We start from the raw sequence: 57671 nt of genomic DNA on the forward strand, positions 1-57671 counted from the left end.
CGCTGCACCCAGACTAATTTGGGCGCGGTAAAACCGGGCATCATCAGATTACCGGTTATCGCACGCGACTGCGGCACCTGTTTTTCCAGCCAGGCGCACTCTTCGCTACAGCGTCCGTCATTCCATAAAATCGCTGGTCGCAGGACCTGCTGACGGCTATCAAGCAATGTCGCGCCATGCATTTGTCCGGCGATGCCCAACGCCCGGACGCCACTTAACGACTGTTGCCGACCTAAACCTTTAACCGCACGATCCGTCGCCTGCCACCACTGCTCTGGTTCCTGTTCCGACCATAAGGGATGCGGACGCGATACGGTCAGTTTTTCAGTATGCGTAGCCAGCACATCGCCCTGCTCATTCAACAGGATAGCTTTTACACCCGATGTACCAAGATCGATCCCGATATACATAGTGTGGGTTCCTTTACTGAAAGCGCCCGGCAGCGCTACGCTTACCGGGCTAATCACGACTACAGGCCGGGCTAACGCGGAGTCGCCCGGTAGATAGGGTTATTTATCAAACAGATAACGGTTAACCAGATTTTCTAACAGCTCCTGATGACCGCTTTGATGTACTGGCGCCAGATTATGCTGCTCCGCATACTGCGCCAGTTCGCCTAAGGAGAGTTGTCCTTTCAGAATCTGCTGCCCCAGCTCGCCATTCCAGCCGGCATAGCGCTTCGCCACGCGTTTATCCAGCTCGCCGTCTTCAACCATACGCGCGGCGATTTTCAGCGACAACGCCATCGTATCCATCGCGCCGATATGACCGTAGAACAGATCGTATTTATCGGTGCTCTGGCGACGAACTTTGGCGTCGAAGTTGAGACCGCCCGTCGTGAATCCGCCCGCTTTCAGGATTTCGTACATCACCAGCGCGTTCTCTTCAACGCTAATCGGGAACTGATCGGTATCCCAGCCCAGTTGCGCATCGCCGCGGTTGGCGTCAACGGAGCCAAAAATACCCAGCGCGATAGCGGTCGCGATTTCATGGTGGAACGAATGGCCCGCCAGCGTCGCGTGGTTCGCCTCAATGTTCACTTTGATCTCTTTTTCCAGGCCGAACTGTTTGAGGAAGCCATAGACCGTTGCAACGTCATAATCATACTGATGTTTTGTCGGTTCCTGCGGTTTCGGTTCAATCAGCAGCGTGCCCTGGAAACCCATTTTATGTTTGTGCTCAACCACCATTTGCATAAAGCGGCCAATCTGTTCGCGTTCCTGGCGCAGATCGGTATTCAGCAACGTTTCATAACCTTCGCGCCCGCCCCACAGCACGTAATTTTCGCCGCCCAGTTTATGCGTGGCGTTCATTGCCGTAACCACTTGCGTCGCTGCCCAGCTAAAGACTTCCGGATCCGGGTTAGTGGCGGCGCCTGCGCCATAGCGCGGGTTGGTAAAGCAGTTCGCCGTTCCCCACAGCAGTTTTACGCCGCTCTGCTCCTGTTTCGCCGCCAGCACATCCACCATCTGCGCGAAGTTGTTTTTATATTCTTTCAACGACGCGCCTTCCGGCGACACATCCACGTCATGGAAGCAATAAAAAGGCACATTCAGTTTGTGGAAAAATTCAAACGCCACGTCCGCTTTGCGTTTCGCCAGCTCCAGCGCTTCGCCCGGTTGCTGCCACGGACGATTAAACGCGCCTACACCAAACATATCCGCGCCGTTCCAGCAGAAGGTATGCCAGTAACAGGCCGCGAAACGCAGGTGATCTTCCATACGTTTACCTAAAACCAGCTCGTCGGGATTGTAATGACGAAATGCCAGCGGGTTAGTCGAGTGAGGGCCTTCATAGCGAACACGATCGAGTTGGTCAAAATAAGCCTGCATAGTGAGCTCCATAATCAGATAAGACGGCAAGTAAACGACATAACGTCATACTGGAATTTCCTGATTTATTGCTCAATTACGTTATTTCACACCGCTATTAAGAGAATCCCCAAATGTGCTCTGGCTCTCAAAAAAACGTTGAAAACCACAGAAGAAAAAAGCGATCGCGATCGAATCCTGGCAAATAAACAAAAAACCGTAATATATAGATAAGAAATGACAATTGTCATCCGCCGTTTGCTGTGATGAATTTCGCATAACGTTTCAGGCGCAAAATAATTTGTCATCATTCGCCAGACCGTTATGTCAGCCGTTTTGATAGTATCCATGAGTCCAGGTTCACTTTTGCAGGATATATCCTCATGTTTGATAAACGTCACCGTATCACTCTGTTATTTAACGCGAATAAAGCCTATGACCGTCAGGTAGTGGAGGGGGTGGGTGAATATTTACAAGCCTCGCAATCCGAATGGGATATATTTATTGAGGAAGATTTCCGTGCCCGTATCGATAACATTAAAGAGTGGTTAGGCGACGGCGTTATTGCCGATTACGATGATGACGATATCGCGCAATTATTAGCCGATGTCGACGTACCCATTGTCGGGGTCGGCGGTTCTTACCATCTTGCTGAAAATTATCCCGCCGTTCATTACATCGCCACCGATAATCATGCGCTCGTTGAAAGCGCTTTCCTGCATTTAAAAGAAAAAGGCGTCAACCGCTTCGCGTTTTACGGTTTGCCCGACTCCAGCCGCAAACATTGGGCGGCGGAACGGGAATACGCCTTTCGCCAGCTGGTCGCCGAGGAAAAATACCGCGGCGTAGTCTATCAGGGACTGGAAACCGCGCCGGAAAACTGGCAGCACGCGCAAAATCGCCTCGCCGACTGGCTTCAGACGCTGCCGCCGCAAACCGGCATCATTGCCGTAACGGATGCCCGCGCCCGTCACGTATTGCAGGCCTGTGAACACCTGCATATTCCGGTGCCGGAAAAACTTTGCGTTATCGGTATTGATAACGAAGAGTTAACCCGTTACCTGTCGCGCGTCGCGCTTTCCTCCGTCGCGCAGGGGGCGCGGCAAATGGGCTATCAGGCGGCGAAACTGCTGCACCGTTTGCTGGCGCGCGAAGAGATGCCGTTACAGCGCATTCTGGTGCCGCCGGTGCGCGTCATTGCGCGCCGCTCGACAGACTATCGCTCCCTGACCGATCCGGCGGTTATCCAGGCGATGCACTTTATTCGTAACCATGCCTGTAAGGGCATTAAAGTCGAGCAGGTGCTGGACGCGGTTGGGATTTCACGTTCAAACCTGGAAAAACGTTTTAAGGAAGAAGTTGGCGAGACGATACATGCGCTGATCCACGCCGAAAAGCTGGAAAAAGCGCGTAGTTTGTTGATTTCTACCACGTTGGCGATAAACGAAATTTCGCAAATGTGCGGCTACCCGTCGCTGCAATATTTCTATTCGGTGTTTAAAAAGGAGTACGTCACTACGCCTAAGGAGTATCGCGACCAGCATAGTGAAGCGTTGTTGTAGTTTATCCAGCCTACAGATGCCTTGTAAGCCGGATAGCGTAGCGCCATCCGGCACACAGAATTACATATGCGCGGCGATCAGACGCTGGTTGTCCTGGTACATCGCGAACAAGTAGTTGTTATAGCGCGACCCCTGGGTAGAGTAACCCTTCAGCTTATGAATCATCGCCGTGGCGGTGACTTCCTGATCCGCCTTACGCAGTTGGGCGCGCGACTTGCGGAAAGAGGAATAAGCCGGATGCGTGTTCAGGTTGGCGACATACGCGCTCACCGACTCCTCAACCGACGCGAATTGCGAGTAACCTTTCACCTTACCCGGCGTATTGGTACAACGCCCTTTCGTGCACTTCATGCCGAACAGGTTATTGTTACTACGCGCCAGTTTAGAGGTTCCCCAGCCGCTTTCCGCCGCCGCCATCGTCGCCACCATGCTGGTTGGGATAATGTCGACGCGCTCCAGCAACGTATTCCACGGAATACGACGCGTGTTGCCGGACCAGCTCACTTTATAGCGCTTCGCGATATCTTTCATACGCGCGCGTTCAGACGGCGACCAGCGGTTCTGGTACTGTTTTGAGATCAGCCAATTACGGTCCGCGGTAATCGCGGCATTTTGGCTGGTGATGTAAGGCATAACGGTCCGGAGAAACGCTTTTTTTCTGGGGGTTCCGGAAGGGTATTTTCGCAAATCAGGAAGTGAACTGCTCTTTGCACTATTGCGAGAATACTCTTGTTTACTGCTAACCTGTTTATAACTTGTCTCAGTTATGTGGGACTTTTGACTCGTTTGTGTTGCGTGCGTCTTTGCCAGCACCTCACCCGAAAATGCGATGGTGAGTAACATAAGAATCATTGCCCCATATCGTCGCATGGGAGTCAATATCATTAGGTCTCCTGGTCGGATTGATACATTCCAACACCTTTTATTTTTCACGAAGTTAAGGTTTGAACCCCAAATTCTAGCAAAAATAGGCTTAAAAAGCACCTCAGGGAATAGTCTTAATCCGAAACTATGTCAACTATTAACGATAACAGGCAGCAATAATGCCAATAAAATGTGGTGCTTATCGCAAATAGAGGCGTTTTTTTGCGCCTCGTCGCTCACCCTCGCGCCTCCTCCTGCGCGACTCTCTGCTGAGGAGGAGTTCATTCGCCTAAAAACCAGGCAAGCTGATGAATATTGCCCACAAAGGATAGCGTGATGAAACTTGCCGCCTTCGCTCTGACGCTGATACCCGGTATCGCGATCGCCTCATCATGGACCTCACCCGGTTTTCCGACGTTCTCGACGCAGGAAACCGGGCGCTTTACCAGCCATGCTGCATTAACAAAAGGTACACGCGCGTTAACGCTCCATATTGACCAGCAGTGCTGGCAGCCCTCCGGCGCCATAAAACTCAACCAGATGTTGTCGTTAAAACCCTGCGAAGGCGCGCCGCCGCAATGGCGTTTGTTTAAAGATGGCGACTATACGATAACGGTAGATACCCGCTCCGGTACGCCGACCCTGTTGTTATCGATAAAAACTGAACCTGAACACACCGCGCAGCTCGCCTACCAGTGTCCCGTCTGGGATGGTTCGCCGCTCACGCTGGATGTTAGCCAGACCTTTCCGGAAGGAACGGTAGTGCGCGATTATTACAGTGGTCAAACCGATACCGTCCAAAACGGGCAAATCACGCTGCGACCTGCCGACAGCCACGGGCTTTTATTGCTGGAACGCGCGGAAACCCATGCATCAGCGCCTTTTAACTGGCGCAACGCCACCGTTTATTTTGTGCTTACGGATCGCTTTCGCAATGGCGATGCAACCAACGACCACAGCTATGGTCGCCATAAGGATGGTATGCAAGAGATTGGCACTTTCCACGGCGGCGATTTGCGCGGGTTGACGAGTCAACTGGACTATCTACAGCAATTAGGCGTGAACGCCTTGTGGATAAGCTCGCCGTTTGAACAGATCCACGGCTGGGTCGGCGGCGGAGCAAAAGGCGATTTTCCTCATTACGCCTATCACGGCTATTACACTCAGGACTGGACGACGCTGGATGCCAATATGGGCAACGAAGCCGATCTCCGCGCGCTGGTCGACGGCGCGCACCAGCGCGGCATCCGTATTTTATTTGACGTAGTAATGAATCATGCCGGTTACGCCACGCTGGCGGATATGCAGGAGTATCAGTTCGGCGCGCTCTATTTATCCGGCGCGGAACGGCAAAAAATTCTCGGCGATCGCTGGACAAACTGGCGACCCGCCGCCGGACAAAGCTGGCACAGCTTTAACGACTACATCAACTTCAGCGACAGCGCCGCCTGGGAAAAATGGTGGGGGAAAAAGTGGATTCGTACCGATATTGGCAACTACGACAGTCCGGGATTTGACGATTTAACCCTGTCGCTGGCCTTCCTGCCGGATATAAAAACGGAATCTACCACGCCTTCCGGCCTACCCGTGTTCTATGCCAACAAACCCGATACTAAAGCAAAGTTCATTGAGGGCTATACGCCACGGGATTATCTGACTCACTGGTTAAGCCAGTGGGTGCATGATTACGGCATTGACGGGTTCCGGGTCGATACTGCCAAAAACGTTGAGCTTCCTGCCTGGCAACAGCTAAAAACCCAGGCCAGCGCGGCGTTACATGAATGGAAGCAGGCCAATCCGGACAAAGCGCTGGATGATAGCCCGTTCTGGATGACTGGCGAAGCGTGGGGCCACGGCGTCATGAAAAGCGATTATTATCGCTATGGTTTCGACGCGATGATCAATTTTGATTATCAGGAGCAGGCGACGAAAGCGGTCGATTGCCTGGCGGAAATGGGGCCAGTCTGGCAGCAGATGGCGGATAAAATGCAGGATTTCAACGTATTAAGTTACCTCTCCTCGCATGATACGCGCCTTTTCCGTGAGGGCGGTGATAAGGCGGCGGAACTGCTGCTGCTTTCGCCGGGCGCGGTGCAGATCTTTTACGGCGATGAATCCGCTCGTCCCTTCGGCCCCACCGGCTCCGACCCGCTGCAAGGCACCCGTTCAGATATGAACTGGCAGGACGTGAGCGGAAAGTCAGCCGCAGCCGTCGCGCACTGGCAGCGTATTAGCCAGTTCCGCGCCAGACATCCCGCCATCGGCGCAGGCCAACAAACCACGCTGACGCTAAAACACGGGTACGGTTTTGTACGCCAGTACGGCGACGATACGGTGATGGTCGTCTGGGCGGGCCGCCGCTAATCGTGGTGCTACCGGTCCCCCTCGCGTACCGGTAGCCCCTTCAAAATAAAAAACTAACCTGATAAAAATTTGTAGCATAAAACATCAATACTACCGCCTGACCCTCATTTGCGCCCCGCCATTTGTAGCGTTATGGTTATCCACTTTGACAGACAGTTCGATAGATCACCCGTTATGACATTTTCACTTTTCGGCGATAAATTTACCCGCCATTCAGGCATTACCCGCCTGATGGAGGATCTCAACGACGGCTTACGCACGCCAGGCGCCATCATGCTTGGCGGCGGTAACCCGGCACACATCCCTGCAATGCAGGATTATTTCCAGACGCTACTGACAGAGATGGTAGAAAGCGGCAAAGCCGCTGATGCGCTTTGTAATTATGACGGTCCCCAGGGAAAAACGGCGCTACTGAATGCACTGGCCGTACTGCTACGTGAAACGCTGGGATGGGATATCGAACCACAGAATATTGCGCTGACAAATGGCAGTCAGAGCGCGTTTTTCTACTTATTTAATCTCTTCGCCGGACGTCGCGCCGACGGCAGTACGAAAAAGGTACTATTCCCGCTTGCGCCGGAATACATCGGCTATGCGGATTCCGGTCTGGAAGACGACCTCTTCGTTTCGGCGCGCCCGAATATTGAGCTGCTGCCGGAAGGCCAGTTTAAGTATCACGTCGATTTTGAGCATCTGCACATCGGCGAAGAAACGGGGATGATTTGCGTCTCGCGCCCGACCAACCCAACCGGTAACGTTATCACCGACGAAGAGCTGATGAAGCTGGACAGACTGGCGAATCAGCACAACATCCCACTGGTGATTGATAACGCTTACGGTGTACCGTTTCCGGGCATTATCTTTAGCGAGGCGCGCCCGCTGTGGAACCCCAATATTATCCTATGCATGAGCCTCTCGAAGCTGGGGCTGCCCGGTTCCCGCTGCGGGATTATCATCGCCAATGATAAGACGATTACCGCCATTGCCAACATGAACGGCATCATCAGCCTTGCGCCCGGGGGCATGGGCCCGGCGATGATGTGCGAAATGATTAAGCGTAACGATCTGCTGCGGCTGTCGGAAACGGTTATCAAACCTTTCTACTATCAGCGCGTTCAACAGACGATCGCGATCATTCGTCGCTATTTATCCGAAGAACGCTGCCTGATTCATAAACCGGAAGGCGCAATATTTTTGTGGCTGTGGTTTAAAGATCTGCCGATTACCACCGAGCTACTCTATCAACGCTTGAAAGCGCGCGGCGTGCTGATGGTGCCGGGCCACTATTTCTTTCCCGGGCTGGATAAACCCTGGCCGCACACACACCAGTGTATGCGGATGAACTACGTGCCTGAACCGGACAAAATCGAGGCGGGCGTAAAAATTCTGGCAGAAGAGATAGAACGCGCCTGGCGTGAAGGCTGACGGTTATTCCGGCCATCATGCAGGCCGGAACGACATTCAGAAAGGTTGAGAATAGAGGCGCTGGCGCTGCACGTGTGCTGCGTCAACGCACTGTAACGCACTGGTCGGGCAGGCTTCCACGCACGCCGGCCCCGCTTCCCGATGCCAGCAAAGATCGCATTTAATCGCCTGCGCGCCTGACGCGGACGCCACCACGGTCATCGCACCAAACGGGCAAGCCAGCATACAGCTTTTACAACCAATGCAGCGCGATGGCGTCACGAAGATATGCCCCCGATCACGGCGAATCGCCTGTACCGGGCAGACATTCGCGCACGGCGCGTCCTCACACTGATGGCAGACCGTGGCCGTGGTGAAGCTATCCTCTTTTATCACCCGGATACGCGGCACAAAGTCCGCCGTCGTCACCGCCGCGCTATTCTGCTGTTCCTGGTGCGACACTACGCAGGCGACCTCGCAGGTACGACACCCGATACACGCCGACGCATCCGCCATAATAAACCGGTTCATTGTTCTCCCCCTGCGTTAAAACGCCAGAATGCCAGAGAGCCATTCCCCACCGCTTTGATCCCACTACGCAAACGGACAAATTTTGTCAGATGCCTGATAAAACCTGGCGAGCTGTCTTATTCGCGAACGGTAAATCCCAGCTCATTAGAGATAGCCTGTGCGGTTTCACGCAACGGTTTGAGCAGATTTTTCTCGCCGATCTGTTTTAGCCGTGACGTCGACAGCGAAATAGAAATGGCGTAAGGCACTCGATGGTGAATATCAAACACAGGCACGGCAATACAGGAGACGCCCAGTTCATTTTCTTCGCGGTCCATCGCCATGCTGGTTTCACGAATTTGCGCCAACTCATCGTACATTGCTGGTAAATCGGTAATGGTGTTGCGAGTCAGCGGCTGGATCTGATCTTTATGGTTTTCCCAGTAAGACGCCACATAATCCGGCTGACCAAACGCCATATAAATTTTCCCCATCGCCGAGCAGTACAGCGGCATATGCTGGCCAATGTAGGCACGCGTGCGCAGCATACCGGTGGTCGGTTCCAGCTTATAAATCAGGATAGCGTGGTCATCTTCACGGCTGGAAAAATTCACCGTCTCGCCGGTGGCCAGGTTGAGCGCCTCAAGGTGCGGTGCCGCAACGTGGATGATATTCAGCGATGACAGGGCTTTTTGGCCGACGGCAATAAACTTTGTCGTCAGACGGTAGCTTCCGGCCGCCGGCGCTGGCGTCACGTATCCGCAGGATTGAAGCCCCTGCAACAAACGATGGACGGTACTCTTGTTCAACCCCGCCAGCTCCGACAGGTGCGCCAGTGGGCAACCGTTCGGGTAGTTACTCAAAATTTCTATCAACATCAGGCCACGAAACAGGCTCTGACTCCCCGCAGGCTTCTCTTTATCGTTGTTCTGGCTCATCAGAAAACTCTCTCCTTTCTTGGGCGATCAGATGGTAGCTCAAAGTGTGTTGCAGTTCACGATATCAGCATAAAAAACATAACCCGATGATTTTAATCGCTTTTAAAAACCTTCTCTGGCGTTGCCATGACAATTTTTGATCTATATATTTGGAACTACATTTCGTATTATGAAATTTATCGATAAAAAAACATACTAAAATTTCTGACAATCGACCAGGAGAACAGGGATGAAAGTAACTTTCGAAGAGTTAAAAGGGGCCTTCTACCGCGTCTTGCGGTCGCGGAATATTGCGGAAGATACCGCCGACGCCTGCGCGGAAATGTTCGCTCGCACCACCGAGTCCGGTGTCTATTCCCACGGCGTGAACCGCTTTCCCCGCTTCATCCAGCAACTGGATAACGGCGACATTATTCCTGATGCTAAACCGCAGCGGGTTACCAGCCTCGGCGCCATCGAACAGTGGGATGCTCAGCGCGCTATCGGCAACCTGACGGCGAAAAAGATGATGGACCGGGCCATCGAGCTGGCTTCCGATCATGGTATTGGCCTGGTGGCGTTACGTAATGCTAACCACTGGATGCGCGGCGGCAGCTACGGCTGGCAGGCGGCGGAAAAAGGCTATATCGGCATTTGCTGGACCAACTCCATCGCCGTCATGCCGCCGTGGGGCGCGAAAGAGTGCCGTATCGGTACCAATCCGCTGATCGTCGCCATCCCTTCCACGCCGATCACGATGGTGGATATGTCGATGTCGATGTTCTCCTACGGCATGCTGGAGGTTAACCGTCTGGCGGGCCGCGAACTGCCGGTGGACGGCGGTTTCGACGATAACGGTCAGTTGACCAAAGAACCGGGCGTGATCGAGAAAAATCGCCGCATTTTACCGATGGGTTACTGGAAAGGATCTGGTCTGTCGATTGTGCTGGACATGATTGCCACCCTGCTTTCCAACGGCTCTTCCGTTGCCGAAGTGACCCAGGAAAACAGCGATGAGTATGGCGTCTCACAGATTTTCATCGCCATAGAAGTGGATAAGCTGATCGATGGCGCAACCCGCGATGCCAAACTGCAGCGGATTATGGATTTCATCACCACTGCTGAACGCGCCGACGACAACGTCGCGATTCGGCTGCCCGGCCACGAATTTACCAAACTGCTGGATGACAACCGCCGTCACGGTATCACCATTGACGACAGCGTCTGGGCCAAAATTCAGGCGCTGTAAGGAGCCACATCATGATTTTTGGACATATCGCGCAGCCTGATCCGTGCCGGTTACCGTCGGCCATAGAGCAGGCGCTCGATTTCTTGCGTACTACGGACTTTCGCACGCTGGAACCCGGCGTAGTGGAAATCGACGGCCAAAATATCTTCGCGCAGATTATCGATATGACCACCCGCGATGCTGCTGAAAATCGTCCGGAGGTTCATCGCCGCTATCTGGATATTCAGTTTCTGGCATGGGGCGAAGAGAAAATTGGGGTTGCCATTGATACCGGTAATAATCAAATCAGCGAGTCATTATTAGAACAGCGCGATATTATTTTTTATCACGACAGTGAACATGAATCATTCATTGAAATGATACCGGGAAGTTATGCCCTGTTTTTCCCGCAGGATGTTCATCGTCCAGGTTGTAATAAAAGCATTGCTACGCCGATACGGAAAATAGTCGTAAAAGTCGCCATAGACGTTTTATAAAATAGAGTTTACTGGAGCACAAAATGAAAAATAATACCGGTTATATTATCGGTGCGTACCCTTGTGCACCCTCATTTCACCAGAAGAGTGAAGAGGAAGAGACGGAATTCTGGCGGCAACTCTCTGATACTCCGGATATCCGGGGGCTGGAGCAGCCTTGTCTTGAACATCTTCACCCGCTCGGCGACGAGTGGTTATTGCGCCATACACCGGGAAACTGGCAAATCGTGGTCACCGCGATAATGGAAACCATGCGCCGCCGTAGCGAAAACGGCGGTTTTGGATTAGCGTCCAGTGACGAGGAACAGCGTAAAGCCTGCGTGGAGTACTATCGTCATCTGCATCAGAAGATCAATAAAATCAATGGGAACAATACCGGCAAAGTCATAGCCCTTGAGCTTCATGCCGCTCCTCTGGCGGGCAATCCGAACGTGGCGCAGGCAACCGACGCCTTTGCGCGCTCATTAAAAGAGATTGCCAACTGGGACTGGTCCTGCGACCTGGTGCTTGAATACTGCGACGCGATGACCGGCCCCGCACCGCGCAAAGGATTCTTACCGTTGGTAAACGTACTGGAAACTATTGCCGACTATGACATAAGCGTCTGTATTAACTGGGCGCGCTCGGCTATTGAAGGGCGGGATACCTCTCTACCACTGATCCACACGCAGCAGGCCAAACAGGCTGGAAAACTCGGGGCGCTGATGTTCTCCGGTACAACGCTGGATGGAGAATACGGCGAATGGCAGGACCTCCATGCTCCGTTTGCACCTTTCTGTCCACAAAGCCTGATGACGGAGAAACATGTTAAAGAACTCATTACCGCCGCAGCTCCCGAACTGTTGCAGTTTACCGGTATTAAATTGTTGGAAATCAATGCCAGCGCCGATATTAATCACCGCATCAATATATTACGCGATGGTATTAACATAATGAAAAAGGCCACACGCCGCTAACCTGAATTAAACATCATCACCTTAATTCTCGGCCTGCAACTCAACGTTGCGCCGACCTAATATAAACCAAACATAAGAAATTAAGTTCCACTATTCAGCATCGAAAGAGATAAGTTTCTATAACCTGATGGAGTCGTTATGAAGCGGGTACTTGAGGGCATACTTGCGGTATTAATTGCCGTACTTTCCTGCATTGTATTTATTAATGTTATTTTACGTTACGGTTTTGAGAGCAGTATTTTGTCGGTAGATGAACTATCACGTTATCTATTTGTATGGCTGACGTTTATTGGCGCCATCGTTGCATTTATGGATAACGCTCACGTTCAGGTTACTTTTGTGGTGGAAAAACTTTCGCCAGCGAATCAACGTCGACTTTCGCTGCTGACGCATTCGCTGATTTTATTGTTATGCCTCGCATTAGGCTGGGGCAGCCTGCAAAAAGCGTTGCAGGACTGGAGCGATCACTCGCCAATCCTCGGTTTACCGATCGGCCTGATGTATATCGCCTGTCTGCCCACAAGCGTTGCCATCGCGTTAATCGAGCTGCGTCGGCTTTATCACTTAATAACGCGTAACGATTCCTTTCAACAACCACAGCAAGGAGCCTAATCATGGCCGTGGTGATATTTCTCTGCTGCCTGCTCGGCGGGATCGCGATAGGTTTACCCATCGCCTGGTCGCTGCTGCTTTGCGGCGCTGCTCTGATGGCATACCTGGATATGTTTGACGTGCAGATTATGGCGCAAACTCTGGTTAACGGCGCGGACAGTTTCTCCCTACTGGCCATTCCCTTTTTTGTTTTGGCCGGTGAAATCATGAACGCGGGCGGCCTGTCAAAGCGAATTGTCGACCTGCCGATGAAGCTGGTCGGCCATAAGCCCGGCGGCCTGGGCTACGTGGGCGTTATTGCGGCAATGATTATGGCCAGCCTTTCCGGCTCTGCGGTAGCAGATACCGCTGCGGTCGCCGCGCTGCTGGTGCCGATGATGCGCTCCGCAAACTACCCGATCAACCGCTCCGTTGGGTTAATCGCTTCCGGCGGGATCATTGCGCCAATTATTCCCCCCTCGATTCCTTTTATTATCTTCGGCGTTTCCAGCGGCTTGTCGATCAGCAAGCTGTTTATGGCCGGGATCGCACCGGGCATCATGATGGGCGCGGCGCTTATGCTCACCTGGTGGTGGCAGGCCGGGCGATTAAATCTCCCTTCTCAGCCTAAAGCAACACCGCGTGAAATCTGGCAATCATTGGTTTCAGGTATCTGGGCGCTGTTTTTACCGGTGATTATCATCGGCGGCTTCCGTTCCGGACTTTTCACGCCAACGGAGGCAGGGGCGGTTGCCGCCTTTTACGCCCTCTTTGTCGCCGTGGTTATCTATCGGGAATTAACGTTTTCCAGTCTCTACCACGTGCTGGTCAATGCCGCCAAAACGACGTCAGTCGTCATGTTTCTGGTGGCCGCGGCCCAGGTATCCGCCTGGCTGATTACGATCGCGGAATTACCCATGATGGTGTCAGATTTGCTGCAGCCGCTGGTCGACTCTCCGCGACTCTTATTTATCGTCATTATGATCTCAATTATGGTCGTCGGTATGGTGATGGATTTGACGCCAACGGTGTTAATTCTTACCCCTGTATTATTGCCATTAGTTAAAGAAGCCAATATTGACCCGATTTATTTCGGCGTCATGTTCATTATTAACTGCTCTATTGGATTAATCACACCGCCCGTTGGCAACGTCCTCAACGTTATTTCCGGGGTAGCAAAATTGAAATTTGATGACGCGGTAAGAGGCGTATTCCCTTACGTTGTCGTACTGATGTCGCTGCTGGTTTTATTTATTTTTATTCCCGAGCTAATTATCACACCGCTTAAATGGATTAATTAAAGGATAATATTATGAAATTACACGTTATTGCTCGTTCATTATTGATAGCTGGTCTGACTGTTTTCAGCGTGTCGTCTCTGGCGGCGCAATCTTTACGTTTTGGTTATGAAACACCGCAAACTGACTCCCAACATATTGCCGCGAAAAAATTTAACGAACTATTAAAAGAAAAAACTAACGGCGAATTAACGCTAAAACTCTTTCCTGACAGCACATTAGGTAACGCCCAGGCAATGATCAGCGGGGTGCGCGGCGGAACCATTGATATGGAAATGTCCGGTTCGAACAATTTCACCGGTCTGGCCCCTGTATTCAACTTACTTGATGTCCCCTTCCTGTTTCGCGATACCGCGCATGCGCATAAAACGCTCGACGGCAAAGTCGGCGATGAACTGAAAAAATCACTCGATTCAAAAGGGTTAAAAGTCCTCGCCTACTGGGAAAACGGTTGGCGCGACGTCACCAACTCCCGCGCGCCGGTAAAAACGCCGGGCGATTTGAAAGGCTTAAAAATCCGCACTAACAACAGCCCAATGAATATCGCGGCCTTTAAAATCTTCGGCGCGAACCCTATTCCGATGCCATTCTCCGAAGTCTATACCGGCCTCGAAACCCGTACGATTGATGCCCAGGAACACCCTATCAACGTCGTGTGGTCAGCGAAATTCTATGAGGTACAGAAATACCTCTCCCTCACTCATCACGCCTATTCGCCTCTGCTGCTGGTGATCAATAAAGCCAAATTCGACGCTTTAAGCCCGCAGTTCCAGGAGGCACTGCTGAGTTCCGCCAAAGAAGCGGGTGACTATCAGCGCAAACTGGTCGCCGAAGATCAGCAAAAAATTATCGATGGCATGAAAGAAGCCGGAGTTGAAGTCCTGACCGATATCGACCGTAAAGCCTTCAGCGATGCGCTGGGCAGCCAGGTGCGCGATATGTTCCTGAAAGACAACCCGCAGGGCGCCGATCTCCTGAAAGCCGTGGACGAGGTGCAATAAGTCATGAGCAACTACTGGCTGGGGTTAGATTGTGGTGGGAGTTGGCTAAAAGCCGGGTTGTACGATGGCGCAGGCCGGGAAGTAGCGGTGCAACGCCTGCCGCTGCACGCTTTAAGCCCGCAGCCAGGCTGGGTTGAACGCGATATGACCGAACTGTGGCAACAGTGCGGCTCGGTCATCAGCAAACTGCTGACGCAGACGGGGGTGAGCGGCTCACAAATCCGCGGTCTGGGTATTTCCGCTCAAGGTAAGGGCCTGTTTCTGTTAGATAAAAGCGATCGGCCATTAGGTAAAGCGATACTCTCTTCCGATCGTCGCGCCATGGAAATTGTCCAGCGCTGGCAAAAAGAAGCGGTTCCGCAAAAACTCTACCCGCTGACTCGGCAAACCCTGTGGACCGGGCATCCGGTCTCCCTTTTACGCTGGGTAAAAGAGAATGAGCCGCAGCGCTACGCGCAGATAGGCTGCGTAATGATGACGCATGACTATCTGCGCTGGTGCTTAACCGGCGTTAAAGGCTGTGAGGAGAGCAACATCTCCGAGTCCAACCTCTACAACATGACCACAGGCCGGTACGACTCACGTCTGACCGAATGGCTGGGCATCAGTGAAATCGATAGCACGCTGCCCCCCGTGATGGGTTCAGCCGAAATATGCGGGGAGATCACCGCTCAGGCAGCCGCCATCACCGGTCTGGCGGTGGGCACCCCCGTCGTCGGCGGCCTGTTTGATGTGGTTTCCACCGCCCTTTGTGCCGGTATTGAGGATGAATCAACGCTCAATGCGGTGATGGGCACCTGGGCCGTCACCAGCGGCATCGCTCACGGCCTGAGCGACCATGAGGCCCACCCTTACGTCTATGGCCGCTACGTCAATGACGGGCAGTATATCGTTCACGAAGCCAGCCCGACCTCCTCCGGCAACCTTGAATGGTTTACCGCCCAGTGGGGCTACCTCTCTTTTGACGAGATCAATCAGGCGGTCGCCAGCCTGCCGAAAGCCGGTAGCGACCTCTTTTTTCTGCCGTTTCTCTACGGCAGCAATGCCGGACTGGAGATGACCTGCGGTTTTTACGGCATGCAGGCGCTGCACACCCGCGCGCACCTGCTGCAGGCGATTTATGAAGGCGTGGTCTTCAGCCATATGACCCACCTCAACCGCATGCGTGAACGTTTTACCGACGTTTGCGCCCTGCGCGTTACCGGCGGCCCGGCCCACTCCGACGTCTGGATGCAGATGCTGGCGGACGTCAGCGGTTTACGCATTGAACTGCCGCAGGTGGAGGAGACCGGCTGCTTCGGCGCGGCGCTGGCTGCCCGCGTCGGCACCGGCGTATATCGCGATTTCCGCGAGGCCCAACGCGACCTGCAGCACCCGGTGCGCACGCTGCTGCCGGACATGACCGCACACGCCCTCTACCAGCGCAAATACCGCCAATACCAGGATTTGATTGAAGCACTACAGGGCTATCACGCCCGTATTAAGGAGCACGCATTATGAGCCGACCATTACTGCAACTGGCGCTCGACCACACCAGCCTGGAAGCAGCCCAGCGCGATGTCGCCCTGCTACAGGATCATGTCGATATCGTTGAGGCCGGAACCATCCTTTGTTTAACCGAAGGCCTTAGCGCGGTGAAAGCCCTGCGAGCGCAGTGCCCGGAAAAAATCATCGTCGCCGACTGGAAAGTGGCCGATGCCGGAGAAACCCTGGCGCAGCAGGCGTTTGGCGCTGGCGCTAACTGGATGACTATCATCTGCGCTGCGCCGCTCGCCACGGTCGAGAAAGGCCATGCCGTCGCGCAATCCTGCGGCGGTGAAATTCAAATGGAACTGTTCGGCAACTGGACGCTGGACGACGCCCGAGACTGGTATCGCGTCGGGGTTCGCCAGGCGATTTACCACCGCGGACGCGATGCTCAGGCCAGCGGGCAGCAGTGGGGAGAAGCGGACCTGGCGCGTATGAAGGCGTTGTCCGACATCGGCCTTGAACTGTCAATTACCGGCGGCATTACCCCAGCGGATCTGCCGCTGTTCCGCAACATTAACGTTAAGGCATTTATCGCCGGACGTGCGCTGGCGGGTGCCGCCCATCCGGCGCAGGTCGCAGCCGAATTCCACGCCCAAATTGACGCCATTTGGGGAGAAAAGCATGCGTAATCATCCATTAGGTATTTACGAGAAAGCGCTGGCGAAAGACCTCAGTTGGCCGGAGCGGCTGGTGCTGGCAAAAAGCTGCGGTTTTGATTTTGTCGAGATGTCGGTGGACGAAACGGATGAACGCCTTTCGCGCCTGGAGTGGACGCCAGCCCAACGCGCATCGCTGGTGAGCGCGATGCTGGAAAGCGGCGTCGCCATCCCGTCGATGTGCCTCTCCGCCCATCGTCGATTCCCTTTTGGCAGCCGCGACGAAGCGGTACGCGAGCGGGCGCGTGAAATCATGACCAAAGCCATTCGCCTGGCGCGCGACCTGGGGATCCGCACCATCCAGTTGGCAGGTTACGACGTCTATTACGAAGAACACGACGAAGGCACCCAGCAACGTTTCGCCGAAGGGCTGGCGTGGGCGGTGGAACAGGCCGCAGCGGCGCAGGTGATGCTGGCGGTGGAGATCATGGATACCGCGTTTATGAACTCCATCAGCAAGTGGAAAAAGTGGGACGAGATGCTTTCGTCACCGTGGTTCACCGTTTATCCAGACGTCGGCAACCTCAGCGCCTGGGGGAACGACGTGACCGCCGAGCTGAAGCTGGGTATCGACCGTATCGCCGCGATCCACCTGAAAGACACTCTGCCGGTGACCGGTGACAGCCCCGGCCAGTTCCGCGACGTGCCGTTTGGCGAAGGGTGCGTTGATTTTGTCGGCATCTTCAAAACGCTGCATGAGCTGAACTATCGCGGTTCATTTCTGATTGAGATGTGGACAGAGAAAGCCAGCGAGCCGGTGCTGGAAATTATCCAGGCCCGCCGCTGGATTGAATCACGGATGCAGGAAGGAGGTTTCACATGTTAGAGCAACTGAAAGCCGAGGTGCTGGCGGCAAACCTGGCGCTTCCGGCGCACGGGCTGGTCACCTTTACCTGGGGCAACGTCAGCGCGGTCGATGAGACGCGCAAGCTGATGGTCATTAAGCCTTCCGGCGTCGAATATGAGGTGATGACCGCCGACGATATGGTGGTGGTAGAGATCGCCAGCGGTAAGGTCGTTGAAGGCAACAAAAAACCGTCGTCCGATACCGCGACCCATTTGGCGCTCTATCGCCGCTATCCGCAGATCGGCGGGATCGTGCATACCCATTCCCGCCATGCGACGATCTGGTCGCAGGCCGGGCTCGATCTCCCCGCCTGGGGCACCACCCACGCCGACTATTTCTATGGCGCGATCCCCTGTACCCGGCTGATGACCGTTGAGGAAATTAACGGCGAGTACGAGTATCAGACCGGCGAGGTGATTATTAAAACCTTTGAAGAGCGCGGTCTCGATCCGGCGCAAATCCCGGCGGTATTGGTTCATTCGCACGGCCCGTTTGCCTGGGGTAAAAATGCCGCCGATGCCGTCCACAACGCCGTGGTGCTTGAGGAGTGCGCCTATATGGGGCTGTTCTCGCGCCAGCTGGCCCCGCAGCTACCGGATATGCAGCCGGAATTGCTCGATAAACACTATCTGCGTAAACACGGCGCGAATGCCTATTACGGGCAGTAATGCCGGCAGCCACAGCCTGTGTCAGATGGCGGCTGCGCCTTATCCGACCTACAAGATTTGCAATATCAATACGTTGTGATGAACTCTTGTAGGCCCGATAAGCAAAGCGCCATCGGGCATTCAGTTTGCAACCGCGTTGTCAGAGGGCCAAAGATTATACTCAAGAATTAACGTGTTCCTTACTGTAGCGCCGCTTCCAGGCGGTAGGCGTCAGGCCGGTGTGCTTGCGGAAGATCTGGCGAAAGTAACCAACGTCATTAAAACCGCACCGCTCCGCCACCTCTTTTAACGAACGCGCGTCGCTAATCAGCAACTTTTCCGCCTCGCGCACCCGCTGGCGGTGGATGGCTTCCGTTAGCGTAAGGTGAAATACCCGCCGATAAACGCGCCCCAGATAATCCACATTGCAATGCAGTTCTTTCGCCAGAACCGAGCTGGAAAGCGGCAGGTGATAGTGCGTTCGAATCAGCTGCTGCACTTTCCAGGCCAGCGACACGCCAGCGGCCTCGGCGTTTTCATTCTGCCGGGCGTCAACGGTGAGCTGCTGCAAAATCAGCAGCACGATGAACTCCAGCGCCGGGCTGCGCTGGTGCTTTTCCTGCTCGTTCATAAACTGGCGAAAAAGCGCAATCAGCGCCTGCGGATCGGCAACCTGGGTATGCTGCGGCACGGAAAGATGCGTCAGCCAGCGCGGGTCGCTGTCCGGCGCTTTGACCTCAAAATGGAGCCAGTAAAATTTAAGATCGGCGGGAAACTCCTCAACGCCAATATGGCGGCGATGCGGCCAAAGCAACAGGCTTTCCCCGGCTTCGACACAGAAAACACATTCTTCTTCCTGAATTTTCAGGCAGCCTTTTTCCACAAATATAATTTCCCACGATTGCAGACGCCTGGCGGGATGACGCCCAATGCCGCGAGAAATAAATAATCCGCCGTTTTGGACTTTAATCGGTAATGTCATGGATAATTCGAGCATTAATATGTCATTTCCCGCTCATTCAGCACCGTATTTCATATTAGCTTTTGATTATTAACTAAAAATAGTCCTTTCACTCGATCCATCTCACATTTTTAAATACGGGTCGGAATCGTCATCTTTTTTTACTCTTTTATCGCCTTGTCGCTCACCGCTATCCGGGCAAAATGAATCAGGTCATAACGCGAAAATAAAAATTACTGCCATAAAATACCCCGTCAGCGAGGAATATCTATGACCTCTACAACCTTAAGGAGCACGAAATGAACGTACTGGAAGTCGATCTGCATAAACTGACGGTCAGCGATCCGTTCCTCGGACAGTATCAACAACTGGTTCGCGATGTGGTTATTCCTTACCAGTGGGATGCGTTAAACGATCGTATTCCAGAGGCTGAACCCAGCCATGCCATTGAAAATTTCCGCATTGCCGCAGGCCAGCAGACGGGCGACTTTTACGGCATGGTCTTTCAGGACAGCGACGTGGCGAAATGGCTGGAAGCGGTTGCCTGGTCACTGTGCCAGAAGCCCGATCCCGCGCTTGAGAAAACCGCCGATGAGGTGATTGAACTGGTGGCCGCCGCGCAGTGTGACGATGGCTATCTCAATACGTACTTTACGGCAAAAGCCCCGCAAGAGCGCTGGAGCAACCTGGCGGAGTGCCACGAGCTTTATTGCGCCGGGCATCTGATTGAAGCGGGCGTCGCCTTCTTTCAGGCCACCGGTAAGCGTCGGCTGCTAGACGTCGTTTGTCGCCTGGCCGATCATATCGACAGCACTTTCGGCCCTGGCGAAAATCAGCTGCACGGCTATCCGGGCCACCCGGAAATTGAGCTGGCGCTGATGCGTCTGTATGAGGTAACAGAGCAGCCGCGCTATATGATGCTGGCAAGCTACTTTATCGGACAGCGCGGCACCCAACCGCACTTCTACGACGAAGAGTACGAAAAACGCGGCCAAACCTCTTACTGGCATACCTACGGCCCGGCGTGGATGGTCAAAGACAAAGCCTACAGCCAGGCGCATCTGCCAATTTCGCAGCAGCAGACGGCCATTGGCCACGCGGTACGTTTTGTCTATCTGATGACTGGCGTGGCGCATCTCGCTCGCCTGAGCAACGATGAAGGCAAACGCCAGGACTGCCTGCGCCTGTGGAAAAATATGGCGCAGCGTCAGCTGTATATCACCGGAGGCATCGGTTCCCAGAGCAGCGGCGAAGCCTTTAGCAGCGATTACGATTTACCGAATGATTCGGTCTATGCGGAAAGCTGCGCTTCAATCGGCCTGATGATGTTCGCCCGCCGGATGCTGGAAATGGAAGCCGATAGCCAGTACGCCGACGTGATGGAGCGCGCGCTGTACAACACCGTCCTCGGCGGTATGGCGCTGGATGGCAAGCATTTCTTCTACGTCAACCCGCTGGAAGTGCATCCAAAATCGTTAAAATTCAACCATATTTACGATCACGTTAAGCCCATCCGCCAGCGCTGGTTTGGCTGCGCCTGCTGCCCGCCGAACATCGCCCGCGTGCTCACCTCCCTTGGTCACTACATCTACACGCCGCGTGCGGATGCGCTGTACATCAATATGTACGTGGGTAACAGCATGGAAATACCGGTTGAAAATGGCGCGCTCAAACTGCGAATCAGCGGGAACTACCCGTGGCATGAGCAGGTGAAGATCGCCATCGACTCTGTGCAGCCGGTACGTCACACGCTGGCGCTACGTCTGCCGGACTGGTGCCCTGAGGCAAAAGTGACGCTCAACGGGCTGGAAGTGGAGCAGGATATTCGCAAAGGTTATCTGCATATCCGTCGGACCTGGCAGGAGGGCGATACGATAACCCTGACGCTGCCGATGCCGGTTCGCCGCGTGTATGGCAATCCGCTGGCGCGTCACGTCGCCGGTAAGGTCGCCATTCAGCGCGGGCCGCTGGTCTATTGCCTTGAGCAGGCCGATAACGGCGAAGAACTGCATAATCTGTGGCTACCGAAAGAGAGTGAATTCCGGGTCTTTGAGGGCAAAGGGCTTTTTGCGCATAAGATGCTGATTCAGGCTGAAGGCGAGAAGCAAAGCGCCCCAGATGCGCAGCATCAGGCGTTGTGGCACTACGATAACGCGCCGTCATCGCGCCAGCCGCAGACGCTAACCTTCATTCCGTGGTTTAGCTGGGCCAACCGTGGCGAGGGCGAAATGCGGATTTGGGTTAACGAGCGGTAATACTGTGCCGGATGGCGGCTGCGCCTTATCCGGCCTACAAGATTTGCAATATCAGTATATTGCGATGAATTTTTGTAGGCCTGATAAGCGAAGCGCCATCAGACATTACCACCAGGCTAATATCAACGCGGTAGGCCCGATAAGCGCAGCGCCATCAGACATTACCACCAAGCTGATATCAATGCGGTAGGCCCGATAAGCGCAGCGCCATCGGGCATTACCACCAGGCTGATATCAATGCGGTAGGCCCGATAAGCGCAGCGCCATCGGGCATTACCTCTTGCGTCAGAACAGCCCCAGCGGCTTATCGGAATAGCTCACCAGCAGGCACTTGGTTTGCTGGTAGTGTTCCAGCATCATCTTATGCGTTTCGCGCCCGATGCCCGACTGCTTATAGCCGCCGAACGCCGCATGTGCCGGATAGGCGTGATAGCAGTTGGTCCATACGCGCCCGGCCTGAATGCCGCGCCCCATCTTATAGGCCAGATTGCCGTTGCGGCTCCAGACGCCAGCGCCCAGGCCGTATTGGGTATCGTTAGCGATTTCCAGCGCCTCCTCCATGGTTTTAAAGGTGGTTACCGCCAGCACCGGGCCAAAGATCTCCTCCTGAAAGACGCGCATATTATTCTTACCAAACAGAATGGTAGGCTCAAGGTAATAGCCCTCTTTAAGTTCGCCATCCAGTTCCTTGCGTCGCCCACCGGTCAGAATATCGGCCCCCTCTTTTTTACCGATATCGATATAATTGAGGATAGTCTCAAGCTGGCCGTGGGAAACCTGCGCCCCCATCTGTGTACCGCTATCTAGCGGGTTCCCGCTGCGAATGCTCTCTACCCGGCGAATAGCGCGCTCCATAAAGCGCTCATAGATGGACTCCTGGACCAGCGCACGGCTTGGACAGGTACACACCTCGCCCTGGTTAAAGGCAAACAGGGCAAATCCCTCCAGCGCTTTATCAAAGAACGCATCTTCCTCATCCATCACGTCAGCGAAGAAGATATTGGGCGATTTACCGCCTAACTCCAGCGTCACCGGAATAATATTCTGCGTGGCGTACTGCATGATCTGTTGACCCACTTCCGTCGAACCGGTAAACGCCACCTTCGCGATACGTTTCGAGGTCGCCAGATATTCGCCGATCTCGCCGCCCGCGCCGTTCACGACGTTGACGACGCCCGGCGGTAACAGATCGCCAATGACTTCCATTAACAGCAGAACGGAAAGCGGCGTCAGGCGTGCCGGTTTAAGCACCACGCAGTTACCCGCCGCCAGCGCTGGCGCCATTTTCCAGCTTGCCATCAACAACGGAAAGTTCCACGGGATTATCTGCCCCACGACGCCAAGCGGTTCGTGAAAATGGTAGGCCACGGTTTCGCTATCAACTTCGCTGATCCCGCCCTCCTGCGCACGTATACAGGAGGCGAAATAGCGGAAATGATCGATCGCCAGCGGTACGTCGGCGGCGCTGGTTTCACGAATCGGTTTACCGTTATCCCAGGTTTCCGCTGTCGCCAACAGTTCGAGGTTTTGTTCCATCCGATCGGCGATCTTAAACAAGATAGCGGCACGGTCTTGTACTGACGTATGCGCCCACTTATCTTTCGCCTTATGCGCGGCGTCGAGCGCTAAATCGATATCTTTTTTACCGGAGGAAGCGACTTCACATAGCGGCTGGCCGGTCACTGGCGTCAGGTTTTGATAATATTCGCCGTCGGCGGGCGCAACCCAGTCACCGCCGATAAAATTGTCATAGCGGGCTTTTAATTTCAGTGGGTACCCGTATTCACCTGGCTGAATACGTGTTGAAGGGGGATTGTTCGTCATGACCAACTCCTTATTGTAAAGGTACTCCACAAGGGTAGACGGTACTGGTGAATTTTTCGCCAATGGTTTTCCGCTTTACGACAGCAATCACGAATTACTTTCCTTTACGTTTCTCCGTCTGGTTTTAGCCATACTAAACAGGTGCCTGTTTAACGTACGGAGAACACTATGCAGCAATATATCGGTATTGATGTGGGAGGAACTCACGTCAAATATGGCGTGATTAACAGTGACGGCGAAGAATTAACCCATCATCAATTCGATACGCCAGAGGACGCCTCCACGTTTACCCGCAAATGGCAGGATGTGGTGGCGCGTTGCCAACAGGACTATGACATTGCGGCAATCGGGGTCAGTTTCCCCGGCCATATTAATCCCCATAACGGTCATGCGGCAAAAGCGGGCGCGCTGGCTTACCTGGATGACGTCAACCTGATGGAGTTGTTCAGCGGGCTGACCGATCTGCCGCTGGTCGTAGAGAACGACGCGAACTGCGCGGCGCTGGGCGAAATGTGGCGAGGTGCCGGGCAGCATTATGAAAACATGGTCTGTATCACCATTGGAACCGGCATTGGCGGCGGTATTATCGTCGGACGAGAACTGTATCGCGGCGCACATTTCCATGCTGGTGAATTCGGCGTCATGCCGGTCGGGAATAATGGCGAAAGTATGCATAAAATCGCGTCAACCAGCGGATTAATGGCGTCGTGCCGCCAGGCGCTGGCGCTGCCTGCCGAAGAGATGCCGCCTGCGGATGTGATCTTCGAACGAATGGCGACCGATGTTCATCTGCGTGAGGCGGTCAATGACTGGGCGCGTTATCTATCACGCGGCGTTTACAGCGTGATCTCTATGTTTGATCCGGGCGTGGTGCTGATCGGCGGAGGAATAAGCGAACAGGAAAAGCTCTACCCGCTCCTGACGCGGCATCTTGAAACGTTTGAAATGTGGGAGGCGCTCCAGGTGCCGATTCAGCCCTGCCAACTGGGAAATCAGGCGGGCAGGCTGGGCGCCGTCTGGCTGGCGCAGCAAAAGCTCGCCCGAAGCTAACGTGTTACGCCTTATCCGGCCTGCATCGTCTACGCAGGCCCGGTAAGCGTCCGCGCCACCGGGCAAAGGCGTTACTTCGCCGCGCGATAAAGTTCCACAATCTCGTCGTGAGTCGCCTGAATAAGGCGCAAAGAATACGGGTGAAATTATCCTGATAACAGGTTCACGCTGGCTATTTTAAGAAGTCAGAAAAATAAAAAGCACATCTGGTTCATTTCCTGATGTGCTTTTTATAAAGCAACGCAATAATTGTATTGCTTCATTTGTTATTTAATTTAACCATTTCATTCTTTTTGCGGAAATAATAACGCATCACGTAATAAATGATCATTCCCACGACGTCGTGTAAATCCAATCCGGTCAAAATATTCAAGGATCTGAATGGCCAGTTTCCGCCCTACATTCAGCCTGTCGCGAAAATCCGCCGCACACGTTGATCCTCTCTCTTGATCCAGCTCGCGGATCATATTGGCGAAAGCGACAATCCGATCGTTACGATAGTACCGATCTTTTACGATCGCGGTAATGATGCCTTGCTGTGCCGCCTGCCGCAGCACCAGCCGCATCAATTGTTCTTCCGTTCCGGTCTCTTTCGCCAGATCGCGTACCCACCAGGGCTCATCGCCAAATAGCGGTTCGACTTTTTGCCAGACGGCCTGCTGCTCATCGCTAAATCCTGCTTTATGATCCGGCAGATGCAACCAACCGTGATGGCTATGAATCAGGCCGTCGTCGCGCATCCGTTCGATCAGCATCAGGACCAGCGCTTCATCCTCCATTGGCAGGGCCATGCGGCGTAAACGCTCGCGTCCCGGCCCCGGTTCATCGCGGTGCTGTTCGTGGTAGGTCGCCAGCGTATCAAGAATCTTACGCTGCCAGCGGGCGGCGACGGGCGCGCTTAACAGATTGTCTCCGGCCTGGATAAAACCATGTTGCTCAATAAGCTGACGCATACCGAGAGGATTAAGCTGACGCGCCCAACCGAAATCCGGCAGGTTGACGGCGCCGCGTTCCAGATGAATGGCCAACGCCGCGCTATCGTCCTGCGCGTCGGCAAGCGTTGAAAGCCAGTGCAAATAATCTGGCTTACGTTTACCGCGACGCGGCGCCTTAAGCGTCACCACGCGTGCGCCGGCAAGGGTGGCGCGTGCGGAAATATCACGCAGCACCAGTCTGTCATTATCGGCCAGCCACAACGGCGTATCAAAGATCAGCTCGGCCAGCCCGCCTTCCAGCAAAGAGACGCGACCGGTCACATGGCTGGCGGCATGGTGAATATGTAGCGGCTGCCATTGGGAAAGCGGCGCATGAAGCGCCAGAGAAACGATCACCCGGGAAAAAGCCTCCCCCACCGGCGCATCCGAAAGCAGCCAGTCGCCGCGGTTAAGCTGCTCCTTCTCCGCATCGCCCGCAATATTGAGCGCAATACGTTGCCCGGCATACGCATGGTCGGTGGGCTGATTTTGCGCGTGTAGACTTCGTACGCGCATCGGCGTATTAACGCCGGTCAACCATAGCGTATCGCCCACGTTTACCTCTCCGCTCAGCGCCGTTCCGGTCACCACCAGTCCCGCCCCTTTCACCGTAAACGCACGGTCGATAGCCAGACGGAAGCGATGCTGCGCGGCGTGCGAACGTGCAGGAAGTTGCTGTAAATGAGCGCGAAGTTCTGCAATACCGCGTCCTTCATTGGCGGCGGTGACAAATAAAACGGTATCGGCGAAGCCATAGTTGTCGAGCGCCGCCAGTACCTCTTCACGTACTTCACCGATACGCGCCTCGTCCACGCGATCGGCTTTGGTCAGCGCGACGGTGAGCTGGAGATTGCCCGTCAGTTGCAGGATCTGTAAATGCTCGCGCGTTTGCGCCATAACGCCGTCATCACAGGCGACCACCAGCAAAGCGTGATCGATACCGCCTACGCCCGCCAGCATGTTAGAGAGGAATTTTTCATGCCCAGGCACATCGATAAAGCCCAGCACACGACCATCCGGCTGCGGCCAATAGGCGTAGCCCAGATCGATAGTCATCCCGCGTTTTTTCTCTTCCGGCAGGCGATCGGCATTGACTCCGGTAATCGCCTGGAGCAACGTCGTTTTACCGTGGTCTACGTGTCCGGCAGTTGCAATAATCATTTCAGCATCATCTCCATAAACCGGCTTTCGTCTTCAAGACAGCGCATATCCAGCCATAAACGGCCATCATAAATTCGGCCAATGACCGGTACAGGCAGCGTGCGCCAGCGGGCCGCCAGTGCCTCCAGCCGACTACCACGCCCGTCGTGCGGGGTAAAGGTCATGGCGGCGCTGGGAAGGCGGTCTACTGGTAATGAACCGCTGCCGATTTGCGACAGGCAGGGTTTAACCTCCAGCGCAAATTCATCGCCGTAACGTGCCGCCAGCCGCGCCTGTAACCGCTGCGCTTGTTCGCGAATCGACGCTTCACTGCGGGTTAACAGACGCAGGGTGGGTAATTTCTCCGCCAACGCTTCCGGGTGCAGATACAGACGTAACGTTGCCTCCAGCGCCGCCAGCGTCATTTTATCCGCGCGCAGAGCGCGTTTCAGCGGATGGCTTTGCAGTTGGGCAATCATCGCTTTTTTGCCGACGATGATCCCGGCCTGCGGCCCGCCCAGCAACTTATCGCCGGAGAAGCTTACCAGACTGACGCCTGCGGCAATGAGCTGCTGCGGCATCGGCTCTTTGGGTAAGCCATATTGACTTAAATCCACCAGCGAACCGCTGCCCAGATCCGCCACCACCGGAATATCCAGCTCTCGCCCAATTTCCGCTAGTTCCGCTTCCTCTACCGTTTTGGTAAAGCCCTCAATGCTGTAATTACTGGTATGCACCTTCATCAACAGCCCGGTATTTTCATTTACCGCCTGACGGTAATCTTTCGCGTGCGTCCGGTTGGTGGTGCCCACTTCATGCAGCGTACAGCCCGCCTGGCGCATAACATCCGGAATACGAAACGCGCCGCCGATTTCGACCAGCTCGCCACGCGAAACCACCACCTCTTTGCCGCTGGCTGTCGCCGCCAGCATCAGCAATACCGCCGCCGCATTGTTATTGACGATACAGGCGTCCTCCGCCCCGGTGATACGGCATAACAGCGTCGCCAGCGCCCGGTCGCGATGCCCCCGCCCGGCGCCATCCAAATCGTATTCCAGCGTCACCGGCGCGCGCATCGCCTGCGTTACCGCCTCAATCGCTTCTTGCGCCTGCAATGCGCGGCCAAGGTTGGTGTGCAGCACCGTCCCCGTCAGGTTAATCACCGGGCGCAGCGCGCTTTGCGCCGCATTTTCCAGCCGGAGTTTCGCCTCTTGCGCCCAGTCTGCGTACCAGTCGGGAAGCGTTTGCGTATTCCGTATGACGTCGCGCGCGTCGTCAAGCATCCGCCTAAGCAGATCAACCACCTGGGTATGGCCATACCGATCGCGCAGAGAAAGAAAAGCGCTATCGTGCAATAAGCGATCGATAGCAGGAAGCTGGCTGTAGAGTGTACGCGTTTCGCTTGTCATGAAAATGCCTGGCTGTTGGTGGCCCTCTCCTGGCGGGAGAGGGATATCGACATAAGGGGGATTGTAACGTGAGTTTGCTCAGGCGGACATAATGCGCGTCAAGCCTTTGGCGCTTCGGTGCGGGCAAAGCTTTCGCGTTGAAAAAGCGTTTCGACCAGTTTGACCAGGTGGGGGCGGCTAACACACCAGCCAGGCGCGACCCGGCGGAAGTTGAGATAGCCTACCGCACAGGCAATCGCGATAGTCGCCAGATTGACCGTATCCGTTTTTAGCGTCCCGTCGCTCAGATAACTTTCGAGCATATCCAGGCTGCGGTTGATTTTTTCCCGCTGGCGCAGCAGTTCCGTTTCCGATTGTTGCGCCGCCGGACGCGCCTGTTCGCGTACAGAAACCAACGCTGCATCCATAATGCCGTCAGCCAACGCTTCAAGCTGGCGAACTTTAAGCGCTGCCATCGGGTCACGCGGGAGCATCGCTGGCGCGATATCCAGCAGTTCAATATATTCCGCGATGATCGGCGAATCGAACCAATACTCGCCTTTCTCCGTCACCAGCGCTGGCACCTTACCCAGAGGGTTGTATTGCGCCACGCCGTTATCCGCCTCGTAGGGTAGTTCATTAATAAATTCGAAGGTAATGCCTTTTTCGAGCAGCAGAACAGAGATTTTGCGCACAAAAGGGCTGGTGTAGCTACCGATGAGTTTCATGCCGTGTCCTTTTTGCCAACCAGTAAAAATCATAGTATGGCTCAAATAAGACGAAAAGAGACGCAAAAGGAGGTTGCTGAATGACATAACGTGAGTGAGCTCGCGACAAAATGTTTGCCGGATCGTATTGGCGTTACCCGGGCTTAAAATTTCTTGTGAAGAGGATCACAAAAATTCAACAAAGCACCAAAATAAAAATGTGAAATATCTCACATAAAATGGTCTTTTAAGGGCTAAAAATTAGATTCGTTGTTTTTTTACACAGCCACTTTGTGATCAATATCACATCAATTACCTCTCTACCCCCTATATTTATGTGACGCAAATCACATAAATTGTCCCTGTCTGGACAGTTGAACGATTCAGTGCCAGATTGCGCAGTATCTACACTACAGGGTCCGGCTACCTCTGCCGCTACATTAACAAACCTCGGGCTTTCAGCCTGCGCGACAGCAACATAAGAAGGGGTGTTTTTATGTCATCCGATATTAAGATCAAAGTGCAAAGCTTTGGTCGATTCCTCAGCAATATGGTGATGCCTAATATCGGCGCGTTTATCGCGTGGGGTATTATCACCGCATTATTTATTCCAACAGGGTGGTTGCCTAACGAAACGCTGGCGAAACTGGTTGGTCCGATGATCACCTACCTGCTGCCGCTGCTCATCGGTTATACCGGCGGTCGTCTGGTTGGCGGCGAACGCGGCGGCGTGGTGGGCGCTATCACTACCATGGGCGTTATTGTCGGCGCGGATATGCCGATGTTCCTTGGCTCGATGATCGCCGGTCCATTAGGCGGCTACTGCATTAAGAAATTCGACAGTTGGGTAGACGGTAAGATCAAATCCGGTTTTGAGATGCTGGTGAACAACTTCTCCGCTGGCATCATCGGTATGATCCTCGCCATCCTGGCGTTCCTCGGTATTGGTCCGGCGGTTGAAGTCCTGTCCAAAATTTTGGCGGCGGGCGTTAACTTCATGGTGGCGCACGATATGCTGCCGCTGGCGTCCATTTTTGTTGAACCGGCGAAAATCCTGTTCCTCAATAACGCGATTAACCACGGCATCTTCTCACCGCTGGGTATCCAGCAGTCCCATGAGATGGGTAAATCCATCTTCTTCCTGATTGAAGCTAACCCGGGTCCAGGGATGGGCGTCCTGCTGGCGTACATGTTCTTCGGTCGCGGCAGCGCTAAACAGTCTGCGGGCGGCGCGGCAATTATCCACTTCCTGGGCGGTATCCATGAGATCTACTTCCCGTACGTGCTGATGAACCCACGTCTGATCCTGGCCGTTATCCTTGGCGGTATGACTGGCGTATTCACCCTGACCATCCTGAACGGCGGTCTGGTTTCTCCGGCTTCTCCTGGCTCGATTCTGGCGGTACTGGCGATGACGCCAAAAGGCGCTTACTTCGCTAACATCGCTGCCATCGTGGCGGCAATGGCGGTCTCCTTCGTGGTTTCTGCAATTCTGCTGAAAACCAGCAAAGTGAAAGAAGAAGATGACATTGAAGCGGCCACCCGTCGTATGCAGGACATGAAAGCGGAATCTAAAGGCGCCTCTCCGCTGGCGGCTGGCGACGTGACCAACGACCTGAGCCATGTGCGTAAAATCATCGTGGCTTGCGATGCCGGTATGGGTTCCAGCGCGATGGGCGCAGGGGTACTGCGTAAGAAAGTACAGGATGCGGGCCTGAGCCAGATCTCCGTCACCAACAGCGCCATTAACAATCTGCCGCCGGATGTGGATCTGGTCATTACTCACCGTGACCTTACCGAGCGCGCGATGCGTCAGGTACCGCAGGCGCAGCATATTTCGCTGACCAACTTCCTGGATAGCGGCCTGTACACCAGCCTGACCGAACGTCTGGTTGCCGCACAGCGCCACAATACTAATGAAGAGAAAGTACGCGACCATCTGAAAGACAGCTTTGAGGAGGGTGATAACAACCTGTTCAAACTGGGTGCGGAGAATATCTTCCTGGGCCGTAAAGCCGCTAACAAAGAAGAGGCGATTCGCTTTGCCGGTGAACAACTGGTGAAAGGCGGCTATGTTGAGCCGGAATACGTCGAAGCGATGCTGGACCGCGAAAAGCTGACGCCGACTTACCTCGGTGAATCCATCGCAGTTCCGCACGGCACGGTGGAAGCTAAAGATCGCGTGCTGAAAACCGGCGTGGTGTTCTGCCAGTATCCGGAAGGCGTACGCTTCGGTGAAGAAGAAGACGATATTGCCCGTCTGGTCATTGGTATCGCCGCACGTAACAATGAGCACATCCAGGTCATCACTAGCCTGACCAACGCGCTGGATGATGAATCCGTGATCGAACGTCTGGCGCACACCACCAGCGTGGATGAAGTGCTGGAACTGCTGGCAGGTAAAAAAGCTTAACAGTTAAGCATCCCCAAAATAGTTCGAGCTGCAGGAAGGCGGCAACGCAGTGAATCCCCAGGAGCGTACATAAGTACGTGACTGGGGTGAGCGAGGAGAGCCAACGCATCTGCAGTTCGAAATATGAAGGCGATATCCTCTCCCTTGTGGAGAGGGTTAGGTTGAGGGAAAAGCCTCACCCCAGCCCTCTCGGGTAAAAACATTAATGAAGGTTAATACTATGAAAGCATTACATTTTGGCGCAGGTAATATCGGTCGTGGCTTTATCGGCAAATTGCTGGCTGACGCGGGGATACAACTGACGTTTGCGGATGTAAACCAGGTCGTACTCGATGCCCTGAATGCCCGTCATAGCTATCAGGTTCATGTTGTGGGTGAAAATGAGCAGGTGGATACCGTTTCCGGCGTCAACGCTGTCAGCAGCATCGGCGATGATGTTGTCGACCTGATTGCCCACGTTGATTTAATCACCACTGCCGTGGGCCCGGTGGTGCTTGAGCGTATCGCTCCGGCTATCGCTAAAGGGCTGGTAAAACGTAAGGCGCAGGGCGTGGATGCCCCGCTGAATATCATCGCCTGTGAAAATATGGTGCGCGGCACCACGCAGCTGAAAGGCCACGTAATGAACGCGCTGGCGGATGGCGATAAAGCCTGGGTTGAACAGCACGTCGGTTTTGTCGATTCCGCCGTTGACCGTATTGTGCCGCCATCTGCTTCTGCGACCAACGATCCGCTGGAAGTGACGGTAGAAACGTTCAGCGAGTGGATTGTCGATAAAACCCAGTTTAAAGGCGCGTTGCCAAACATTCCGGGGATGGAGTTAACGGATAACCTGATGGCATTTGTCGAACGTAAACTCTTCACGCTGAACACAGGTCATGCTATAACCGCGTACCTCGGCAAATTAGCCGGTCATCAAACCATTCGCGACGCTATTCTCGATGAGAGTATTCGCGCGGTGGTGAAAGGCGCGATGGAAGAAAGCGGCGCGGTGCTGATCAAACGCTACGGTTTTGATGCCGACAAACATGCGGCATACATTCAGAAAATCCTCGGTCGTTTTGAAAACCCGTATCTGAAAGATGACGTCGAACGCGTAGGTCGTCAGCCGCTACGCAAACTCAGCGCGGGCGACCGTCTGATCAAACCGCTGCTTGGCACCCTGGAATATGGTCTGCCGCATGTGAATCTGGTGAAAGGGATCGCGGCGGCGATGCATTTCCGTAGCGATGAAGATCCGCAGGCGCAAGAGTTGGCGGCGCTGATTACCGAAAAAGGCCCGCAGGCCGCGCTGGCGCAAATTTCCGGGCTGGATGCCAATAGCGATGTGGTGGCGGAGGCGGTTAACGCATATAACGCGACCAAATGACGCAGAATCCGGCGCAGGTTAGCCTGCGCCCAAATAACAGATTGTCAGATATGCAGGCAATAATGGAACAAACCCAGGCCTTTGAAAATCGTGTGCTTGAGCGTCTGAATGCTGGCAAAACCGTACGGAGCTTCCTGATTACCGCCGTCGAGTTATTGACCGAGGCGGTGAATATTCTGGTGCTCCAGGTGTTTCGCAAAGACGACTATGCCGTGAAATACGCTGTGGAACCGTTGCTGGATGGCGACGGGCCGCTGGGCGATCTTTCGGTACGTCTGAAACTTATCTATGGCCTTGGCGTACTCAGCCGCACCGAATATGAAGATGCGGAGCTGTTAATGGCGCTGCGCGAAGAGCTGAATCACGACGGCAATGAGTACGCCTTTACCGACGATGAAATCCTCGGGCCGTTTGGCGAACTGCACTGCGTCATGGCGCTACCGCCGCCGCCGCATTTTGATACGTCCGACGCGGCGCTATACGCCATGCAAATTCAGCGCTACCAGCAGGCGGTGCGTTCGACGATGGTCCTCTCCCTGACCGAGCTGATTTCTAAAATCAGCTTAAAAAAGGCCTTTCAAAAGTAAATCCCGCCGTTAACCCCTTTCTTCTTCTTTTGGTCGGTACAGCCGCCGGTAATATTCCAGACGCTGCAAATAAATGGGCGCGCTCTCCGACGGCACCTCGGAAGGAACATAATCACGCGGCGGCGTTTTATTCAGGTATTCACGGAACGCCTGGCTGGACGCCATAAAATCGACGGCTTTATCAATAAGAAGTGGTACGTTCTCACCTATTTTTGCCATGATAGATCCTCCATGTGGGACCCGCGTCTGACTCCCGCGGTCGCTTATTTGAGTTTAGGATCAATTTAGCGTTGTCATTGAGGAAAATGTGCTTAATCGCTTTTCTTGCCGGCAAAAAGGCGCTTCATCTTTTATCTCGAAAAAAATATTTTATTATCAATGAGATAAATAAATAATTAGCGATGTAATACTTGCCATAATTGATTATCTTTACGTCATGAGTTGTGAAGAATCACTCACTGCGCGCATACTATAGGGTATCTATCCCATTTCTATCAGAAGCTATCCCATGAAAGAAGTTGAAAAAAACGAAATTAAACGCCTGAGCGATCGTCTTGACGCTATTCGCCACCAGCAGGCAGGTCTCTCTCTGGTTGAATCCGCCGATAAATACGCGGAGCTGGAAAAAGAAAAAGAGACGCTGGAAGCAGAAATTATCCGTCTGCGCGAAGTACACAGCCAGAAACTGAGTAAAGAAGCGCAGAAGCTGATGAACCTGCCGTTTCGCCGCGCGATCACTAAAAAAGAGCAGGCCGACATGGGCAAGTTGAAGAAAAGCGTGCGTGGCCTGATTGTTGTCCACCCGATGACGGCGCTGGGCCGGGAAATGGGGCTCAAAGAGATGACAGGTTTCGCGAAGAGCGAGTTCTAAACCTTCCGCATCCCAGGCTCTCAGGACACCCGTTGTACGGAGGATGTCTTGAGAGCATCGGGCTATATTCCGAATTTTTCATGGAACTATTTACACCGCTTATATACAAGTTCATTTTTAACGGTAGTCCCTGCTTTTTCAGGATGAAAAATTCCACTATCATGCCTGTTTGTATTTATACAATGAATTTTTTTCATCCCCTTTTCTTATATCCCGCAGAATATGATTGACCCGCAAAATTAAATAACATTATCATCCCTGAAAAAAATCCCCATACATAAACATTATAATTATATTTTTATAAAGCATTGCTATGAGCAATTGATAAATAACGTCGGGTTTTTGCGCGCTTCTATAGAAGCGACGAATGTTTTCATTCTAACCATACGTTAATGAGTTATTGGCAATACTCGCTGAATGATGAGCTAGTTGTATAAATAACAGGTTAACTATTTATATTATATAAATTATTAACAAGGATATTTCATATGCACAAAAATGGAAAATTTATCCCCCTGCTTGCGTTGGGATTCACATTCTTTTTATCTGGTTGTGATTACTTCGCAGATAAACACCTTGTTGAAGAAATGAAAGAACAACAAAAAGAACAAGAAACAAAGATAAACCTGTTAGAAAAACAACAAAAAGAACAAGAAGCAAAGATAGATCTGTTAGAAAAACAACAAGCTACGATTATCAACACAACCAAAAAGGTCACCGAAGTCGTTGGCCGCGTTGAACGCAAACAACGGCTATTCGACTATACAGAACTGGACCCATCACAAACGCACTATTTTATTATTAACAACGGCAATATCGGATTAGCCGGGCGTATTCTATCTATTGAGCCAATAGATAATGGAAGTGTTATTCATCTTGATTTAGTTAACTTACTCAGCATTCCGGTATCAAACCTTGCGTTTAATATGACATGGGGTACGAAAAAACCTTCCGAGGCAAAAGATCTGCCTCGATGGCGACAACTCCTGCTCAACACAAAAATGGATTCGACAATCGAACTCTTACCGGGAGCATGGACAAACGTCACGCTAACATTAAAAGGCGTATCGCCCAATAATCTTAAGTATCTAAAAATAGGTATTAACATGGAGAATGTCATATTCGACAGCATACAGCCTATTAATGATACGAAAAAGAAGCCAAAAAAATAATAGCCATTGATACAATTATTTTAGAAAAGGAAAGCACTTATTCATGAACAGAATATTTAGAGTCCTCTGGAATGCCGCTACGGGAACATTTGTTGTCACCAGCGAAACCGCAAAAAGCCGCGGCAAAAAAAGCGGCCGCAGAAAGCTGGCGGTTTCCGCACTCATCAGTCTTAGCAGCATTATGGTTTCTGCGGACGCACTGGCCAATGCTGGGAACGATACAGGGAAAGGGATCGGCACTGAGAATGGATGGATAGCCATTGGCGAAGGCGCCGAAGCTGATTCAACAATAACAACTAAAGAAAAGGTCGCAGAAGATCCGTCCAAAGGATATGTAGCGGGTGCCGGTATTGCAATAGGTTACTATAGTAAGGCATCTGGGGCTTCCAGCACTGCGTTGGGCGGATATAGCCTTGCTGAGAGTATAGGCTCAGTGGCGCTAGGGGCAGGTGCACATACCACTTCTACGGCTAAATACTCTATGGCAGTAGGTACAAACGCAGTTGCCTCAAATCTTTACGCCATCGCACTGGGAACAAATGCAAATGCCTCAGGGAAAAATTCAATAGCGCTTGGACGCGATACCGTATCATCAGCAGAAAGAAGCCTGACGGTAGGATTAGGGGCGAATGCCGCATCTCTGGATAGCATGGCTTTCGGTTACAATACATCCGTAACGTCAGATGCGGCAAATGGCATTGCCTTCGGTAGTGGGGCGGTAACCTCTGCAAAAAATTCCGTCGCGATAGGGAGCAATTCTACAGCGACCGAAGAAAACGTAGTTTCTGTAGGGAGTGATGCCCTAAAGCGCAAAATTGTCAACGTTGGTAACGGAGCCATATCAGAAAGCAGCACCGACGCCGTTAACGGCTCTCAGCTATTTGCAACCAACGCCAATGTGACGCAGAACACCACTGATATTGCTGCCAATACCGACAGCATTAACCAAAACACAACCGATATCGCCACCAACACCACCAATATCAACAGCCTGAGCGACTCCGTCACCACGCTCACCGACGATGCCCTGTTGTGGGATGCAGCCTCTGGCGCATTCAGCGCTAAGCACAACGGAAGCGACAGCAAGTTAACCAATCTGGCGGCGGGTACCCTGGCCGCAGACAGCACCGACGCCGTTAACGGCTCTCAGTTGTTTGATACAAATGAGAAAGTGGATAAGAACACTGCTGATATCGCCACCAATACCGACAGCATCAACCAAAACACTGCCGATATTACCGCTAATACCGACAGCATTAACCAGAACACAACCGATATCGCCGCCAATACGACCAGCATCAATCAGAACACCACTGATATTGCCACCAACACTACCAATATCAACAATCTGAGCGATTCCATCACCGGCCTTACCGATGATGCCCTGCTTTGGGATGCTGACACTGGCGCATTCAGCGCTAAGCACAACGGAAGCGACAGTAAAATCACCAATCTGGCGGCGGGTACCCTGGCCGCTGACAGCACCGACGCCGTTAACGGCTCTCAGTTGTTTGCCACCAATGAAAATGTGTCTCAGAACACAACCGATATCGCCGCCAATACCGACAGCATTAACCAAAACACAACCGATATCGCCACCAACACCACCAATATCAACAGCCTGAGCGACTCCGTCACCACGCTCACCGACGATGCCCTGTTGTGGGATGCAGCCTCTGGCGCATTCAGCGCTAACCACAACGGAAGCGACAGCAAAATCACCAATCTGGCGGCGGGTACCCTGGCTTCGGACAGCACCGACGCCGTTAACGGCTCACAATTGTTTGCCACCAATGAAAATGTGTCTCAGAACACCACTGATATCGCTGCCAATACAACCAGCATCAATCAGAACACCACTGATATCGCCACCAACACCACCAGTATCAACAACCTGAGCAACTCAGTTACCACGCTCACCGACGATGCACTGCTATGGGATGCAGTCTCTGGCGCATTCAGCGCTAACCGCAACGGAAGCGCCAGTAAAATCATCAATGTCGCCGCCGGGGACCTTTCTGAGGACAGTACAGACGCGGTGAACGGCTCCCAGTTGTATGAAACCAACCAGAGGGTGGATCAAAACACCTCTGCTATCGCAGATATTAATACGTCCATCACCAATCTTAGCTCTGACAATCTGAGCTGGAATGAAACAACAAGTTCGTTCTCTGCCAGCCACGGAAGTAGTACGACAAACAAAATCACCAACGTTGCTGCCGGAGAGCTGTCTGAAGAAAGTACCGACGCGGTTAACGGCTCGCAGCTGTTCGAAACCAATGAAAAAGTGGATCAGAACACGACCGATATCGCCGCCAATACCACTAACATCACTCAGAACAGCACCGCGATTGAGAACCTGAATACTTCTGTCTCCGACATTAATACGTCCATTACCGGCCTCACTGATAACGCTCTGTTATGGGACGAAGACATCGGCGCTTTCAGCGCAAACCACGGTGGAAGCACCAGTAAAATAACCAATGTCGCCGCCGGGGCGCTTTCTGAGGACAGTACAGACGCGGTAAACGGCTCACAGTTGTATGAAACCAACCAGAAGGTGGATCAAAACACCTCTGCTATCGCGGATATCAATACGTCCATCACCAATCTTGGTACCGATGCACTGAGCTGGGATGACGAAGAGGGTGCGTTCAGCGCCAGCCACGGTACCAGCGGTACCAATAAGATAACCAATGTAGCAGCAGGTGAAATCGCCAGTGACAGTACTGACGCTGTTAATGGTTCTCAGCTCTATGAAACTAACATGCTGATTTCTCAGTATAATGAATCTATTAGCCAACTAGCCGGCGATACCAGCGAAACCTATATCACGGAAAATGGTACCGGCGTGAAATACATCCGTACGAATGATAACGGGCTTGAAGGCCAGGATGCATACGCAACGGGTAACGGCGCAACGGCAGTAGGTTACGACGCCGTCGCCTCTGGCGCTGGCAGCCTGGCTCTTGGCCAAAACAGCAGCAGCACCATTGATGGCAGTATCGCTTTGGGCAGTGGCTCCACCTCTAACCGCGCTATTACAACCGGTATACGAGAAACGAGCGTAACAAGCGATGGCGTCGTCATTGGCTACAATACAACAGACAGAGAGTTGCTGGGCGCGTTGTCATTGGGGACGGATGGAGAAAGCTATCGTCAAATTACCAACGTTGCTGACGGCTCTGAAGCGCAAGATGCGGTAACAGTTCGTCAGTTACAAAATGCCATTGGTGCGGTCACTACTACACCGACCAAGTACTACCACGCAAACTCAACGGAAGAAGATTCACTGGCTGTCGGAACTGACTCACTGGCAATGGGTGCGAAGACCATCGTCAATGCTGATGCAGGTATTGGTATTGGTCTGAATACACTGGTGATGGCTGATGCCATCAACGGTATTGCTATCGGTTCTAACGCACGCGCCAACCATGCAAATAGTATTGCAATGGGTAATGGTTCTCAGACCACTCGCGGCGCACAGACTGACTACACCGCCTACAACATGGACACACCGCAGAACTCTGTCGGTGAGTTCTCTGTCGGCAGTGAAGACGGTCAACGTCAGATCACTAACGTCGCGGCGGGTTCGGCAGATACCGATGCCGTTAACGTTGGTCAATTGAAAGTCACCGACAGCCGTGTTGCCGCGAATACCGAAAGCATCAATAACCTGAACACGCAGGTGAGTAGTCTTGATACTCGCGTCACCAATATTGAAAACGGTATTGGCGATATCGTCACTACCGGTAGCACCAAGTACTTCAAGACCAACACCGATGGCGTAGATGCAAATGCCCAGGGTGCGGACAGCGTCGCGATTGGCTCTGGCTCTATTGCTGCCGCTGAAAACAGCGTGGCGTTAGGCACAAATTCCGTCGCAGATGAAGCTAATACTGTGTCTGTCGGCTCTTCTACTCAACAACGCCGTATTACCAACGTTGCCGCAGGGGTGAACAACACTGACGCGGTTAATGTGGCGCAACTGAAAGCCTCAGAAGCAGGATCCGTGCGTTATGAAACCAATGCAGATGGCTCGGTTAACTATAGCGTGCTCAACCTGGGAGACGGGAGTGGCGGTACCACTCGGATCGGCAATGTTTCAGCGGCGGTGAATGATACGGATGCGGTTAACTATGCGCAATTGAAACGCAGCGTCGAAGAAGCAAACACCTATACCGACCAGAAAATGGGTGAAATGAACAGCAAAATCAAAGGCGTAGAGAACAAGATGAGCGGCGGTATCGCTTCAGCGATGGCGATGGCCGGTCTGCCACAAGCCTACGCCCCGGGCGCCAACATGACCTCGATTGCCGGCGGTACGTTTAATGGTGAAAGTGCCGTCGCCATTGGTGTCTCCATGGTAAGTGAAAGCGGGGGCTGGGTGTATAAATTGCAAGGAACCAGCAACAGCCAGGGCGATTACTCTGCGGCCATTGGCGCGGGCTTCCAGTGGTAATGAAGTAACAACACTCCCGACATCAAAGGCAATGGCATAATGCCATTGCCTTTTCACTTCCCTTTGCTGTCCTCTCCCCTCAATTGGCCCTACCAATTTTAGCCCGTTACCACAGCCTACTCACATTTCACTAAATTAACTCTACAATACCGTTGCCAATAAATAACATCTGGTTAACTATTTGTTGTCATTATCCATACACAACAATATTGGCAGGACCACTTTTACACATAATGTGACCCCAACGAGATGAGCAAAGATTCATCCCATTATGCGTGTGGTTCTCAGGAGACCTGCAATGAACCTCTGGCAACAAAACTATGACCCGGCGGGTAATATCTGGCTTTCCAGCCTGATCGCATCGCTCCCAATCCTGTTCTTCTTTTTCGCCCTGATTAAACTCAAGCTGAAAGGCTACGTTGCCGCTTCGTGGACGGTGGTTATCGCGCTCGCCGTTGCGCTGCTGTTCTATAAAATGCCGGTCGATCACGCGCTGGCATCGGTCGTGTATGGCTTCTTCTACGGGCTATGGCCGATTGCCTGGATAATCATTGCCGCGGTCTTCGTCTATAAAATTTCGGTCAAGACCGGGCAGTTTGACATTATCCGCTCGTCAATTCTGTCGATTACCCCCGATCAACGTCTGCAAATGCTGATTGTCGGCTTCTGCTTCGGCGCGTTCCTTGAAGGCGCGGCGGGTTTCGGCGCGCCGGTGGCGATAACCGCCGCGCTGCTGGTGGGTCTGGGCTTTAATCCGCTGTATGCGGCAGGGCTGTGCCTGATTGTAAACACCGCGCCTGTCGCCTTTGGCGCGATGGGGATCCCGATTCTGGTTGCCGGACAGGTCACGGGCCTGGACAGCTTTGAAATCGGTCAGATGGTCGGTCGTCAGCTACCGTTCCTGACCATTATCGTGCTGTTCTGGATTATGGCGATTATGGACGGCTGGCGCGGCGTGAAAGAAACCTGGCCTGCGGTGATGGTCGCTGGCGGCTCGTTTGCTATCGCCCAGTATCTCAGCTCCAACTTTATCGGGCCGGAACTGCCGGACATTATCTCTTCGCTGGTGTCTCTGGTGTGCCTGACGCTGTTCCTCAAACGTTGGCAGCCGGTGCGCATCTTCCGCTTCGGCGATATGGGCGCGTCGCAGGTCGATCAGACGCTGGCCCGTACCCGCTATACGACAGGGCAAATCGTTCGCGCCTGGTCGCCGTTCCTGTTCCTGACCGCCACGGTCACTCTCTGGAGCATACCGCCGTTCAAAGCGCTGTTTGCCCCCGGCGGCGCGCTGTATGACTGGGTAATTAACGTTCCGGTACCATATCTCGATAAACTGGTCGCCCGTATGCCGCCGGTCGTACACGAAGCGACCGCTTACGCGGCGGTGTATAAATTTGACTGGTTCTCCGCCACCGGCACGGCGATCCTGTTTGCCGCGCTGTTGTCTATCGTCTGGCTGAAAATGAAGCCCTCAGCCGCAATCCAGACCTTTGGCAGCACGCTGAAAGAGCTGGCGTTGCCGATTTACTCCATCGGCATGGTGCTGGCGTTCGCGTTTATCTCGAACTATTCCGGGCTTTCTTCCACGCTGGCGTTAGCGCTGGCGCACACCGGCAGCGCCTTCACGTTCTTCTCGCCGTTCCTCGGCTGGCTGGGGGTATTCCTGACCGGCTCGGATACCTCATCTAACGCGCTGTTTGCCTCTCTACAGGCTACCGCGGCGCAGCAAATCGGCGTCTCTGATGTGCTGATGGTGGCGGCGAATACCACTGGAGGCGTAACCGGGAAGATGATCTCGCCGCAGTCTATCGCCATCGCCTGCGCGGCGGTGGGGCTGGTAGGGAAAGAGTCCGATCTGTTCCGTTTTACCGTCAAACACAGCCTGATCTTCACCTGTATGGTGGGCGTGATCACTACGCTTCAGGCCTATGTTTTAACCTGGATGATTCCGTGATTGTGATGCCAAAACGCCTGTCAGACGAGATTGCCTCTCGCGTGCGGGCGCTGATTGAAGAACAAAACCTGGAAGCGGGCATGAAATTGCCCGCCGAGCGCCAGTTGGCTCTACAGCTTGGCGTATCACGCAACTCTTTACGCGAAGCGCTGGCGAAGCTGGTCAGCGAAGGCGTGCTGGTGAGCCGTCGCGGCGGCGGGACATTTGTCCGCTGGCAGCACGAAACCTGGTCTGAACAGAATATCGTGCAACCGCTGAAAATGCTGATGGCGAACGATCCGGACTACAGTTTCGACATTCTGGAAGCCCGCCACGCCATTGAAGCCAGTACGGCCTGGCACGCCGCCATGCGTGCCACCGCCGCCGACAAAGAGAAAATCAGACTCTGCTTTGATGCGACGCTCAGCGAAGACCCGGATCTCGCCTCCCAGGCCGACGTGCGCTTTCATCTGGCGATCGCGGAAGCCTCGCACAATGTGGTGCTGTTGCAAACCATGCGCGGTTTCTTCGACGTCCTGCAATCCTCCGTCAAACAGAGTCGCCAGCGTATGTATCTCGTTCCGCCCGTATTCTCAAAGCTGACGGAACAACACCAGGCAGTGATGGACGCCATTCTGGACGGTAACGCCGAGGGCGCGCGTAAAGCGATGATGGCGCACCTCAGTTTTGTCCACACCACGATTAAACGATTTGATGAAGACCAGGCCCGCCAGGCGCGTATTACCCGCCTGCCCGGCGACCATAATGAGATGACCAGGGAGAATAAATCATGATTATTTCAGCAGCCAGCGATTATCGCGCCGCAGCTCAGCGCACGTTGCCTCCTTTCCTCTTCCACTACATCGACGGCGGCGCGTATGCGGAATATACCCTGCGCCGAAATGTGGAAGACCTGTCGCAAGTCGCTCTGCGCCAGCGCGTGCTGAAAAATATGTCCGATTTAAGCCTGGAAACGACCCTGTTTAACGAAACGTTGTCGATGCCAGTGGCATTAGCGCCGGTAGGTCTGTGCGGCATGTACGCCCGTCGCGGCGAAGTACAGGCCGCCGCCGCCGCAGACGCAAAGGGCATTCCGTTCACCCTTTCCACCGTCTCCGTCTGTCCGATTGAAGAAGTTGCACCAACCATTAAGCGCCCGATGTGGTTCCAGCTTTATGTACTGCGTGACCGGGGCTTTATGCGTAATGCGCTGGAACGAGCAAAAGCGGCGGGCTGCTCCACGCTGGTCTTTACCGTGGATATGCCGACGCCGGGCGCGCGCTACCGTGACGCCCACTCCGGGATGAGCGGCCCAAACGCGGCCATGCGCCGTTACTGGCAGGCGGTGATGCACCCTAAATGGGCGTGGGATGTCGGCCTGAACGGTCGCCCGCATGATTTAGGCAATATTTCCGCCTATCTGGGTAAACCGACCGGCCTTGAGGACTATATCGGCTGGCTGGCAAATAACTTCGATCCGTCCATCTCCTGGAAAGATCTGGAGTGGATACGCGAATTCTGGGACGGCCCAATGGTGATCAAAGGGATCCTCGATCCAGAAGATGCCCGCGATGCGGTACGTTTCGGCGCTGACGGTATCGTGGTGTCGAATCACGGCGGCCGCCAGCTCGATGGCGTGCTCTCTTCCGCCCGCGCCCTGCCCGCCATTGCCGATGCGGTGAAAGGCGATATCGCCATTCTGGCGGATAGCGGGATTCGTAACGGGCTGGATGTCGTGCGTATGATTGCGTTGGGGGCCGATACCGTACTGCTGGGTCGGGCCTATCTCTACGCGCTGGCGACGGCAGGAAAAGCGGGTGTCGCCAATCTGCTGGACCTGATCGAGAAAGAGATGAAAGTCGCCATGACCCTGACCGGCGCGAAATCCATTAGCGAAATCAGTGGCGATTCACTGGTGCAGGAACTGGGGAGAAGTTTGCCCGCCGCGCTGGCGCCAATGAGCAAAGGCGATGCCGCCTGAACGCCTGGCGCGTGAGAGCCCGGTAAATTTCTGCTATTCTGCCCCCCGCATTTAAGGGGGCATCATGCTTAACATCGTACTCTTCGAACCAGAAATCCCGCCGAATACCGGCAACATCATTCGTCTTTGCGCCAATACCGGCTTTCGTCTGCACATCATCGAACCGATGGGGTTTACCTGGGATGATAAGCGCTTACGCCGCGCAGGGCTGGACTATCACGAATTCGCCGCGGTTCAGCGCCATCACGATTATGCCGCCTTTGTCGCCGCCGAAAACCCGCAGCGCCTGTTTGCGTTGACGACAAAGGGCACGCCCGCCCATAGCGCCGTAAGCTATCAGGATGGCGATTATTTGATGTTTGGCCCGGAAACGCGCGGCCTGCCCGCCAGCATTCTCGATGCGTTGCCTAAAGAGCAGAAGATTCGCATTCCGATGATGCCGGATAGCCGTAGCATGAACCTGTCGAATGCGGTGTCGGTGGTGGTGTATGAAGCGTGGCGCCAGTTAGGATATCCCGGCGCGGTATTGCGGTCGTAATATATTCAATGCCGGATGGCGGCTAACGCCTGATCCGGCCAGGCCGATCCCGATGGCATGTTCCCGTTTATGCGGACTCTCGCTCAATCAAATGAAAGCCAATATCCACAATAGCTTCTGCGCACGGTTTCTGTTCAATACGATCGGCCAACAGCGTAGCGGCGCGCTGGCCAATGGCGCGTCTGTCAACGCTTACGGTAGTAATTGATGGTCGATTGCTGGCGGCAAAATCAAGGTCGCCAAAACCAATAACCGCTAAATCATGCGGAATGCGCATACCACGGCTTTCCGCCTCCATCATCGCCCCCTGTGCCAGGGTATCAGAACTGCAAACAATGACATCAAACGTCCCTTCGTCAAAAAGCTGGCTTAAACCGCTGCGCCCCAGCGAAAGCGATGCCGGAAGGGGGACATCTACCTGCGGTACGGCATGAATAGCGTGGCGTTGAAGAACACTACATAACCCCTGCTTACGTTGCGCGGCTCGGCGATCGGCGGTCCACAACAAGCCGGGACGACGATAGCCCTTACTCAGAAGATACTCCCCCGTCGCCTGCCCGACTTTTTCATGGGAAAAACCGACCAGCATATCAAGCGGCGTGGGCGTTAAGTCCCAAATTTCCACCACCGGAATAGCCGCGTTCAGGATGACCTTTTTCAGTTCTATCGTGTGATGGATCCCGGTAAGCACCACGCCATCGGGGCGGCGGGAAAGCAGTGTCGCCACCAACTCCGCTTCCGTTTGTTCGGTATATCCCGCCACGCACAGCAATATGTGATATCCGCGTCGGGCCAGTTCATCGCTCAGCGACTGGATGGTATCGACAAACATGTTGTTGTTAATTTGCGGCACGACGACAGCGATTAATTTACTCCGTCGCGACGCCAGACCACCGGCTAACGCGTTGGGTATGTAGCCTGTGACGCGAACCGCCTGCATGACTTTCTCAACCGTTTTGGGGCGAACCAGTTGTGGCGAATTCAATGCCCGGCTGACTGTCATCGGAGACAGCCCGGCGCTACGTGCTACATCTTCCAGCGTCGGCGCACGAGGTGATTTGGTTCTCTTCACGTCTGATGCCCCTGCAAAGATTGGCTGATTTATCCGCGCATTATTCATCATGCCTGCGGCTATTGCCAGCTTCGCATCAGGAAAGGCCGTAAATACAGTAGCTTATCAAGCTCAGTCATTACAGAATGATAGCGCCATCATTTTTTATTATGCATTTCCCCAGATATTTTTGGATCGTGATCCATTTTGCAATAAATCCTGCTTTTTATACGACATATGTGATCAAATGTTCAAATCAACATCAACTTTCTGGATCCTGTGCTCGCTTAATAATAAAAATGTTAGCGCAATCATTTTGTGATTATCAGGAGAAAAAAAATGGCTTTAAGCGCGAATTCCGACGCCGTAACGTATGCAAAAGCGGCGAATACCAGAACCGCGGCAGAAACCGGCGATCGTATCGAATGGGTGAAGCTATCACTGGCTTTTCTACCGCTGGCGACGCCAGTGAGTGACGCGAAGGTACTGACCGGTCGCCAGAAACCTTTGACCGAAGTGGCAATCATCATTGCCGAAATCCGCAGTCGCGATGGCTTTGAGGGCGTTGGTTTTAGCTACTCTAAACGTGCTGGCGGCCAGGGTATTTATGCTCACGCCAAAGAGATAGCCGATAATCTACTGGGCGAAGATCCCAATGATATCGACAAAATATACACCAAGCTGCTGTGGGCCGGAGCCTCGGTGGGGCGTAGCGGGATGGCGGTACAGGCTATCTCCCCTATCGATATCGCCTTGTGGGATATGAAGGCTAAACGTGCCGGTCTGCCACTGGCAAAACTGTTGGGCGCGCACCGCGACTCCGTTCAGTGTTACAACACCTCAGGGGGGTTCTTGCATACACCGCTCGATCAAGTGCTGAAAAATGTGGTGATTTCCCGCGAAAATGGCATTGGCGGTATTAAGTTGAAAGTCGGACAACCCAACTGCGCTGAGGATATTCGCCGCTTAACCGCAGTACGTGAAGCGCTTGGGGATGAGTTCCCGTTAATGGTTGACGCTAACCAGCAGTGGGATCGCGAAACGGCTATCCGCATGGGGCGTAAAATGGAACAGTTCAATCTTATCTGGATTGAAGAACCATTAGATGCTTACGACATCGAAGGCCACGCCCAGCTTGCTGCCGCGCTGGATACGCCTATCGCCACCGGGGAAATGCTGACCAGTTTCCGGGAACACGAGCAGTTGATTCTGGGCAATGCCAGCGATTTCGTTCAGCCAGATGCGCCGCGTGTCGGCGGTATCTCTCCGTTCCTGAAGATTATGGATCTGGCGGCGAAACACGGGCGTAAGCTGGCGCCGCACTTTGCGATGGAAGTACACCTGCACCTTTCCGCAGCGTATCCCCTGGAGCCGTGGCTGGAACATTTCGAGTGGCTGAACCCATTATTCAACGAGCAACTTGAGCTGCGCGATGGCCGCATGTGGATTTCCGATCGTCATGGTCTGGGTTTCACGCTCAGTGAACAAGCGCGCCGCTGGACACAATTAACCTGTGAATTTGGCAAACGCCCTTAACCCGACTGGCGGGAATCCGTCCCGCCTCTCTTACCTTACAGGATGCATTCTGCCCTTATCTGAGGAGTAGATAATGAACACAATAATAAAGCGCACAAAAGTGCGTCATACCATTCTTATATTTTTATTTCTTGCTACCGTATTTAATTATGCGGATCGCGCAACTCTATCCGTAGTTGCCCCAATAATGAGTAAAGAATTAGGTTTTGATCCGGAAGCGATGGGCCTGGCCTTCTCCTCATTTGGTATTGCCTATGTCATTATGCAACTACCCGGCGGTTGGCTATTAGACCGCTACGGTTCACGACTGGTTTACGGTTGCGCATTGATTGGCTGGTCGTTAGTAACCATGTTTCAGGGAACGATCTATCTGTATGGCAGCCCATTAATTGTACTGGTTATTCTACGTCTGCTGATGGGCGCGATTGAAGCGCCTGCCTTTCCGGCGAACAGTCGTTTAAGCGTACAATGGTTTCCCAATAATGAACGAGGTTTCGTTACTTCAGTTTATCAGGCTGCGCAATATATCTCGCTGGGCATTATCACCCCGCTAATGACGATCATTCTGCATAATTTAAGCTGGCATTTTGTCTTCTATTATATTGGCGCTATTGGCGTGATGCTCGGTATATTCTGGTTAATGAAAGTCAAAGATCCGATGCACCATCCAAAAGTTAATCAAGCGGAAATTGACTATATTCGTAGCGGTGGTGGCGAGCCCTCTCTGGGCTGTAAAAAGGAGCCGCAGAAAATAACGTTCGCGCAGATTAAAACCGTCTGTGTTAACCGGATGATGATCGGTGTTTACATCGGGCAATTCTGCGTTACCTCTATCACCTGGTTCTTCCTGACCTGGTTCCCGACCTATCTGTACCAGGCGAAAGGCATGTCGATTCTGAAAGTCGGTTTTGTGGCCAGTATTCCAGCCATTGCCGGTTTTATTGGCGGCCTGCTCGGCGGCGTGTTCTCCGACTGGCTGCTCAAACGCGGCTATAGCCTTACCGTCGCGCGGAAACTGCCTGTTATCTGCGGTATGTTGCTCTCTTGCGTAATTGTGATCGCCAACTACACCTCTTCAGAATTTGTGGTCATTGCGGCGATGAGTCTGGCCTTTTTTGCCAAAGGGTTTGGTAACCTGGGCTGGTGCGTACTCAGCGACACCTCGCCGAAGGAAGTTCTGGGTATTGCCGGCGGCGTATTTAACATGTGCGGCAATATGGCAAGCATCGTTACGCCACTGGTCATCGGCGTGATTCTTGCCAATACTCAGTCGTTCGACTTTGCCATTTTATACGTTGGCTCGATGGGACTTATTGGTCTCATTTCATATCTGTTTATCGTCGGCCCGCTGGATCGCATCACGCTGACATCATCCGCAGCCTGATTGTCCACATTGCGAATTCTTCGCTCCGCTGTTCCGGGATTGCACTCCATCGGAACAGCGTTTTTTAGTTGTACCGCGCAATTCAGATGCCGTCGCCATACTCAAACGTATGGTGTAGCCCGTTGAAATGCTGGTCCATATCCATCGACGGCTTATCGCTGCCCGGCTTGCCGACAATACGCGCCGGAACGCCTGCGGCGGTAGTGTGCGGCGGGACAGGCTGTAAAACGACGGAACCTGCGCCAATTTTCGCGCCGCGCCCCACCTCGATATTGCCGAGAATTTTCGCACCCGCGCCAATCATCACGCCTTCGCGGATTTTAGGATGACGATCGCCGCTTGTTTTCCCGGTACCGCCCAGGGTGACGGATTGCAGGATCGACACATCATCCTCAATAACCGCCGTCTCCCCCACCACAATACCGGTGGCATGGTCGAGCATAATCCCGCGGCCAATTTTCGCTGCCGGGTGAATATCCACCTGAAACGAGACCGAAACCTGATTTTGCAGGAAGATAGCCAGCGCGCGGCGACCTTTATTCCACAACCAGTGACCAATGCGGTAGGCCTGTAGCGCATGAAAGCCTTTCAGATATAACAGCGGCGTGGAGTATTTATCCACCGCCGGATCGCGAGTGCGCACGGCCTGAATATCGCAGGCTGCCGACGCGATCATTTCCGGGTCGGCGGCATAGGCTTCTTCAACTACTTCACGGATAGCGATAGCGGGCATGATGGGCGAAGCCAGTTTATTTGCCAGCATATAGCTCAGCGCACTGCCCAGATTTTCATGCTTGAGTAGCGTGGCGTGATAAAAACTGGCCAACATAGGCTCACAGTCAGCTAAAGCGCGGGCTTCAGCTTTAATATTCTTCCAGACGATTTCCAGTTCTTCACACGGCATGGCTTACTCCAGACGGGCAGAAAACGACCAACCCGTTCTGTGCGAGTTGGGTCGTTTATGCAAACAGTTCCTTACGGCTAGTGGCGACTCAGCTCTTCCTTGCGGGCGCGACCTAATAACGTTAATGCTGCCTCGCGCGCGTTTTTTCCGCAATACAATACTTGATAAATTTCCTCGGTTATTGGCATTTCAACACCAAAACGGTGCGCCAATTCACGAACTTCTTTCGTATTGCGATAGCCTTCGACCACCTGACCAATCTTATCCTGCGCGCCTTTAACGTCCATGCCCTGGCCAAGCATCATGCCAAAACGACGGTTGCGCGACTGGTTGTCGGTACAGGTCAGCACCAGATCGCCTAAACCCGCCATCCCCATAAAGGTGGCGGGATCGGCGCCAAGCGCTGCGCCAAGCCGCGACATTTCGGTCAGTCCACGCGTGATTAGCGCCGTGCGGGCGTTCGCGCCGAAGCCGATGCCGTCAGACATCCCCGCGCCAATCGCAATCACGTTTTTCACCGCGCCGCCAAGCTGCACGCCGATAAAATCCGCATTGATATAGACGCGAAAACTTTTTCCGCAGTGCAACAGTTGCTGGAGATCGTCGGCAAAGGTCTCATCGGTTGAGGCCAGCGAGATTGCCGTCGGCAAACCCGCCGCCAGCTCTTTAGCGAACGTCGGACCGGAAATCACCGCCAGCGGGATTTGATCGCCTAACGCCTCGCGAGCGACATCCTGCAACAGGCGCCCCGTTTCCGCTTCCAGGCCTTTGGTCGCCCATACCAGACGCGCATCCGGACGCATCAGCGGTTTAATCTGCCGCAGCACGTCGCTGAAAACATGGCTTGGCACCACCACCAGAATGTTACGACTGGCCGCCAGCGCGGTTGCTAAGTCGCTTTCCAGGTGTAACGTATCGGGAAAAGGCACATCGGGAAGGAACGCGACGTTGCAGCGATCGTGCTCCAGGGTCGCGATATGTTTTGGGTCGTGGCCCCACAGGACAACCTGGTGGCCGTTTCTCGCCAGAGTGATGGCAAGAGCGGTGCCGTACGAGCCGGCACCGATGACTGTCATTGACGCATTACTTTGGTTCATCAGGCATCCTGATGTTCTTCAGTACCTTCGCCAGCCTGCTGCTGCAAATAGTTCATGAACAGCGCATCAAAGTTGACCGGCGCAAGGTTCAGTTGCGGGAACGTACCGCGTGAAACCAGGCTGGTGATGCACTCGCGAGCATACGGGAACAGAATGTTCGGGCAGTATGCGCCCAGGCAATGCGCCATCTGAGTACCTTCAATACCGCTGATGGAGAAAATACCGGCCTGCTGAACTTCGCACAGGAACGCGGTTTCTTCCCCCAGGGAAGCCGTTACGGTAACACGCAGCACAACTTCATAAACGTCATCCGCCAGTTGGGAAGATGCCGTATCAAGATCCAGTTTAACCTCTGGCTGCCAATCTTTCTGGAAAACATGCGGTGCGTTTGGCGCTTCGAAAGAAACATCCTTGGTATAGATACGTTGGATCTGGAAAGCCATTTCAGTGTTATTTTGTTCTGACATGTGTAAAACCCTTTAGTGTTGTCCTTAAATACTTGAGTACGCCTTAACGCAACAGCGGATCCAGTCCACCACGCGCATCCAGCGCATACAAGTCGTCACAACCGCCAATGTGCTGTGCATCAATAAAAATTTGCGGAACCGTCGTTCGGCCACTACGTTTGATCATCTCTTCACGCTTCACGGCGTCGCCGTCAATCGCAATTTCCTGGAAACTCACGCCCTTGCTGTTTAACAGCGCCTTTGCACGATGGCAAAACGGGCAGGTTGCTTTGGTGTAGATTTCAATATTGGCCATGACTTCGCTCCTGTTTTTTACCCGATGGATTTCATGTCGACGCAAAGGCAAGTCATTCCCCTTGCGCCATGAAAACGACGGGTAATCACTTACCGCGCACCAGAGGCAGATTCTCGCCGCTCCAGCCTGCTACGCCTTCTTTCAACACAAAGACCTTTTCAAAGCCGGCTTTTGTCAGCGCGTTAGCGGATTCCTGGCACTGCATACCTGAACCGTCGACCACGATAATCGGCTTGTCTTTGTGCTTTTCCAGTTCGCCAACATTGTTGGCTTTGATTTCGCTCGGCAGCAAATTGGTCGCGCCAGCGATATGGCCTTTACGGAAATCGTCACGTTGACGTAAATCCACAACAACGGCGTCCTCTTTGTTGATAAGGCGCGTGGCTTCGCCGCGTGTAATCACCTTAACTTTTGAAGTCAGACCTTTGAACGTGGTAAATAAAACCGCCACCAGTAACGCAATCCAGGCGATACTCAGTATGGGATGACGGCCAACAAATTGCATAATTTCTTGCATGGGGGGTAACAACTCCCGACGTAGTGATTAAAAAACCAGGAAAGGAGTATACCTGTGCAGTGGCGCAAATACAGCCAGAGCGTGCACTGGAATGCATTTTTGCGGGGCGCTACGAAAAAAAATCACGCTATTACTTGCCTTCTCACGCCAGCGCGATCCCTTTCTTTGATCTTCTGAGGCTATTTTATCGATTCAGCTGTAGTAAAATTACGCAATTATTTTGTCTATTGAGTATGAGGTTGTCGCAATGTCGGTTTCTAAAAAACCTATGGTACTGGTGATTCTGGATGGCTACGGCTACCGTGAAGAACAGCAGGATAACGCTATCTTAAACGCCAAAACCCCGGTGATGGATGCTCTGTGGGCAAAACGTCCGCATACCCTGATCGACGCATCCGGTCTGGAAGTGGGTCTGCCTGACCGCCAGATGGGCAACTCCGAAGTGGGCCACGTTAACCTGGGCGCAGGCCGCATCGTTTATCAGGACCTGACGCGTCTGGACGTTGAAATTAAAGAACGTACTTTCTTTGCTAACCCAGTCCTGACCAATGCGGTAGACCAGGCGAAAAACGCCGGTAAAGCGGTTCATATTATGGGTCTGCTGTCCGCGGGCGGCGTCCACAGCCACGAAGATCACATTATGGCGATGGTGGAACTGGCCGCAGAGCGCGGCGCAGAAAAAATCTATCTGCACGCCTTCCTCGACGGTCGCGACACGCCGCCGCGCAGCGCTGAAGCCTCGCTGAAAAAATTCGAAGACAAATTCGCCGCGCTGGGCAAAGGCCGCGTGGCGTCTATCGTCGGTCGTTACTACGCTATGGACCGCGACAACCGTTGGGATCGCGTGGAAAAAGCGTATGATCTGATGACCCTGGCCCAGGGCGAATTCCAGGCGGATACCGCTGTGGCTGGCCTGCAGGCCGCTTACGCTCGTGATGAAAACGATGAGTTTGTCAAAGCGACCGTTATCCGCGCCGAGGGCCAGGCTGATGCGGCGATGGAAGACGGCGACACGCTGATTTTCATGAACTTCCGCGCTGACCGCGCGCGCGAAATTACCCGCGCTTTCGTTAACGCTGATTTCGACGGCTTTGCGCGTAAGAAAGTGGTTAATCTGAACTTCGTGATGCTGACCGAATACGCCGCCGACATCAAAACTGCCGTTGCCTACCCACCAGCGTCGCTGGCGAATACCTTTGGCGAATGGATGGCGAAAAACGACAAAACCCAACTGCGTATTTCCGAAACGGAAAAATATGCGCACGTAACCTTTTTCTTTAACGGCGGCGTAGAAGAACCGTTTGCTGGTGAAGAGCGCATTCTGATCAACTCCCCGAAAGTGGCCACTTATGACCTGCAACCGGAAATGAGCTCTGCAGAATTGACTGAAAAATTGGTCGCGGCGATCGAAAGCGGTAAGTACGACACCATCATTTGTAACTATCCAAACGGCGATATGGTCGGTCATACCGGCGTGATGGAAGCCGCTATCAAAGCGGTGGAAGCGTTGGATAACTGCATTGACCAGGTAACAAAAGCGGTTGAGTCCGTTGGTGGACAACTGTTGATTACCGCGGACCACGGCAACGCGGAGCAGATGCGCGATCCGGCGACCGGTCAGGCGCATACCGCCCACACCAACCTGCCGGTGCCGCTGATTTATGTCGGCGAGAAAAACGTGAAGGCGGTCGAAGGCGGCAAACTTTCAGACATTGCGCCTACCATGCTGTCGCTGATGGGGATGGAAATCCCGCAAGAGATGACTGGTAAGCCGCTGTTCATCGTGGAATAATCCCTCCCCATGAGGGGAAAGGCGATTAACACCATTCAACAGGCCGTGAAACCAAGAACGTTTTCAGTCAGGCCTTTGTTCTACGCCAGCGTACTTAGCGCTGGCGTATTGTTGTGCGCCTTTTCCGCCCACGCGGATGACCGCGATCAACTCAAATCTATTCAGGCCGATATCGCCGCGAAAGAACGCGACGTACGCCAGCAGCAGCAACAACGCGCCAGCCTCCTGGCACAACTTAAAGCCCAGGAAGAGGCCATCTCGGCCGCAGCACGTAAGTTGCGCGAAACGCAAAGCACTCTGGATCAGTTAAATGCGCAAATTGATGAGATGAACGCCTCAATTGCCAAACTGGAGCAGCAAAAAGCCAGCCAGGAGCGTAATCTCGCCGCGCAGTTGGACGCCGCTTTCCGCCAGGGCGAACACACCGGCATTCAGCTTATTCTTAGCGGAGAAGAGAGCCAGCGTGGGCAACGCCTGCAGGCCTACTTCGGCTATCTGAACCAGGCGCGCCAGGAGACTATCGCCGAACTGAAACAGACTCGCGAACAGGTCGCCACGCAAAAAGCCGAGCTGGAAGAGAAGCAAAGCCAGCAACAAACGTTGCTGTATGAGCAGCGCGCCCAACAGGCGAAGCTGGAGCAGGCGCGTAATGAACGTAAGAAAACGCTTGCCGGACTGGAGTCGTCTATTCAGCAAGGCCAGCAACAGTTAAGCGAACTACGCGCCAACGAATCACGCCTACGCAACAGTATCGCGCGGGCGGAAGCGGCGGCCAAAGCGCGAGCGGAGCGTGAAGCCCGCGAAGCGCAGGCGGTACGCGATAAGCAGCAGGAAGCCTCGCGTAGAGGCAGCACCTATAAGCCGACGGAAAGCGAGCGTTCGCTAATGTCCCGCACCGGCGGTCTGGGCGCGCCTCGCGGTCAGGCATACTGGCCGGTACGCGGCCCGATATTGCATCGCTATGGCGAACGGCTGCAGGGTGAGCTACGTTGGAAGGGGATGGTGATCGGCGCGTCGGAAGGCACCGAGGTCAAAGCCATCGCCGACGGCAGGGTGATTCTGGCGGACTGGCTGCAAGGCTATGGCCTGGTGGTGGTCGTAGAGCATGGTAAAGGCGATATGAGCCTTTACGGCTATAACCAGAGCGCGCTGGTCAGCGTAGGCGCGCAGGTGCGCGCCGGACAACCTATCGCCCTTGTGGGCAGTAGCGGCGGTCAGGGCAGACCCTCGCTTTATTTCGAAATTCGTCGCCAGGGTCAGGCCGTCAATCCACAGCCGTGGTTGGGAAGATAAGTTTTGCCTCAGTTTCGTCGCTCCATTCTCACGCTGGCCACTTTGCTGGCGTTTGCACATCCCGTTTTCGCTGGCAAGCTCGCCATCGTGATTGATGATTTTGGCTATCGCCCGCACACGGAAAACCAGGTTCTGGCGCTGCCGTCAAACATCTCCGTCGCCGTACTGCCCAACGCGCCGCACGCGCGCGAAATGGCAACTAAAGCCCACAATAGCGGGCATGAGGTGTTAATCCATCTGCCGATGGCGCCGCTAAGCAAACAGCCGCTGGAGAAGGATACGCTGCGACCAGATATGAGCAGCGATGAGATCGAGCGCATTATCCGCGAGGCGGTAAACAACGTGCCGTATGCCGTCGGGCTTAATAACCACATGGGCAGCGCAATGACTTCCAGCCTGTTCGGTATGCAAAAAGTTATGCAGGCGCTGGAACATTACAATCTCTATTTTCTCGACAGCATGACGATTGGCAATAGCCAGGCGATGCGCGCAGCATCCGGTACGGGTGTGAAAGTGATCAAGCGCAAAGTGTTCCTCGACGATACGCAAAACGAGGCGGATATCCGCCGTCAGTTTAATCGCGCTATCGAACTGGCCCGTCGCAACGGTTCCGCTATCGCGATTGGTCATCCGCATCCCGCAACGGTTCGCGTGCTGCAACAGATGGTTTATCGCCTGCCGGCGGATATCACCCTGGTACGTCCAGGCAGCCTGCTCAACGAACCGCAGGTAGATACGTCCCGACCTGGTGTGACGCCGCAGAAAATTGACGCGCCGCGCAATCCCTTCCGCGGCGTGAAGATGTGCAAGCCGAAAAAACCGCTGCAACCGGTCTACGCTACGCGCTTTTTCAGCGTCATCGGCGAGAGCATTACGCAAAGTTCCGTGATTGTCTGGTTTCAGCACCAGTGGCAAGGCTGGGGGAAAATCGCCGCGCCTAAAAACGTGAGCGCTAAGACAGATTGAGCGCCTGACGGGCCATACGACGGTGTGACAAGGTTTTGTCGCGCCATTGCCACAGCCGGAAAGACCAGAGCAGCGTCTGATAAGCCGCTTTCGCGCTGCGGACGTTAGCCATCATCCGTCTATACATGCCAGAAGTAAAAATTTCGGCAATCATACGCTGGCGGGTCAAAATATCAGGCTCTTTACGTACCGCATGACAAACGCGTAACGCTTCCCAGGTAATTTGCTGGCGAAATTCCGGGTAAATCGGAATACGCCGGGCATAATCACGATTGAGCTTTTCTAATAAGCGCGTAATTTTAATATAATGCCGCTGATAATTAAGATTTTTATTGCCTTGTCTTTGCAAACGGCTTACCGAATTATCATGCAGGAAATATTTATATAATGATTGTTCGGTATAACGTACGCGCGTGGCATTAAACATAACTTCCGTCGACCATAATATGTCCTGATGATGTAGTCCGGGAACGAAAGTAATATTGTTATCGATAATCAGCGCACGTCGATAAACGCCCATCCAGACAACATGCGTCCAGCGTCGCGAGGCCAACGCCATACGCAACCAATCCGGTCCGCTTAATACCCCGGTGGAACGCAGACGATCGGTCGGAATAGATTGCCAGGCGTGCCCGGTTTTTCGGACGCACCAGTCCGCGTTGCACTGCGCAACGTCCAGATCATCGTTAAGCGCCATGGTCATCAGCGTTTCATACATCTTCGGGTAGACCAGGTCATCTGCATCGACAAAGGCGACATAATCGCCGGTCACTGCTTGCAGGCCAAGATTACGGGCGACAGATGCGCCAGCATTGGCCTGATGAAGCAGTCGAACATGCGGGTAATGTTCCGCGTAATGTTTTGCTATCTCAACGGAATGATCCGTCGATCCATCATTCACAATAATAATTTCCAGCGCCGACCACGTTTGCGCGATTAACGACGCCATGCAAGCATTAAAATCCGCTCCCGCATTATATAACGGGACAATGATACTCACTTTGGTTTTACTATTTTTCATAACGATTACCAGAAAAACCTTAATTTACCCTGCCTTTATACTGTGGCTCTATTAAGAAACTATTAAGCCGCCATAATTAATTTTTACAGTAAAAAGCAAGCACAAAACTCAGAGTAGAGCGTGACGTTAGCGAGTAAAATAAGAGTAAAGCGCAATTACGAATGCTTGATGTCTATGACAATTCTTTACGGCTTTCCAGATTTTCCCTAACAAAAAAGGTTGGCGAATGACACCAACCTTTTACGATGAAACGTATATCAGACCCGATAAAATTATCGGGTCTCTATACATATTAATCCCAGCTCAGAATAACTTTTCCTGACTGGCCTGAACGCATGGCGTCAAAACCTTTCTGGAAATCATCAATAGAGAAACGATGGGTGATAATCGGTGACAGATCCAGACCGGACTGGATCAGCGCCGCCATTTTGTACCACGTTTCGAACATCTCACGACCATAAATACCTTTAATGAACAAGCCCTTAAAGATAACTTTTGTCCAGTCGATAGACATATCTGATGGCGGAATCCCCAGCATCGCAATACGACCGCCGTGATTCATGGTGTCCAGCATGGTACGAAACGCCGGCGGCGCGCCGGACATCTCCAGACCCACATCGAATCCTTCGGTCATTCCCAGCTCCGCCATGACGTCGTTCAGGCTCTCTTTCGCGACGTTGACCGCGCGGGTGACGCCCATTTTACGCGCCAGCTCCAGACGGTATTCATTAACGTCAGTAATCACCACATGACGCGCGCCGACATGTTTCGCCACCGCGGCGGCCATTACGCCGATTGGCCCCGCCCCCGATACCAGTACATCTTCGCCGACCAGATCGAAAGACAACGCCGTATGCACCGCATTACCAAACGGGTCGAAAATAGAGGCTAAATCATCAGAAATGTTATCCGGGATTTTAAACGCATTAAACGCCGGGATGACCAGGTATTCCGCGAAGCAGCCGGGACGGTTGACGCCCACGCCGGTGGTGTTGCGACACAGGTGAGTACGACCGCCACGGCAGTTGCGGCAATGACCG

Annotated in this window: 49 protein-coding genes (2 of these 49 running past the window's edge); 30 read left to right on the forward strand and 19 right to left on the reverse strand. The window is 53.5% G+C overall.

Annotation, left to right across the window (positions count from 1 at the left end):
• Both xylB and xylA read right to left on the reverse strand, forming a co-directional pair.
• A protein-coding gene (xylB, locus tag ABVN36_RS11220; RefSeq protein ID WP_000275322.1) for a xylulokinase crosses the window boundary here: on the reverse strand, nucleotides 1-410 show its 5' portion. 1045 nt of this gene lie to the left of the window's left edge; only the first 410 of its 1455 coding nucleotides appear in the window; the start codon lies at nucleotides 408-410; the stop codon falls past the left edge of the window.
• Nucleotides 411-509: 99 nt separating this feature from the next.
• Nucleotides 510-1832, reverse strand: a complete 1323-nt coding sequence (gene xylA / locus ABVN36_RS11225; RefSeq protein ID WP_023138213.1) for a xylose isomerase — start codon at nucleotides 1830-1832, stop codon at nucleotides 510-512.
• A gap of 362 nt (nucleotides 1833-2194) precedes the next feature.
• On the opposite strand from xylA, the gene xylR reads away from it, so the two are divergent.
• On the forward strand, nucleotides 2195-3373 hold the full coding sequence (gene xylR / locus ABVN36_RS11230; RefSeq protein ID WP_000459824.1) for a D-xylose utilization transcriptional activator XylR: 1179 nt from the start codon (nucleotides 2195-2197) through the stop codon (nucleotides 3371-3373).
• A gap of 60 nt (nucleotides 3374-3433) precedes the next feature.
• Here xylR and ABVN36_RS11235 read toward each other — a convergent pair whose 3' ends face one another.
• The gene (locus ABVN36_RS11235; protein ID WP_001575119.1) at nucleotides 3434-4258 is read right to left on the reverse strand and encodes a protein bax; all 825 of its coding nucleotides are present in this window, start codon (nucleotides 4256-4258) and stop codon (nucleotides 3434-3436) included.
• Nucleotides 4259-4573: 315 nt separating this feature from the next.
• Between ABVN36_RS11235 and ABVN36_RS11240 the strand changes: the two genes are divergently transcribed.
• Both ABVN36_RS11240 and avtA read left to right on the forward strand, forming a co-directional pair.
• Nucleotides 4574-6601: an alpha-amylase gene (locus ABVN36_RS11240; protein ID WP_023138214.1), complete on the forward strand. Its 2028-nt coding sequence runs from the start codon at nucleotides 4574-4576 to the stop codon at nucleotides 6599-6601.
• A 174-nt stretch (nucleotides 6602-6775) separates the two neighbouring features.
• Nucleotides 6776-8026, forward strand: coding sequence for a valine--pyruvate transaminase (gene avtA, locus ABVN36_RS11245; protein ID WP_000144384.1), 1251 nt, complete (start codon nucleotides 6776-6778; stop codon nucleotides 8024-8026).
• Between the two features lie 36 nt (nucleotides 8027-8062).
• On the opposite strand, the gene ABVN36_RS11250 is transcribed toward avtA, so the two are convergent.
• Nucleotides 8063-8536: a 4Fe-4S dicluster domain-containing protein gene (locus ABVN36_RS11250; protein WP_001078817.1), complete on the reverse strand. Its 474-nt coding sequence runs from the start codon at nucleotides 8534-8536 to the stop codon at nucleotides 8063-8065.
• A 116-nt stretch (nucleotides 8537-8652) separates the two neighbouring features.
• Entirely contained in the window at nucleotides 8653-9453 is an 801-nt protein-coding gene (gene yiaJ, locus ABVN36_RS11255) for an IclR family transcriptional regulator YiaJ (protein ID WP_023138215.1), read from the reverse strand.
• Between the two features lie 229 nt (nucleotides 9454-9682).
• Between yiaJ and yiaK the strand changes: the two genes are divergently transcribed.
• From yiaK to araD, 10 genes are all read left to right on the forward strand, one after another.
• A complete protein-coding gene (yiaK, locus tag ABVN36_RS11260; RefSeq protein WP_000869008.1) occupies nucleotides 9683-10681 on the forward strand; it encodes a 3-dehydro-L-gulonate 2-dehydrogenase in 999 nt (332 codons plus the stop codon).
• Nucleotides 10682-10692: 11 nt separating this feature from the next.
• Nucleotides 10693-11157: a YhcH/YjgK/YiaL family protein gene (locus ABVN36_RS11265; RefSeq protein ID WP_000576058.1), complete on the forward strand. Its 465-nt coding sequence runs from the start codon at nucleotides 10693-10695 to the stop codon at nucleotides 11155-11157.
• Between the two features lie 23 nt (nucleotides 11158-11180).
• On the forward strand, nucleotides 11181-12113 hold the full coding sequence (locus tag ABVN36_RS11270; protein ID WP_023138216.1) for a DUF4862 family protein: 933 nt from the start codon (nucleotides 11181-11183) through the stop codon (nucleotides 12111-12113).
• Between the two features lie 138 nt (nucleotides 12114-12251).
• Entirely contained in the window at nucleotides 12252-12725 is a 474-nt protein-coding gene (gene yiaM, locus ABVN36_RS11275) for a 2,3-diketo-L-gulonate TRAP transporter small permease YiaM (protein WP_000832316.1), read from the forward strand.
• Between the two features lie 2 nt (nucleotides 12726-12727).
• Nucleotides 12728-14005, forward strand: coding sequence for a 2,3-diketo-L-gulonate TRAP transporter large permease YiaN (yiaN, locus tag ABVN36_RS11280; RefSeq protein WP_000301822.1), 1278 nt, complete (start codon nucleotides 12728-12730; stop codon nucleotides 14003-14005).
• 11 nt (nucleotides 14006-14016) lie between these two features.
• Nucleotides 14017-15003 (forward strand): 2,3-diketo-L-gulonate TRAP transporter substrate-binding protein YiaO, encoded by a 987-nt coding sequence (yiaO, locus tag ABVN36_RS11285; RefSeq protein ID WP_000766337.1) that lies wholly within the window; start codon nucleotides 14017-14019, stop codon nucleotides 15001-15003.
• 3 nt (nucleotides 15004-15006) lie between these two features.
• A complete protein-coding gene (locus ABVN36_RS11290; protein ID WP_023138217.1) occupies nucleotides 15007-16503 on the forward strand; it encodes an FGGY-family carbohydrate kinase in 1497 nt (498 codons plus the stop codon).
• The gene (gene ulaD / locus ABVN36_RS11295) at nucleotides 16500-17162 is read left to right on the forward strand and encodes a 3-keto-L-gulonate-6-phosphate decarboxylase UlaD (protein ID WP_000089530.1); all 663 of its coding nucleotides are present in this window, start codon (nucleotides 16500-16502) and stop codon (nucleotides 17160-17162) included. Before ABVN36_RS11290 ends, ulaD begins: the two co-directional genes overlap by 4 nt.
• Complete coding sequence (locus ABVN36_RS11300; protein ID WP_023138218.1) at nucleotides 17155-18015, forward strand: L-ribulose-5-phosphate 3-epimerase; 861 nt, start codon at nucleotides 17155-17157, stop codon at nucleotides 18013-18015. Before ulaD ends, ABVN36_RS11300 begins: the two co-directional genes overlap by 8 nt.
• The gene (gene araD, locus ABVN36_RS11305; RefSeq protein WP_000893174.1) at nucleotides 18009-18704 is read left to right on the forward strand and encodes an L-ribulose-5-phosphate 4-epimerase; all 696 of its coding nucleotides are present in this window, start codon (nucleotides 18009-18011) and stop codon (nucleotides 18702-18704) included. Before ABVN36_RS11300 ends, araD begins: the two co-directional genes overlap by 7 nt.
• 160 nt (nucleotides 18705-18864) lie before the next feature.
• Here araD and ABVN36_RS11310 read toward each other — a convergent pair whose 3' ends face one another.
• A complete protein-coding gene (locus tag ABVN36_RS11310; RefSeq protein WP_000891816.1) occupies nucleotides 18865-19680 on the reverse strand; it encodes a helix-turn-helix domain-containing protein in 816 nt (271 codons plus the stop codon).
• A gap of 263 nt (nucleotides 19681-19943) precedes the next feature.
• Here ABVN36_RS11310 and ABVN36_RS11315 point away from each other — a divergent pair, with 263 nt between their 5' ends.
• Entirely contained in the window at nucleotides 19944-21899 is a 1956-nt protein-coding gene (locus ABVN36_RS11315) for a glycoside hydrolase family 127 protein (RefSeq protein WP_001650977.1), read from the forward strand.
• Nucleotides 21900-22184: 285 nt separating this feature from the next.
• Here the strand turns inward: ABVN36_RS11315 and aldB are convergent, their stop codons facing one another.
• On the reverse strand, nucleotides 22185-23723 hold the full coding sequence (gene aldB, locus ABVN36_RS11320; RefSeq protein ID WP_000183988.1) for an aldehyde dehydrogenase AldB: 1539 nt from the start codon (nucleotides 23721-23723) through the stop codon (nucleotides 22185-22187).
• Nucleotides 23724-23891: 168 nt separating this feature from the next.
• On the opposite strand from aldB, the gene ABVN36_RS11325 reads away from it, so the two are divergent.
• Nucleotides 23892-24773, forward strand: coding sequence for an ROK family protein (locus ABVN36_RS11325; protein WP_001188273.1), 882 nt, complete (start codon nucleotides 23892-23894; stop codon nucleotides 24771-24773).
• Between the two features lie 284 nt (nucleotides 24774-25057).
• Here ABVN36_RS11325 and selB read toward each other — a convergent pair whose 3' ends face one another.
• From selB to ABVN36_RS11340, 3 genes are all read right to left on the reverse strand, one after another.
• Nucleotides 25058-26908 carry a selenocysteine-specific translation elongation factor gene (gene selB, locus ABVN36_RS11330; RefSeq protein WP_023138219.1) on the reverse strand — a complete coding sequence of 617 codons (1851 nt, stop codon included), beginning with the start codon at nucleotides 26906-26908 and terminating at the stop codon, nucleotides 25058-25060.
• Complete coding sequence (selA, locus tag ABVN36_RS11335) at nucleotides 26905-28296, reverse strand: L-seryl-tRNA(Sec) selenium transferase (RefSeq protein WP_000200188.1); 1392 nt, start codon at nucleotides 28294-28296, stop codon at nucleotides 26905-26907. Before selA ends, selB begins: the two co-directional genes overlap by 4 nt.
• A 98-nt stretch (nucleotides 28297-28394) precedes the next feature.
• On the reverse strand, nucleotides 28395-29003 hold the full coding sequence (locus ABVN36_RS11340) for a glutathione S-transferase (protein ID WP_000766681.1): 609 nt from the start codon (nucleotides 29001-29003) through the stop codon (nucleotides 28395-28397).
• A gap of 475 nt (nucleotides 29004-29478) precedes the next feature.
• Here ABVN36_RS11340 and mtlA point away from each other — a divergent pair, with 475 nt between their 5' ends.
• From mtlA to mtlR, 3 genes are all read left to right on the forward strand, one after another.
• Entirely contained in the window at nucleotides 29479-31395 is a 1917-nt protein-coding gene (gene mtlA / locus ABVN36_RS11345; protein WP_000093290.1) for a PTS mannitol transporter subunit IICBA, read from the forward strand.
• Nucleotides 31396-31615: 220 nt separating this feature from the next.
• Nucleotides 31616-32764 carry a mannitol-1-phosphate 5-dehydrogenase gene (gene mtlD / locus ABVN36_RS11350; RefSeq protein ID WP_000645391.1) on the forward strand — a complete coding sequence of 383 codons (1149 nt, stop codon included), beginning with the start codon at nucleotides 31616-31618 and terminating at the stop codon, nucleotides 32762-32764.
• The gene (gene mtlR, locus ABVN36_RS11355) at nucleotides 32761-33351 is read left to right on the forward strand and encodes a mannitol operon repressor MtlR (RefSeq protein ID WP_000193201.1); all 591 of its coding nucleotides are present in this window, start codon (nucleotides 32761-32763) and stop codon (nucleotides 33349-33351) included. Before mtlD ends, mtlR begins: the two co-directional genes overlap by 4 nt.
• A gap of 9 nt (nucleotides 33352-33360) precedes the next feature.
• Here mtlR and ABVN36_RS11360 read toward each other — a convergent pair whose 3' ends face one another.
• Nucleotides 33361-33570, reverse strand: coding sequence for a hypothetical protein (locus ABVN36_RS11360; protein ID WP_001062558.1), 210 nt, complete (start codon nucleotides 33568-33570; stop codon nucleotides 33361-33363).
• Nucleotides 33571-33859: 289 nt separating this feature from the next.
• Between ABVN36_RS11360 and ABVN36_RS11365 the strand changes: the two genes are divergently transcribed.
• The 7 genes from ABVN36_RS11365 to trmL all read left to right on the forward strand — a co-directional run bounded on the left by ABVN36_RS11365 (nucleotide 33860) and on the right by trmL (nucleotide 44308).
• Complete coding sequence (locus ABVN36_RS11365) at nucleotides 33860-34222, forward strand: YibL family ribosome-associated protein (RefSeq protein ID WP_000665687.1); 363 nt, start codon at nucleotides 33860-33862, stop codon at nucleotides 34220-34222.
• 488 nt (nucleotides 34223-34710) lie between these two features.
• On the forward strand, nucleotides 34711-35394 hold the full coding sequence (locus ABVN36_RS11370) for a DUF3251 domain-containing protein (RefSeq protein WP_023138220.1): 684 nt from the start codon (nucleotides 34711-34713) through the stop codon (nucleotides 35392-35394).
• Between the two features lie 43 nt (nucleotides 35395-35437).
• Complete coding sequence (gene sadA / locus ABVN36_RS11375) at nucleotides 35438-39856, forward strand: trimeric autotransporter adhesin SadA (RefSeq protein WP_050901266.1); 4419 nt, start codon at nucleotides 35438-35440, stop codon at nucleotides 39854-39856.
• Nucleotides 39857-40154: 298 nt separating this feature from the next.
• Nucleotides 40155-41810, forward strand: a complete 1656-nt coding sequence (lldP, locus tag ABVN36_RS11380; protein ID WP_001055304.1) for an L-lactate permease — start codon at nucleotides 40155-40157, stop codon at nucleotides 41808-41810.
• The gene (gene lldR / locus ABVN36_RS11385) at nucleotides 41807-42583 is read left to right on the forward strand and encodes a transcriptional regulator LldR (protein WP_000636696.1); all 777 of its coding nucleotides are present in this window, start codon (nucleotides 41807-41809) and stop codon (nucleotides 42581-42583) included. Before lldP ends, lldR begins: the two co-directional genes overlap by 4 nt.
• On the forward strand, nucleotides 42580-43770 hold the full coding sequence (gene lldD, locus ABVN36_RS11390) for an FMN-dependent L-lactate dehydrogenase LldD (RefSeq protein ID WP_000586991.1): 1191 nt from the start codon (nucleotides 42580-42582) through the stop codon (nucleotides 43768-43770). Before lldR ends, lldD begins: the two co-directional genes overlap by 4 nt.
• Before the next feature lie 64 nt (nucleotides 43771-43834).
• Nucleotides 43835-44308, forward strand: coding sequence for a tRNA (uridine(34)/cytosine(34)/5-carboxymethylaminomethyluridine(34)-2'-O)-methyltransferase TrmL (gene trmL, locus ABVN36_RS11395; protein WP_000932335.1), 474 nt, complete (start codon nucleotides 43835-43837; stop codon nucleotides 44306-44308).
• Between the two features lie 67 nt (nucleotides 44309-44375).
• Here the strand turns inward: trmL and ABVN36_RS11400 are convergent, their stop codons facing one another.
• Nucleotides 44376-45380, reverse strand: a complete 1005-nt coding sequence (locus ABVN36_RS11400) for a LacI family DNA-binding transcriptional regulator (RefSeq protein WP_001805166.1) — start codon at nucleotides 45378-45380, stop codon at nucleotides 44376-44378.
• A gap of 318 nt (nucleotides 45381-45698) precedes the next feature.
• Between ABVN36_RS11400 and ABVN36_RS11405 the strand changes: the two genes are divergently transcribed.
• Together ABVN36_RS11405 and ABVN36_RS11410 are read left to right on the forward strand one after the other, a co-directional pair.
• A complete protein-coding gene (locus ABVN36_RS11405; protein WP_001218249.1) occupies nucleotides 45699-46895 on the forward strand; it encodes an L-talarate/galactarate dehydratase in 1197 nt (398 codons plus the stop codon).
• Nucleotides 46896-46968: 73 nt separating this feature from the next.
• The gene (locus tag ABVN36_RS11410; protein WP_001092104.1) at nucleotides 46969-48279 is read left to right on the forward strand and encodes an MFS transporter; all 1311 of its coding nucleotides are present in this window, start codon (nucleotides 46969-46971) and stop codon (nucleotides 48277-48279) included.
• Nucleotides 48280-48361: 82 nt separating this feature from the next.
• On the opposite strand, the gene cysE is transcribed toward ABVN36_RS11410, so the two are convergent.
• From cysE to ABVN36_RS11435, 5 genes are all read right to left on the reverse strand, one after another.
• Nucleotides 48362-49183, reverse strand: a complete 822-nt coding sequence (gene cysE, locus ABVN36_RS11415) for a serine O-acetyltransferase (RefSeq protein WP_001112114.1) — start codon at nucleotides 49181-49183, stop codon at nucleotides 48362-48364.
• Nucleotides 49184-49260: 77 nt separating this feature from the next.
• Nucleotides 49261-50280 (reverse strand): NAD(P)H-dependent glycerol-3-phosphate dehydrogenase, encoded by a 1020-nt coding sequence (gpsA, locus tag ABVN36_RS11420; protein WP_001076596.1) that lies wholly within the window; start codon nucleotides 50278-50280, stop codon nucleotides 49261-49263.
• The gene (secB, locus tag ABVN36_RS11425) at nucleotides 50280-50747 is read right to left on the reverse strand and encodes a protein-export chaperone SecB (RefSeq protein WP_000003370.1); all 468 of its coding nucleotides are present in this window, start codon (nucleotides 50745-50747) and stop codon (nucleotides 50280-50282) included. The genes gpsA and secB overlap by 1 nt, the downstream gene beginning before the upstream one ends.
• A gap of 43 nt (nucleotides 50748-50790) precedes the next feature.
• Nucleotides 50791-51042, reverse strand: coding sequence for a glutaredoxin 3 (grxC, locus tag ABVN36_RS11430; RefSeq protein WP_001273795.1), 252 nt, complete (start codon nucleotides 51040-51042; stop codon nucleotides 50791-50793).
• A gap of 85 nt (nucleotides 51043-51127) precedes the next feature.
• Nucleotides 51128-51559: a rhodanese-like domain-containing protein gene (locus tag ABVN36_RS11435; RefSeq protein WP_001156179.1), complete on the reverse strand. Its 432-nt coding sequence runs from the start codon at nucleotides 51557-51559 to the stop codon at nucleotides 51128-51130.
• Between the two features lie 247 nt (nucleotides 51560-51806).
• On the opposite strand from ABVN36_RS11435, the gene gpmM reads away from it, so the two are divergent.
• The 3 genes from gpmM to ABVN36_RS11450 are packed head-to-tail and all read left to right on the forward strand — an operon-like array spanning nucleotide 51807 to nucleotide 55610.
• Nucleotides 51807-53351, forward strand: coding sequence for a 2,3-bisphosphoglycerate-independent phosphoglycerate mutase (gene gpmM, locus ABVN36_RS11440; protein ID WP_000116575.1), 1545 nt, complete (start codon nucleotides 51807-51809; stop codon nucleotides 53349-53351).
• A 33-nt stretch (nucleotides 53352-53384) separates the two neighbouring features.
• On the forward strand, nucleotides 53385-54644 hold the full coding sequence (gene envC, locus ABVN36_RS11445; RefSeq protein ID WP_231923129.1) for a murein hydrolase activator EnvC: 1260 nt from the start codon (nucleotides 53385-53387) through the stop codon (nucleotides 54642-54644).
• 3 nt (nucleotides 54645-54647) lie between these two features.
• Entirely contained in the window at nucleotides 54648-55610 is a 963-nt protein-coding gene (locus tag ABVN36_RS11450; protein ID WP_023138278.1) for a divergent polysaccharide deacetylase family protein, read from the forward strand.
• Here ABVN36_RS11450 and ABVN36_RS11455 read toward each other — a convergent pair.
• Together ABVN36_RS11455 and tdh are read right to left on the reverse strand one after the other, a co-directional pair.
• Entirely contained in the window at nucleotides 55597-56631 is a 1035-nt protein-coding gene (locus ABVN36_RS11455; protein WP_023138279.1) for a glycosyltransferase, read from the reverse strand. The genes ABVN36_RS11450 and ABVN36_RS11455 overlap by 14 nt on opposite strands.
• Nucleotides 56632-56923: 292 nt before the next feature.
• Nucleotides 56924-57671, reverse strand: the 3' portion of a protein-coding gene (tdh, locus tag ABVN36_RS11460) for an L-threonine 3-dehydrogenase (protein ID WP_000645990.1). 278 nt of this gene lie beyond the right edge of the window; the window shows 748 of its 1026 coding nt (coding positions 279-1026); its start codon lies off the right edge, out of view; its stop codon occupies nucleotides 56924-56926.

Source organism: Salmonella sp. SJTUF15581 (assembly GCF_043356775.1).
Taxonomy (GTDB): Bacteria; Pseudomonadota; Gammaproteobacteria; order Enterobacterales; family Enterobacteriaceae; genus Salmonella; species Salmonella enterica.

Coding starts and splice junctions, on each gene's coding strand:
- xylA (WP_023138213.1), bottom strand. CDS start 1,832: ATGCAGGCTTATTTTGACCAACTCGATCGTGTTCGCTATGAAGGCCCT.
- xylR (WP_000459824.1), top strand. CDS start 2,195: ATGTTTGATAAACGTCACCGTATCACTCTGTTATTTAACGCGAATAAA.
- ABVN36_RS11235 (WP_001575119.1), bottom strand. CDS start 4,258: ATGATATTGACTCCCATGCGACGATATGGGGCAATGATTCTTATGTTA.
- ABVN36_RS11240 (WP_023138214.1), top strand. CDS start 4,574: ATGAAACTTGCCGCCTTCGCTCTGACGCTGATACCCGGTATCGCGATC.
- avtA (WP_000144384.1), top strand. CDS start 6,776: ATGACATTTTCACTTTTCGGCGATAAATTTACCCGCCATTCAGGCATT.
- ABVN36_RS11250 (WP_001078817.1), bottom strand. CDS start 8,536: ATGAACCGGTTTATTATGGCGGATGCGTCGGCGTGTATCGGGTGTCGT.
- yiaJ (WP_023138215.1), bottom strand. CDS start 9,453: ATGAGCCAGAACAACGATAAAGAGAAGCCTGCGGGGAGTCAGAGCCTG.
- yiaK (WP_000869008.1), top strand. CDS start 9,683: ATGAAAGTAACTTTCGAAGAGTTAAAAGGGGCCTTCTACCGCGTCTTG.
- ABVN36_RS11265 (WP_000576058.1), top strand. CDS start 10,693: ATGATTTTTGGACATATCGCGCAGCCTGATCCGTGCCGGTTACCGTCG.
- ABVN36_RS11270 (WP_023138216.1), top strand. CDS start 11,181: ATGAAAAATAATACCGGTTATATTATCGGTGCGTACCCTTGTGCACCC.
- yiaM (WP_000832316.1), top strand. CDS start 12,252: ATGAAGCGGGTACTTGAGGGCATACTTGCGGTATTAATTGCCGTACTT.
- yiaN (WP_000301822.1), top strand. CDS start 12,728: ATGGCCGTGGTGATATTTCTCTGCTGCCTGCTCGGCGGGATCGCGATA.
- yiaO (WP_000766337.1), top strand. CDS start 14,017: ATGAAATTACACGTTATTGCTCGTTCATTATTGATAGCTGGTCTGACT.
- ABVN36_RS11290 (WP_023138217.1), top strand. CDS start 15,007: ATGAGCAACTACTGGCTGGGGTTAGATTGTGGTGGGAGTTGGCTAAAA.
- ulaD (WP_000089530.1), top strand. CDS start 16,500: ATGAGCCGACCATTACTGCAACTGGCGCTCGACCACACCAGCCTGGAA.
- ABVN36_RS11300 (WP_023138218.1), top strand. CDS start 17,155: ATGCGTAATCATCCATTAGGTATTTACGAGAAAGCGCTGGCGAAAGAC.
- araD (WP_000893174.1), top strand. CDS start 18,009: ATGTTAGAGCAACTGAAAGCCGAGGTGCTGGCGGCAAACCTGGCGCTT.
- ABVN36_RS11310 (WP_000891816.1), bottom strand. CDS start 19,680: ATGCTCGAATTATCCATGACATTACCGATTAAAGTCCAAAACGGCGGA.
- ABVN36_RS11315 (WP_001650977.1), top strand. CDS start 19,944: ATGAACGTACTGGAAGTCGATCTGCATAAACTGACGGTCAGCGATCCG.
- aldB (WP_000183988.1), bottom strand. CDS start 23,723: ATGACGAACAATCCCCCTTCAACACGTATTCAGCCAGGTGAATACGGG.
- ABVN36_RS11325 (WP_001188273.1), top strand. CDS start 23,892: ATGCAGCAATATATCGGTATTGATGTGGGAGGAACTCACGTCAAATAT.
- selB (WP_023138219.1), bottom strand. CDS start 26,908: ATGATTATTGCAACTGCCGGACACGTAGACCACGGTAAAACGACGTTG.
- selA (WP_000200188.1), bottom strand. CDS start 28,296: ATGACAAGCGAAACGCGTACACTCTACAGCCAGCTTCCTGCTATCGAT.
- ABVN36_RS11340 (WP_000766681.1), bottom strand. CDS start 29,003: ATGAAACTCATCGGTAGCTACACCAGCCCTTTTGTGCGCAAAATCTCT.
- mtlA (WP_000093290.1), top strand. CDS start 29,479: ATGTCATCCGATATTAAGATCAAAGTGCAAAGCTTTGGTCGATTCCTC.
- mtlD (WP_000645391.1), top strand. CDS start 31,616: ATGAAAGCATTACATTTTGGCGCAGGTAATATCGGTCGTGGCTTTATC.
- mtlR (WP_000193201.1), top strand. CDS start 32,761: ATGACGCAGAATCCGGCGCAGGTTAGCCTGCGCCCAAATAACAGATTG.
- ABVN36_RS11360 (WP_001062558.1), bottom strand. CDS start 33,570: ATGGCAAAAATAGGTGAGAACGTACCACTTCTTATTGATAAAGCCGTC.
- ABVN36_RS11365 (WP_000665687.1), top strand. CDS start 33,860: ATGAAAGAAGTTGAAAAAAACGAAATTAAACGCCTGAGCGATCGTCTT.
- ABVN36_RS11370 (WP_023138220.1), top strand. CDS start 34,711: ATGCACAAAAATGGAAAATTTATCCCCCTGCTTGCGTTGGGATTCACA.
- sadA (WP_050901266.1), top strand. CDS start 35,438: ATGAACAGAATATTTAGAGTCCTCTGGAATGCCGCTACGGGAACATTT.
- lldP (WP_001055304.1), top strand. CDS start 40,155: ATGAACCTCTGGCAACAAAACTATGACCCGGCGGGTAATATCTGGCTT.
- lldD (WP_000586991.1), top strand. CDS start 42,580: ATGATTATTTCAGCAGCCAGCGATTATCGCGCCGCAGCTCAGCGCACG.
- trmL (WP_000932335.1), top strand. CDS start 43,835: ATGCTTAACATCGTACTCTTCGAACCAGAAATCCCGCCGAATACCGGC.
- ABVN36_RS11405 (WP_001218249.1), top strand. CDS start 45,699: ATGGCTTTAAGCGCGAATTCCGACGCCGTAACGTATGCAAAAGCGGCG.
- ABVN36_RS11410 (WP_001092104.1), top strand. CDS start 46,969: ATGAACACAATAATAAAGCGCACAAAAGTGCGTCATACCATTCTTATA.
- cysE (WP_001112114.1), bottom strand. CDS start 49,183: ATGCCGTGTGAAGAACTGGAAATCGTCTGGAAGAATATTAAAGCTGAA.
- gpsA (WP_001076596.1), bottom strand. CDS start 50,280: ATGAACCAAAGTAATGCGTCAATGACAGTCATCGGTGCCGGCTCGTAC.
- secB (WP_000003370.1), bottom strand. CDS start 50,747: ATGTCAGAACAAAATAACACTGAAATGGCTTTCCAGATCCAACGTATC.
- grxC (WP_001273795.1), bottom strand. CDS start 51,042: ATGGCCAATATTGAAATCTACACCAAAGCAACCTGCCCGTTTTGCCAT.
- ABVN36_RS11435 (WP_001156179.1), bottom strand. CDS start 51,559: ATGCAAGAAATTATGCAATTTGTTGGCCGTCATCCCATACTGAGTATC.
- gpmM (WP_000116575.1), top strand. CDS start 51,807: ATGTCGGTTTCTAAAAAACCTATGGTACTGGTGATTCTGGATGGCTAC.
- ABVN36_RS11455 (WP_023138279.1), bottom strand. CDS start 56,631: ATGAAAAATAGTAAAACCAAAGTGAGTATCATTGTCCCGTTATATAAT.